Origin of the sequence: Polynucleobacter sp. AM-25C3, assembly GCF_018882335.1 — a bacterium.
Taxonomy (GTDB): Bacteria; Pseudomonadota; Gammaproteobacteria; order Burkholderiales; family Burkholderiaceae; genus Polynucleobacter.
Genome location: NZ_JACVOS010000004.1, coordinates 1 through 56,408 on the forward strand (window position 1 = coordinate 1; position 56,408 = coordinate 56,408).

Here is a 56,408-nt window from a genome sequence, read left to right on the forward strand (position 1 = left end):
TCGGCTTGTTTGAGGATGGCCATGATTTGGCTATCGGTAAAGCGGGAGGTTTTCATAGAATTTCCTTTAAATCAAACAACTTAGAAATTCTACTTTTAACTCAGGTTAAGGGGCGGGGGTATTACCCCATCAGCTCTTCATCGTTTATATAAGACCTTGACCAGTGGGCAAGGTCTATCAGACTGCTGCTTGCCGGACGACCTTTTTTGCCGCTGCTTTGAGGCCCTCTGGGCATGATCATTCCAATTTTTAAAGTAGGAAAGTCTTCTATGAGTGCGCTAATGACTGGTTCGGTATCGGTGTCATTTGAAATGAGCACAACTTGATCCAAAGATCCTCTGTTGACATCTCGGTACATCGATAAGGCAAGATTAACGTCCGTTTTTTTCTCTACTAGACGCCATACCCTAACTGTATTGTCTTTATCAAAGGAGTTTCCTTCAACATATAAAGGCATCTTGGTCCCATCCTTTTCATAAATGTGTGAACCAAGGACTTTCTCAAATTTATCTGGATATTTGGCTTCGAGTGCTCGGTGATAGTCATTCTGAGCACGCATCGATTCTTCGCCATGTCTGGAAAATTTTGGGAGTGCAGGCGCCGTAAAAAATTTAACAGAAATGATTTGCGAGTGAGGCTCAATAGACCGTGTAATTTGACTAAAAAGCGCTACGACATCAAGCCATTTGTAATGAGTATCGCGAAGACGTCCATAGTAGAGGTTGTAACCATCGATATAGATTGCGGTTCTCAAAGCCTGTGACGTTTCTTGCATGCTTCCCCATAAGAATCGCATTTAGAAATGAAAAAACCGCCCTAGAGCGGCTTTTTCGTCCCAGACCGGAGTCAACTAAATGACCTAGTTAGGGAGGAGTAGTAGCAAGTAGTATACATATTTTTACCCCTGGGGAAAAGTCTATGTATTAGCCCATTTACAGAGTAATGGCACTAAATAGGCGCCCACCATCCGTGTCCGTATGAGCAAAGAAAGCCGATATCCTAGGGCCTGTTTAAATACAAAGGGTCGGTAAGCTCCTTACTGGCTCCTAAACAATTTTAGGCAATAAAAAAGCCCCGATTAAGGGGCTTCTTCATTCGTTGTATTTGCAGCAAGCAGTTGATTTCATTAGAAATCTGGCGGAGACGAGAGGATTCGAACCTCCGATCAGAGTTTTAGCCCCGATGCTCCCTTAGCAGGGGAGTGCCTTCGACCAGCTCGGCCACGTCTCCCTGCTTGATGCCTTTACAACGACCCACAGTTTAACGGATTCCGTTGGCTGCGGGGTTTTACTGCAGTTTTAAAGCGTTTACTGCGTATTCTTACTTCTGATCCAGCTCGAAAGCCTTATGAAGAGCGCGTACTGCCAGCTCCATATATTTTTCATCGATTACTACAGAAATCTTGATTTCGCTCGTGGAGATCATCAAAATATTGATACCCTCTTCCGACAATGTGCGGAACATCTTGCTCGCAACACCAACATGGGAGCGCATTCCAACACCAACCACAGACACTTTAGAAACCTTTGGATCACCAGTGATTTCTTTTGCTTCAATGTGGGCTTGCACATTGCTCTTAAGTAAGTCCAATGCCTTTTGATAATCAGCACGTGGTACTGTGAAAGTAAAGTCAGTCTTACCTTCATATGATTGATTCTGAATAATGATGTCCACGTCAATATTGGCATCTGCAATCGGACCCAAAATTTGATAAGCGATACCTGGGCGATCAGGAACCCCAAGAACGGTAATTTTTGCTTCATCACGCGCAAAGGCGATGCCGGAAATAACTGCGGCTTCCATAGTGCTGTCCTCTTCAAATGTAATCAAGGTGCCCGACTTCATCTCTTGATCAAGGGGCATCAACGGATCCGTCAGCGATGACAGAACACGGGTTTTAACTTTGTACTTACCAGCAAATTCCACAGAGCGAATCTGCAATACCTTAGAACCAAGACTGGCCATCTCCAGCATTTCTTCAAAGGTAATCTTGTCTAGGCGACGTGCATCTTCGCAAACGCGAGGATCAGTCGTGTAAACACCATCAACATCGGTGTAAATCAGGCACTCATCGGCCTTGAGAGCTGCAGCCATCGCTACGGCAGATGTATCAGAGCCGCCACGACCTAAAGTGGTGATGTTGCCATTGGGATCAACGCCTTGGAAACCCGTCACCACTACAGCACGTCCCGCATTGAGATCAGCAAGAATTTTCTTGTCGTCAATACTCTTAATGCGAGCCTTAGTGAATGAAGAATCCGTATGGACTGTTACTTGCCAGCCAGCGTAACTCACAGCATCAACGCCTTCACGCAACAATGCTAAAGCTAACAAGCCAGAGCTAACTTGCTCACCCGTAGAGGCGATTTGATCAAGCTCACGTGGATTGGCATCTGGATTAATGTCTTTTGCCAAGCCCAGCAGACGATTGGTCTCGCCTGACATGGCTGAAGGCACCACCACCACCTGGTGGCCTGCACGCATCCACTTAGCAACGCGTTTAGCGACATTCTGAATGCGCTCAACCGAGCCCATTGAGGTGCCACCATACTTATGAACGATAAGAGCCATAAAAACCGTCGTATTGTCTATTTACAGGGAACTACATTCCCCAGGGTCTAAAAGGGGCTTATTTTACAGGGTTTTTATCATTCAAAACGATGGGCCTTGACAGTAGCTTGGTCTGGCGATACGATTGGTGTTACTAAAGTAACACCAGGAGACCGATATGAGCATTGTCAGCACAACCTCCCTAAAGCTCACTGAAGAAATAAAACTACAAGCTACAAATGCAGCCAAAGAACTGGGCATGACTCCGCATGCATTTATGGTGGAAGCCATTAAGCAAGCTAGCATCAATGCGGAAATACGAAGAAACTTCATTGGGCAAGCCAACATTGCTCGCGAAGGGGTTATGAAGAATGGTAAGGTCTTCGAATCAGACAAGGTTTTTGAGGCAATGAAAACCCGTATTGCAGGAAAAAAATCTACATTGAAGGTTAGCAATTGCTAAGAATTGTTTTCGCTCCGCAAGCAGTTGATGACCTAGAGCGACTTACTGACCTTCTAATTGCAAATGACAAAAATGCTGCACTTCTCACGATTGAGTTAATTAAAGAAGCGATTCAAATCCTAGCAAGGCATCCTCTACTTGGACGTCTTTGCGATACCCATTTAAGAGAACTAGTGATTTCGCGTGGAAAAAGTGTCTATGTCGCCCTATATAGTTTTGAGGAGGCAAAAAATACGATCCTCATCAATGCTATTCGTCATCAAAAAGAATCGGGTGGGATTTACTAAGTTAAAGCAATTCCCAGCAAGGCAAGACCCTACCTCCTGATGAAGTTAAATGCGGGTAGCTCGTCCCTACCCCAGCAACCGCTATCAACTGGTCGTTAATATAGAGCAGTGGCGCCTGCCGCTCCCAAGGTGGTGTACTGGACTCCTGGAAGAGGTTTTTGAGGCTTTTGCGTGGTGTCTTAGGCTTGATTTGGATCTTTTCAGCCCCTTGGCGCTGCCTTTGCTCTATTAATCCTCGATTTTGGGCCTCGCTGACCATAGCTGCCGGTAAGCCGAATAACTTGCTGCGCGCTGGAATGATCTTGAAAACCCACTGACCAACTTCGGAATTGGCTACCTGCAAGATGCCACGCCAAAGACGAATACTAGCCTCGTCATGCTGCCATTCCAAGCTCGAGTCCTGCTTTAACGCCATCAGATCTTTCCACCAAGATTCCAGTCGCTCTTGGGATGGCATTGCAAGATCATTTAACTTGAGCCAATACCGCATCAGATTATTGGCAGCAGGTTTATCAGATTTTGCGAGCGCTAACAATGTTTTTAGTTTTAGAGTGCCCCCCACCAGAATGCCCTTGCCATCTTGCTTCGCCAAACGATCGAGCAGCACTTGGGATTGCGCAAGTAACTCGGCACTACGCGCTAGATTGGCGATCGCACCTGGCTGAATTTTCTCTAACTTAGGAATGATATCTTTCCGAATGGCATTGCGACGATAGCGCGTGTTTTGATTGCTAGGATCCTCCACCCACTTGAGCCGATGTTGTTTTGCGTAGGCCTCGATCTCTACCCTGCTTTGATTGAGTAGCGGGCGCCAGAGAGCAATCGAGTAACCATCCCTCGTATTGATGCGTTGCTGGGGCATACCAGAGAGGCCCGCTACCCCAGAGCCTCGCAGGAGTTGTAACAAAATGGTTTCAGCCTGGTCGTTTTGATGATGTGCCAGTAACAAGTCTTCAATGCCATGTTCGATACAAAGTTCAGTTAACGCTTCATAACGCCCTAACCTTGCTCTGGCCTCCATATTGCCTTGAGCCTTATCGGCAAAATGCAAAATACGAAAATCAAAATGAACTTGGTATTTTTTGGCAAGCCTTTCACAAAACTCCAGCCATTGATCGGCAGGTTTTTGCAAGCCATGATGAATATGAAATACCCAAACCTCGGTTGACTCGGCATTGGAATTTCTTTGAACCGCTTTACAAACGGTATCGAGCAACACAACCGAATCGAGGCCACCACTCAAGGCAACCGCAATTCGTTGGGCCACTTTGGGAGCCGCCTTAAGCTTTGGCTTCGATTTCCTTGAACTTGCCATAACTCATCAAGCGTTCATGGCGACGCTCAAGCAGAGCATCCACTTTCATGCCATCGAAGGTCTTAAGGGATTCAGCCAAAGCTTTGCGCATACTCGTCATCATGGCTTCGTAATCACGGTGAGCGCCACCAGTAGGCTCAGCAACAATCTTATCAATCAAGCCTAAAGTTTTTAAACGCTGCGCAGTCAAGCCTAGTTGCTCTGCAGCTTCGGGCGCTTTTTCGGCAGTCTTCCACAAGATGGAAGCGCAGCCTTCAGGGGATATCACTGAGTAAGTTGAGTTTTGCAACATCAACACGACGTCACCCATTGCAATTGCCAATGCACCACCCGATCCACCCTCACCAATAATGGTGGCGATGATAGGCACTTCTAATTCTGCTTGAACATACAGGTTGTGTCCAATCGCTTCCGATTGGTTGCGCTCTTCTGCATCGATACCGGGAAATGCACCTGGTGTATCCACAAAAGTGAACACAGGTAATTTAAATTTTTCTGCCAAGCGCATCATGCGCTTCGCTTTACGATAACCCTCAGGACGGCTCATACCAAAGTTTCTTAAAGCACGCTCTTTGGTATCACGACCTTTTTGATGACCGATCACCATGCAAGGTTGATTCTCAAAACGGGCTAAGCCAGTAATGATGGATTGATCATCTGCAAAATTACGATCGCCATGTAGCTCATGGAAGTCTGTAAACAATGCACTCACGTAATCGAGTGTGTAAGGACGCTGAGGATGACGCGCCACTTGCGAAACTTGCCAAGGGCTTAAGTTCGCATAAATGTCTTTAATTAGCTGCTGACTTTTTTCGGTCAGCGTTTTGATCTCATCGGAGATATCTACCGATGATTCATCTTGTACAAATTGCAGCTCTTCAATCTTTGACTCTAGTTCAGCGATTGACTGCTCAAAATCCAGGAAAGTCGTTTTCATAGCTCGATTTTAATATTCAACGGGAATGGGGTCGATACTTCTCCACATATACCAGGTTGCCACGGTACGCCAAGGGGCCCAATTGGCAGCCACTTCCCTGGCCTCATGCCTACTAACAGGCTCTCCACTGAAGTAATTGAGCGAAATAGCCTTAATTAGGCCTACATCGTCTAAAGGGAGGATATTAGGTCTAACCATATTGAAAATCAGGAACATTTCGGCTGTCCAGCGGCCAATTCCCCGAATATCACACAATTCCTTAATGATGACCTCATCTTCCATGCCCTTCCACTGGTTGGCATGTAAGCGGCCAGAATTGAAATGTTCAGCCAAGTCACGGATGTATTCGACCTTACGTCCAGATAGGCCTGCCCCACGCAAGTCTTCAACCGTGAGAGCCAAAATATTCTTGGGGTTCACTTTCTTTTTTGCAGCCAGCAAAACCCTATTCCAGACAGACTGAGCTGCCGCTACAGAAATTTGCTGCCCCACAATGGCTCTCGCCAAGGTAGTAAATGCATCTCCACGGGTCATCAAAAATCCAGAGCCATATTTCGGAATGATTTTCTTCAGAATACGGTCTTGCTTCATCAACTCCGCGCAAGCCTGCCCCCAATACTCTGGAGCCACTTCTTGAAAAATCACTTGTTCTACTGATGTGCTCAAAATAAACCTATTAATAAATTCGGATTGCTGCGTCTGTGTATTCTTAAGGTGCCTAGCTACGGCGCCATTCAGTAATACCACCAGGCTTATCTTCTAATACTACGCCTTGATCTAGCAATGTTTTGCGAATGTCATCTGCCTTAGCAAAGTCTTTTGCTTGTTTGGCTGCCACACGCGCTGTAATCCGCTCTTCAATGGCGTCGGCTGATAAGCCTGCATCACCACCTCGAGAGCCCGCCTGTAAAAATACCGTTGGGTCACGCTGTAAAAAGTTTAAGGTCCCCGCAAGTCCTTTTAAGCTATTGGCTAACCGCACCTTTTCTTCACCCTGCGCACGATTAACTTCACTCGCCAGGTCAAACAATGCAGCAATTGCCTCTGGAGTATTGAAGTCATCATTCATTGCAACGGCAAAGCGCTTAGCCCATGGTGAATGGGGGTCTACAGGCTGGCTGCTTGCGGGCACTTGTGCCAAGGCAGTGTAGAGTCGAACCAACCCGGAGCGGGCTTCTTCGAGCTGCGCATCACTGTAGTTAATCGGACTGCGATAGTGGGCACGCAGCATAAAGAAACGCAATACTTCTGGATCAAAATTCTTTAGCACATCGCGAATTAAGAAGAAGTTGCCAAGCGACTTGGACATCTTTTCTTCATTCACCCGAATGTGACCGTTGTGCATCCAGTAATTTACAAAGGGTTGATCACTAGCTTTGTGATCTTGACCGTATAGAGCGCCCTCACTTTGGGCAATCTCATTCTCGTGATGTGGGAACTGCAAATCAGCGCCACCACCATGAATATCAAAATGCTCACCCAGTAAATCGCAGGACATTGCTGAACATTCAATATGCCATCCAGGACGACCTTCGCCCCAAGGGGATTTCCAACGGGTATCGTCAGGCTCTTCTAATTTGGCGCTTTTCCACAAAACAAAATCCAGGGGATCGCGCTTGCCGCCACCAACAGCAACACGCTCACCTGCATTTAATTCATCTAAAGATTTGCCGGAGAGACGGCCGTATTCTGGGAATAAGCGAACCGCAAAATTGACATCGCCATCTTGAGCTTGATAGGCCAGCTCTTTTTCTATCAAACGACCGATGATGCCCTGCATTTGCGCAATGTAATCGGTAGCGCGCGGCTCGTGATCGGGATGCATTAATCCCAACTCATCAGAGTCAGCATGCATGGCGTCAATAAAACGCTGCGTCAGAGCAGAAATGGGTTCGCCATTCTCAATCGCGCGATTAATGATCTTGTCGTCAATATCGGTGATATTGCGGACATAAACAACTTCGTAGCCGCTCGCTCGCAACCAGCGAACCACCATATCAAACACAATCATGACCCGGGCATGCCCAATATGGCAAAAGTCATAAACAGTCATCCCGCAGACATACATCTTCACCTTACCCGGCTCGATGGGTTTAAAGTCCTGTTTTGAACGGCTGAGGGTGTTATAGATTTGCAGCATAGAGGCTATAAAGGTGGGCAAGTAGCGCCAATTTGTTAGACTGAGCGCTGAGTATATCGAATGAGTCAGATTTTCACCCCACCCCCTATGCCAGCTAACCCTTTTTCAAGACCCCCAGCCCTTTTGGCTGGCTTAAGCTCTATTTTCGCCCTATTCCTCTTGGGTGGCTGTAGTACCCCGGGCCAGCAGTTGGCAGATGCTGAAATCAAGGCGCTCAATACAGGGTGTGCCTGCCCAGCACAGCAGGAAGCCCCCAAACCCTATTTAGGTTCTTACGCGCCCGGAGAACCCCCTAGATTGGCCAGCAACTCATCGGGCTACGATCAATTTAATGCCGAGCTCTCAGACTCTGTAGCAGTCCCTTTTTTATCCTTTTTGATTATTGAGCCGGATCCAGTAACAAAAAATGGTATCCCATCGGATATTGAAAAGCTGGTGAAGGCCAAGAAATATCCCGATGCAATTGACCTGATTAATCAACGTCTGAAGAAAACTCCGGGGAATGTGCAGTTACGTTATGTCAAAGCGCGCATGCAGCTCGAAATGCGTCAGTGGGAAGCGGCTAAAAAGACTTTAATTGAAATTACCCAGCAGTTCCCAGAACTGCCTGAGCCTTATAACAACTTAGCAGCAATGGCAGCAAACCAAGGAAATTGGATAGAAGCCCGAGACTATTTAGAGCTCGCCCTGAAATTGCGCCCTAGCTATACAGTGGCTTCAGCAAATTTGGGTGAAGTCTATGTTCGATTGGGTGCCCAAGCATATGACAATGCCGCCAAAGATGCTGCGCTCAACCAACGCCAATATACAAATCGCGCAAAAGCATTAATGGAAATACTGAAGCCACCTAAAAAAGGTGCTTTGCCAGCAACGCAAGCTACACCAGCCTCCCCAACACCAACTATTGCAAAATAATTTAATTACCGTTTTTATCTACTAACTCATCAGAAAGTTAATTCATCATGGCTCAAGTTCTACTCAAAACAAATAAGGGTGACATCACCCTCACCCTCGACGCTGCTAAGGCACCTAAAACTGTTGCCAATTTTTTACAGTACGTCAAAAGCGGTCACTACGATGGCACGATCTTTCATCGCGTAATTGATAACTTCATGATTCAAGGCGGCGGAATGACTGCTGGCTTAAAAGAGAAATCATCTGGCGCTCAAATTGAGAACGAAGCAAATAACGGACTCAAAAATGAACGCGGCACAGTAGCTATGGCCCGCACTAGCGATCCACACTCAGCAACAGCGCAGTTTTTTATTAACGTGAATAACAACGATTTCCTGAACCACACTGCCCCCAATGCGCAAGGCTGGGGTTACGCTGTTTTCGGAAAAGTGACTGATGGCCTAGATGTGGTTGATACGATCCGCAAAGTTAAAACAGGTAATACCGGCTTTCATCAAGATGTTCCTGCAGAAGATGTCGTGATTGAAAAGGCAACTGTTCTCGAGGAATGATTTTGCAATACGCGAGCGCGCTGCTCATATCTGATTTGCATCTCACGCCGTCAATGCCCTTGACGGCGCAACGATTCTTCGACTTTTGTGAAAAAGATGCCCCCAAGGTAGAGGCTGTATTTATTTTGGGAGACCTTTTTGAATATTGGGTTGGGGACGATACAGCACTCCACTCCCCTTTTCAGCAAGAGGTCACGCGTGCGCTAGCAACCCTCTCTACTAAAGTTAAAACCTTTTACCTGCATGGCAATCGGGACTTTCTAGTTGGAGCACATTTTTTAAATAAGACCGGCATGACCCTCATGCAAGATCCCAGCAAGATCGCAATTGCAGACAATGAGTATGTTTTGTGCCATGGGGATTCACTCTGCACCTCTGATGTTGGCTATCAAGTTTTCCGCAGCTGGGTACGTAAATCTTGGATTCAAAAATTATTTTTGAGCTTACCGCTCCATTGGCGTCGCTCCATTGCAAATCACTTACGAAGTAATAGTGGTGCGCAATACCAACGCTCAATCAAGTCTTCGCCTGAGGGAGTGCAGCTTAAAACGGATGTGACTTTAGCGGCATGCGCTGCAGTATTGAGAGATCAAACTGGAAGTCAATTGATTCATGGGCATACCCATCTACCAGCGCATCACCACGAGCATCTGCAAGATCAAGAATGGCAACGCTGGGTATTATCTGACTGGGATTTAGATCATCCAGAGACTGTGCGACCTAGGGCTAGCGCCCTGATGATTGATCAAAACGGCGTACGTTACACCGATTTGATCAAAGCTTAAGGCTCTAAATTAGCAGTTAGAGTACTTAGACAAACACTGCACCATCTGAGCAAAGATGCGTGGATTAGCACACATCACCTCACCACTTTGCAAGAAACCTTCTTCGCCGCGGTAATTACCAACCAAGCCACCGGACTCAGCAATCAACAAAGCACCTGCAGCCATATCCCATGGCTTGAGATCGCTCTCAAAGAAACCATCGTAACGACCAGCAGCAACGTAAGCCAAATCTAAAGATGCGGCCCCAGGACGACGCAAGCCAGCGCATTGACGAGACATATCAGCAAAGATTTTTAAATACTTTTCTAAGTCTTGATCTTCACGATAAGGAAAGCCCGTGCCTAACAAAGAATTTGCCAAGCGATCTTGGGTGGCAACACGTAAACGCCGACGATCTAAATAAGCGCCTGCACCACGTGTAGCAGTAAAGAGTTCATCGCGAGTTGGGTCATACACGACTGCTTGTTGAGTGACCCCATTGACAGATAATGCAATTGACACCGCATACTGCGGAAAGCCATGAATGAAGTTGGTAGTGCCATCTAGTGGATCGATGATCCACACGTTTTCAGCATCGATGTTTTGAGCGCCAGTTTCTTCAGCCAAAAATCCATGAGATGGATAAGCCTCGCTGAGCGTTTCAATAATGGCCGCCTCGGCCTGTCTGTCCACCTCAGTTACAAAATCATTATGTTGTTTGCGGTCAACCTGAAGGCGCTCTAAATTAAGAGAGGCTCTATTAATCACGGTTCCGGCACGACGGGCAGCCTTAACGGCCACATTTAACATGGGATGCATAGTTTTGATGGACAAATTAAATAAGAACGAGCTCGCCAAATTGCAAACTGCAGGACAATAAGGAGCTAATACGATGATTCTAAACGATTACCCCTTTGAACACCCAAGCTTCTAGAGATCCCCTGCCAATATGAACACTGCTCAAGCACAGTTATTGCGCTGGGTTTTGGTTGAAACCAGTCACCCTGGAAACGTGGGTTCAGCAGCGCGTGCACTCAAAACCATGGGATTTGGGGATCTGCGGCTAATACAACCCAAAATCAAAGGCGTTGCTCATGCGCCTGAAGCAATTGCCCTGGCCAGTGGCGCAGTCGATATCCTAGAATCTAGCCAGGAATCCCCCGCCCTCGAATCTGCCGTTCAAGACTGCACCCTCGTTTTAGGCCTCACCAGTCGAGACCGTGAATTTGGGCCGCCCGCATTAAATTGGCAAGATGCTCGACCTCTTATCAAGGCAGCTATTGCGGGTAATCAACGGGTCGCACTCTTATTTGGCCCAGAGCGAACTGGCCTTGATAACCATCACCTCTCGCTCTGCACGCATCGGGTATGGCTTGATGCCAACCCCCTCTACCCCTCCCTAAACCTCGCTCAAGCCATGATGGTTTGCGCCTTTACCCTGAGAGAAACCCTGTCTGAGCAGGCTGCATCCGCTGCATTAGGCGTAACTCAAGAAGCGCCTGAACTCGTAGACTATGCCGATCCAGCGGCTGTAGCCGCCATGCTAGAGCACTGGCGTGAAGGGCTAGAGGCTATTGGTTATTTTGATCCAGCCAACCCCAAGAAACTCATTCCCCGCTTACAAGCCCTCTTCGCTAGAACACGTCTTCACAAAGAAGAAATAGATCTTCTGCGTGGAATTGCCAAGCAGATGTTGTTAAGAAAATAAATTTAGCCTTTACCCGTTAAAATTGCCCTATGTTTAATTCGCTTTTCGACCAAGTCGACTCCATCATTGTTCGTGACCCAGCTGCGAGAAATCGTCTCGAAGTCATCACCTGCTATCCCGGTTTGCATGCTGTATGGATTCATCGGGTATCTCACGGTCTATGGAATCTAGGTTTGAAGTGGATTGCGCGACTGCTGTCGATGGTGTCTCGCTGGATTACCGGAATTGAAATCCATCCTGGAGCAAAGATCGGTCGACGCGTATTTTTAGATCATGGTCTTGGCATCGTTATCGGGGAGACTACGGAGATTGGCGATGATTGCACCATCTACCAGGGCGTTACCTTAGGTGGAACCTCTTTATATAAAGGGGTGAAGCGTCACCCCACTTTAGGCAAAGGCGTTGTGATTAGTGCTGGCGCTAAAGTGCTTGGGGGCTTTACGGTAGGTGATGGTGCGCGTGTTGGCTCAAATGCAGTTGTATTGAAAGAGATTCCTGCTGGGGCAACTGCAGTTGGCATACCTGCACGCGTCCTGCATCCTGATTTACCTCAGGCAAGTACACCCGATAGCAAGGCGAAAGAATACTTCTCGGCCTATGGTGTAACACCTAACGTAGATGATCCAGTCTCTATGGCGCTAAAGGGTTTGATTGATGCAACCCTAGAGCAAGAGGCCAAAATTGCAGCACTGGAGAAGGCATTAGCAAAACTCAGCAATACACCAGCATCAGATACCAGTGAAACTAGTGATACAAAACGGGATCTTGGCGCTTTAAAAGAATGGCTTAAAGAGTAAATTAATGCAGGGTTGGTGACGAAGCACCCGCATCAGAAATACCGCCTATAAATTCGTCATCACCATCATCTGAATCATCAGTCGGCATTCCAAAAGCAAATGCTTCGCCACCCTCAGGGTGACGATTTTCAATCTCTTCATCCGTAGCAGCGCGAATATCTTCAACCTGAACCCAGAACCGAAGTGCCATACCTGCAAGTGGATGATTTCCATCTAAAACTACTTGACTATCAGCAACATCAGTAACGGTATAGATCAAGGGTTCATCATCCGCCTCATCAGAATCTTCCTCTTCCTCAGCATCAGGAACGCCCTCAAACTGCATGCCCACTTCCAAAGGCTCTGGAAAACGAGCGCGTGGCTCAATTTTTAATAACCCGGGATCGTACTCACCAAAGGCCTCACTAGGCTCTAGTTGAATACTGGCCTCATAGCCAAGGTCTTGGCCATCTAACAAAGTTTCAATCTTGGGAAAAGTGCCCTCATACCCACCATGCAGGTATACCATCGGAGAATCCGGTTCCTCGATAATATTGTTTTGCGCATCAGTTAATTTGTAGCGCAGGGATACAACGGTATTTTTTTCGATCTTCATGCGTAATTCATTCAACATTGTGTTTTAAACAGCTTTTTACATATATGACCTCATTTTACTTGAGCAAGCCTTATGACCCTCCACAGGCACCCCAAAACCTTCCTCTAGATCGTCCTTGGGCCCTTCTAGGGGGTATAAGCCCTCAGCAGTTCATGAAAACCCATTGGCATAAAAAGCCTTTGTTGGTGCGCGGGGCCATACCCGCCTTTGAGCTTGCCAAGCAAATAGGCGAGCCTTTGGGTAGCGCGATTTCTGCGGAAGAGCTCTTCAAAATTTCAGGCAATGACGTGGTTGAATCCAGGTTAATTCAGGCTAAGCCTTGGAGCTTTGCAGATGGTCCATTTAAAAAGAAATCGATCCCGTCTCTTGATACGCCAGATTGGACGCTCCTACTTCAAGGCATGGAAGCGAGGCATCCAGCTGCTGCAAAAGTAATTTCTTGGTTTCGCTTTATTCCAGACGCGCGTTTGGATGACCTCATGATTAGCATTGCTGGGCCTGGCGGTGGTGTTGGACCCCACTTTGATTCTTATGATGTCTTTTTGATTCAGATGTCTGGACGCCGACGCTGGCGCATCTCAGAGCAAAAAGATTTAACCTTAAATCCCGATCTTCCTTTAAAGATTTTGCGGCGCTTTCAGGTTGAGCAAGAATGGGATTTAGAACCCGGCGATATGCTTTACCTTCCACCACATGTAGCTCACGATGGAATTGCATTAGATGCAGGCTGTCAGACCTGGTCCGTAGGATTTAGGGCGCAGAGCTACAAAGAAATGCTGCAGGAGGGTTTGTGGCGCCTAGCCGAATCACTTGAAGATATTCCTGAACTAGAACAGCGTTTTGCCGATCCCAAGCAAATGGCAACGAGCTCTGCCGAGCAACTTCCACAAGAAATCATTGATCAGATAGAGCAAAAACTAAAAGGCTTAAAACTAGATCGCGTAGGAACATTCCTCCCGGGAATTGCTGCCTATTTGAGCGAACCCAAACCGCAGGCCTATTTTGATGGGTCGACAAACGATCACTCACCAGAGGAATTTAAGCGCCTACTAGAAAAACAGGCATTAAAGCCTCACCCTCAAACCAGGCTACTTGCTCTAGGAAAAACCATTTATTGCAACGGCGAAGATATGACTAGCGGCCAAACCCTGCCAATACAAAAGGCCTGGCGCTCACTTGCAGCCAAGAAAGAGACCAAGGGTCCCACTGGGAAAATAGAGCTGGAAAATAGCCTTTTTGAGGCCTTCGTAGCAGGCTGGCTGATTTTTTAACTGGAAATAAAGACATGGCTATAATGAGTGCTGGAAAGTACTTAAGGGCTAACCCTGTACTTTCTAAGTATTAATAACCGGTTATTAATGATAATTTTTTAAGAGGAAATTACAAATGAAGAAGTCACTCGCACTCGTAGCAATGTTGGCAATCGCTTTGGCCGCTTGCGGTAAAAAAGAAGAAGCAAAACCTGTAGAAGCTGCTCCTGCTGCTCCTGTTGCTGCCCCAGCTGCTGAAGCTCCTGCTGCTGCACCAGCTGCACCAGCTGCTGACGCTAAGAAGTAATCTTCTTCATGAAGAAAAAAAGCCGCTGAAAAGCGGCTTTTTTATTGGCTAAAAATTCTTAGCTTGCATTACTTATCTTGTCATTTGCTCGGTAAGCAGTGTTAGGAGTTGCAATCCAGCCGCAGTATTTTCTGGCTTGCCATCTGCATCTTGAACATAGACGCTGCAAGAATTATCTCCAGTCGATTTCACAACAACAGAATATTTCTTAGCTTTGAGACTGGAATCATCCTTGCTACTAAATAGATTAGTAAAGAACCCTTTGGTATCACCCAAATCTTTTGGATTAACGTAACGAACATAGTAAACGCCGTTCGCACGGTTGCGATCTTCGACGGTAAAGTTGGAACGATCCAAGGCGAGTCCAGTATCGCGCCAAGCGCGATCAAAGCCTGCTGCCATTTCGATATGGGCTGTGTTAACACCTTCCTGTACCAGCTTTGCTTTCGGTGTCTTAGCCCCTAGTGGCACAGCAACCTGCGCTTTAGCCTGTTCTTGAGTCATGCCCAAACGCTCCATCAAGCGAGCCAAGAAAGCAGCCTCAAGCTCTGGATCGTTTGGGCGCGCAGTCCAAATAGTTGAAATACAAGAACCAGTGCTATCCGTGGTACATTTTTCAATGGCACCGCGTTGAGTGATGTAAATCTCGGTTTCTCCGGGCTTGCTCACCTCGAGGCGAGTTTTGTATTTGTCACGCTCACCAGTATCGTAAAGAGAATCCAGAGCACCACCAATAGCAGAGCGAATAAAGTCTTGAGAAATCTTGGCGCGGTTCTCGGCCCAATCGGTTTCCATGATGCCAGTCGATGGTGAATCAATCACCAATAAGAAACCATTCTCTTGCCAAAAATCTTTAATCTGAGGATACAGCTCTGGTGCTGGCTTTTCCACCACCAACCAACGTCGCTCACCATCGCGAGCAATACGCATGCCTGGAATGCCAGTCATCACATTCTTGCGAGTCTGCACAGATTTTTTTACAGCTGCGTTGTACTCTGACATCGTTGCAGAACCATCCTGAACAATGTAGCGACGATCGGCTTGCGCTGTAATAAGGTCAGGTGGATAGGACAAATTTGGTCCACGCACAGCGCCAGCAGACTTATAGTCCACGGTATCGTTCGTTGAAACAGATTTACAGCCAATCAAGCCAAGGGATGCGGCGGAAAGAATTAATAAAGTTGCGCAATACTGGCGCAGGAGTTGCATCGAATTCATCATAGTAAGCCAGCCTGTTTCATTGCAGTCTTCAAAGGTTCACGTAAGGCAACACTCAAAGGGGTTAAAGGCAAACGAATTCCTGCTGTAATTTTGCCCATTTCATGCAGGGCCCATTTCACAGGAATCGGGTTCGCCTCAGTAAACATGGCTTTATGTACAGCCAGTAATTGATATTGAATCGCGCGCATTTTGACAACATCATCAGACATAGCTGCCCGACACAATTCATGCATTAAACGCGGTGCGATATTGGCAGTAACGGAAATATTTCCTTTGCCACCCATGAGCATCAGCATTGCCGCACTGAGGTCGTCGCCAGAAAATACAGAGAAATCTTGATGTCCAGCGTGTTTCAAATCAGCTAGAAGCAAAGTACCACGCTCAATACTGCATGTGGCATCTTTAATGCCGATAATGCCAGGAACTGCTGCGAGGCGAACTGTGGTCTCACCAGCAAGATCTGCAATCGTTCTACCAGGAACGTTATAAAGGATGACAGGCAAATCAACCGACTCGGCAATTTTCTTGAAATGGGCAAACATGCCCTCTTGAGTTGGCTTGTTGTAATAAGGCACAACCTGCAAGCTAGCATCGGCACCCACCGATTTTGCGAACTTGGTTAATTCAATCGCCTCGGTGGTTGAATTGCCACCAGTTCCAGCAATGACTGGAATGCGCCCTGCAATATGGTCAACAGCTACTTTGATCAGCTCACAGTGCTCTTCTACGGAAACCGTTGGAGACTCACCGCTAGTACCAACAATCACGATACCGTCTGAACCTTCGGCGACATGCCAATCAAGCAATGAACGCAAGGCAGGAAAATCCAAACTTCCATCCTCGAACATCGGCGTCACGATGGCAGGCATGCTGCCAGCAATGGGCTTTTTACTAGCGTGGGATTGTGTTGTATTAGTCACTGAATGTGTCTGAATTATCTGAATGTTAACCACCAAATTGTAACGGAATGTACCCCTTTAAATGCCCTTTTACGGCACAAATCCGCTGAACCATAGCTGGTTTAGGCTGATCGTGGTAAATATCCTCGTAGGCAATCACTTTCAAGTCCGATCGCCCCGCCAAAGCAAGCAATTCCCCTGGTTTTAGCAAGAAATTGGGGTTGGAAGGCTTTCCGAACTGGGCATTTCCATTGGCGAAGGTTTCATAGATCAACACTCCTCCTTCAATCAGCATGCAGGGCAGTTGATCCAAAAATGGGCGGTAGAGGTAATTGGTCACCACAATGCCTGAAAACTGCTGGTCGGCTAGAGGCCAACTAGCGCCTTCAAGGTCCTCTTGTCGAGCTTGAATTTGAGGGTTTTGCAAACTCTTAATAGTGGTGACGTCTTGATCAACAGCCAATACATGATGACCGAGGGATGCCAATAAAGCAGCATGCCGACCTGCACCGCAAGCCAAATCTAGCACCAATCCATCTACTGGAATCAATGGCGCATATCGCTTCACCCAAGCGGAGGGATCTGCAATCACACCATGCGCTGAAGTCAAAGTGGTGACCTTAGTCGTACGCTAGACCCATAGACTCGCGGACCTCGCGCATGGTTTCTTGGGCAACTTTACGTGCTTTATCGCAACCATCGGCGATGATCGAACGCAATAGACTTGGGTCATCCAAATACTTCTGTGCACGCTCAAACATGGGCTGCTGCTCAGCAAGAATCGCATCGATCACGGGTTGCTTACATTCCAAGCAACCAATGCCTGCTGACTTACATTCTTTTTGAACCCAAGTTTTGGTGTCTTCGTTGGAGTACACCGTATGCAACTGCCATACAGGACAACGCGCAGGATCACCCGGGTCAGTTCTACGAACACGGGCTGGATCGGTCGGCATAGTACGAATAGAGCGAATAACCTCTTCTGGTTTTTCACGAATGCTAATCGTATTGCCATAAGACTTGGACATCTTTTGTCCATCAATACCGGGCATACGGGATGCAGACGCAAGCAAGGCCTGCGGCTCTGGCAGAATAATTTTGCGGGCACCCTCTAAGAAACCAAACAATCGCTCACGGTCAGCCATCGAAAGACTTTGTGCTTCTTGTAGCAATGCTTTAGCCTGCTCTAAAGCCTCATCATCGCCCCGCTCCTGAAACGCTACGCGCAATTCAGCATACATCTTGGCACGCTTACTACCCAATTTTTTAACAGCCTCCAATGCCTTTTCTTCAAAACCTGGCTCACGTCCATAAAGGTAATTAAAACGACGCGCCACTTCACGCGTCATCTCCACATGCGGGACTTGATCTTCGCCTACCGGTACAAATTGAGCACGATAAATCAGAATGTCAGCAGCTTGTAGCAAGGGGTAGCCCAAGAAACCATAAGTCTGCAAATCTTTTTCTTTGAGTTTTTCAATTTGATCTTTATAGGTTGGAACACGCTCGAGCCAGCCCAAGGGGGTACCCATCGAGAGCAACAAGAACAGCTCAGCATGTTCGGGCACTTTGCTCTGAATAAATAAAGTAGCCTGGTTTGGATCAACACCGCAAGCAAGCCAGTCAATCACCATATCCCAGACTGATTGCTCAATGACATCAGGAGTTTCATAGTGGGTCGTTAAGGCATGCCAGTCTGCTACAAAAAAGTAGCAGGGATACTCGGACTGCAAGCGCACCCAATTCTTTAAAACGCCATGGTAATGGCCGAGGTGCAAACTACCGGTTGGTCGCATGCCAGAGAGAACGCGTTCTTCAAACATCTTAATCTTTATTCTTTAAGGGTAATTAAAACTGGTTAAGCAAATAGGAGGAATCGGTTAGTGAAAAAGTGACCACACAGGGGTTAAGTGATCCGGCAAATGGGGCAATGTGCCGAGGTCAATATAACTCTCTTCGGGGTCATGAAAATCAGAACCTCGAGAAGCCAAAAACCCATAATGTTGGGCAATCTTGCCATAGGTTTGATATTGATTTGGGCTATGACTACCGGTGATGACTTCAATAGCCATACCACCGATTTCCTTGAAATGTTTATAGAGCTCATCCATCTGCATGGCGTTTAATTTGTATCGACCAGGGTGAGCAATAACAGCAGCACCACCTGCGGCCTTGATCCAAGCCACGGCATCATCTAATGAGGCCCAGAGGTGCGGTACATAACCGGGTTTATCTTCAACTAAGTAGTTCTTAAAAACATGATCCGTATCACGACAGACGCCCTGCTCGACCAGAAAGCGCGCAAAGTGTGTACGAGAAATGAGTTCATGGTTGCCTGCAAAATGAAGAGCGCCTTCATATGCGCCTGGTATACCTACTTTTAATAATTGTTCTGCCATCTGTTTGGCGCGATTCCCGCGACCTTCGCGCGTACGGCGCAAGCCCTCTAGAATTCCGGCATGATTAGCGTCAATTCCAAGTCCAACGATGTGGATAGTCTGCCCCATCCAAGTTACCGAGATCTCTACTCCAGAGAGGTAATCCATGCCCAGTGCGCTTGCAGCAACTTTGGCTCTCTCCTGGCCACCCAACTCATCGTGATCGGTTAACGCCCATAGACGGACGCCATTGTCATGGGCGCGCTCTGCCAACTGCTCAGGCGTTAGGGTTCCATCGGAAACAACGGAGTGGCAATGTAAATCTGCGTTTAGGCTGGAATTGCTAGTCATGACCCTATTTTAGGTCAAGCTGGTGTCAATTACCCGGCGAGGCGCGTCCAAGTAATCACGGGACTGCATCTCAATCAAGCGAGAAACCGTTCTGGAGAACTCGCTGGTAATCTGGCCTTCGGTATACAAATCGACTGCTGGGACCTCTGCAGAGATGATTAACTTGATTTTATGGTCATACAAGACGTCAATAAGCCAAATAAAGCGTCGCGCCTCATTGGTCATCCTAGGGGGCATATAAGGCACCCCAGACAAGATCACCGTATGAAACTGATTGGCTATCTCCAGATAATCGTTTTGCGACCGTGGGCCACAGCATAGAGTTTGAAAATCAAACCAGACTACCCCTTCAGACATGTGAAGTGGCCTCAACTCTCGAGATTCAATGCGAAGCACTGGCCTAGCCATCTCCTGTTGATTACCCATTAAAGTCTGGAACATTTGCAATAAAACCGCTTGAGACTCATCATTTAATGGGGTGAGATAGGCCTGAACTTGAGCCATTTGCACGCGACGATAGTCATTGCCCGCATCCACATTCATCACATCTAAGTTTGCTTCCAACAGCTTAATTGCTGGCAGCAAGCGATCGCGATGCAGGCCATTGGGATAGAGCTTATTGGGCTCATAGTTGGAAGTCATTACAAACTGCACACGATCGTCAAAGAGCGCGCTCAGCAGACGATACAAGATCATCGCATCAGCAATGTCATTGATATGAAACTCATCAAAGCAAATTAGTCGGTAACGCTTAGCGATTCGTTTTGAAAGCTCATCAAGTGGATCAGCTAAGCCAGAAAGCTCATGAAGCTCTCGGTGTACCTCGCGCATGAACTCATGAAAATGAATGCGGATCTTTTTTTCTAAAGGAGATGCGGCAAAGAAGCAATCCATGAGGAAGGATTTGCCACGACCTACGCCACCCCAAAGATAAACTCCACGAGGTAACTTCGGTTTAAAGAGTTTCTTTTTTAAGCCGCTACTGCGGATTTCTTTGTAAGCAATCCACTCATCTTCACAGCGCTGTAAGCGCTCAATGGCAGCAAGCTGCGCGGGATCACTCTGATACCCGCGCGCCTTTAACTCTTGATGGTAATACTCTAATGCTTTCAATTACATGTTTAATGCGCGTTTATCCGTCGCTAACGCTGCTTCGCGAACCACTTCAGACAAGCTTGGATGTGGGTGACAGATACGAGCAATATCTTCAGCTGCTGCTTTAAATTCCATTGCTACGGCAGCTTCAGCGATTAAGTCAGAAGCATTGGGTCCAATAATATGAACGCCTAAGATTTCATCTGTTTTTTCATCGGCCAAGACTTTGACAAAACCATCTGCGCGATCCATGCCTAATGCACGACCGTTAGCTGCAAACGGGAATTGACCTGCCTTGTATGCAATACCAGCCTGCTTCAGTTGCTCTTCGGTTTTTCCAACCCAAGCAATTTCAGGGTCTGTATAGATCACCCAAGGAATGCAGTTGTAATCAATATGCGGCTTTTGACCGGCGATAGTTTCAGCAACCAATACACCTTCATCTTCAGCTTTATGAGCCAACATCGGTCCACGCACTACGTCACCAACAGCATAAACACCAGGCGCTGCAGTAGCACAAGTATGGTCATCAATCGGAATAAAGCCACGCTCATCTACTTTGAGGCCGATCTTATCAAGACCTAATTTCTCAGTGTTTGGCACGCGACCAACAGAAACAATTAAGCGATCACACTCTAATTTCTGAGCTTTACCTTCGCTATCAGTGTAGTTAACAACAACACCTTTTTTGTCCGCCTTAACTTCACCAATCTTGACGCCCATATTCATCTTGAGGCCTTGCTTGGTGAAAATCTTGTGCGCTTCTTTGGCGATACCTTGATCACATGCGCCCAAGAAAGATGGGAGCGCTTCAAGAATAGTCACATCAGAACCAACACGACGCCATACAGAACCTAATTCCAAACCAATCACGCCAGCACCAATCACGCCTAGCTTCTTCGGAATGGAATCAAACTTGAGGCCGCCTTCGTTATCGCTGATCAACACGTTATCGACTGGGATATTCGGCAAATGACGTGCTTTAGATCCAGTAGCAATAATCACATTCTTGGCAGTAACAACTTCTTTATCTTTGCCATCAATCTTGACTTGGTAGCCATCAGCGCCCTTGCCTTCAAATGATGCATGACCTTTTAGCAGGGTAATTTTGTTCTTACGAAATAAGAACTGAATACCAGCAGTCATCTTGGTCACAATCGAATCTTTACGAGCGATCATCTTGTTCGAATCCAACTTCACGGAACCAACAGTAATACCGTGGTCCGCAACGTGATGACTAATCTTCTCAAACTCCTCTGAGGAAGCCAACAAAGCCTTTGAAGGAATGCAGCCGACGTTCAAGCAAGTGCCGCCTAAGCGTGGCTCACCTTTTGGATCGTCATACGCATTCGATTCTGCGCAAGCAACCTTGAAGCCCAGCTGCGCTGCACGAATCGCGGCGATATAGCCGCCAGGGCCACCGCCAATAACTAATACATCAAATGATTGACTCATGATCTTCCCTCTTATAAATCAAGGAGGAGACGTGAAGGATCTTCTAAAGCATCCTTCATTGCAACCAAACCAAGAACTGCTTCGCGACCATCGATGATGCGGTGGTCATATGACAAAGCTAAGTAGTTAATTGGACGAATCACAATTTGACCATTCTCAACAACAGCGCGCTCTTTAGTCGCATGAATACCCAAGATTGCAGACTGTGGAGGATTAATAATTGGAGTAGAAAGCATAGAACCAAACACGCCACCGTTAGAGATGGAGAATGTGCCGCCAGTCAACTCTTCGATAGACAACTTACCATCGCGCGCCTTAGCACCAAACTCCGCAATTTTCTTTTCGATGTCAGCCAAATTCATTTGATCAACATCACGCAGAATTGGAACTACCAAGCCACGTGGTGAGCTTACGGCAATACCGATATCAAAGTAACCGTGATACACGATGTCATTGCCATCAACCGAGGCATTTAGCAATGGGAATTTCTTCAATGCATGAGTCGCAGCTTTAACAAAGAAAGACATAAAGCCCAACTTCACGCCGTGAACTTTTTCAAACTGGTCCTTGTACTTGTTACGCATAGCAATCACTGGAGCCATATTGACTTCATTGAAGGTTGTCAAAATTGCATTGTTCGCTTGCGATTCAAGTAAGCGCTCAGCAATACGAGCACGCAAACGACTCATTGGTACGCGCTCTTCTGGACGCTCACCCATTGGGACTGGTGCACTTGGCAATGCAGCAGATTTTGTTCCACCAGCAACTGCGTTCAGTGCATCGCCTTTAGTAACACGACCATCACGACCAGAGCCAGCAACTTGACCGGCGCCAATATTGTTTTCAGCAAGAATTTTTGCTGCTGAAGGAGCGGCAGCTGCGCCAGCTTTAGCAGCAGGAGCTGCTGCTTTTGCAGCAGCAGCAGGTGCTGGGGCGGCGGCTGCAGGAGCAGCAGCGGCAACAGCAGTGCTATCAATCTTTGCAATCAACTGCTCGGCAACAACAGTACCACCGTCAGCAACAATGATCTCTGTAATCACGCCAGCAGATGGAGCAGGCACTTCTAAAACCACTTTGTCAGTTTCAATTTCAATCAAAATCTCATCTTGACCGACGGCATCGCCGACTTTCTTTTTCCATTGCAACAAAGTAGCTTCAGCTACTGACTCGGAGAGTTGGGGAACTTTAACTTCAAAAATAGCCATGATTAATCCTATTTAGTGTTTATATATTGAGTGACGTCTACGATTACTTCGTAATGACATAACCCTTTAGTTTTGCGAATGCTGCAGTTAGAAGAGATTTCTGTTGTTCTTGATGGAGGTGGGCATATCCACAAGCTGGTGAAGCTGATGCAGGACGACCCGCATATGCCAACTTCATACCTTCAGACATATTCTCCAAAATATTGTGCTGAACAAAGAACCAGGCACCTTGGTTTTGCGGCTCATCTTGACACCACACTACCTCTTCCAGGTTTGGATACTTCTTCAACTCAGCAGTCAATGCTTTATGCGGGAACGGGTACAACTGCTCCAAGCGAATAATCGCAACATCATCTAGTTTTTTCTCGGTACGCGCTTTAGCTAAGTCGTAATAGACCTTACCGGAACACATCACCAAACGAGTAACCTTCTTGCCATCGATTGCCTCATCGCGCTCAGGAAGAATGGTTTGGAAACCACCCTTAGTGAACTCGGTTAATGGCGAAGCAGCCTCTTTATTACGCAGCAATGATTTTGGCGTCATCAAGATTAGCGGCTTGCGGAACTGACGAATCATTTGACGGCGCAATACGTGGAAGATCTGTGATGCCGTTGTAGGCTGAATCACCTGCATATTGGTGTCAGCACACAACTGCATAAAGCGCTCTAAGCGTGCAGATGAATGTTCTGGGCCTTGACCTTCATAACCATGCGGCAACATCATGACCAAGCCGTTTGCACGACCCCACTTCACTTCTCCAGAAGCGATAAATTGGTCAATCACCACTTGAGCGCCGTTCGCAAAGTCGCCGAACTGCGCTTCCCAGATAGTCAAGGTATTTGGCTCTGCAGCAGCATAGCCATACTCAAAACCAAGCACCGCCTCTTCTGACAAGATTGAGTCAATCACGAGGAATGGGGCTTGATCTTTGGCCACATGACGCAGCGGCATATAAGTACCGGTATCCCACTTCTCGCGGTTTTGGTTATGCAACACCGCATGACGGTGGGTAAATGTACCGCGACCGCTATCCTCGCCAGACAAACGTACCGGGTAGCCACTTGCCACTAAGGATGCGAAAGCCATGTGCTCACCCATGCCCCAGTCAATATTAGACTCGCCACGACCCATTGCTGCACGGTCTTTGTAAACCTTTTCAACGAGCGGATGCGCTTTGAAATCTTCAGGAATAGTCGAGATCTTTTCAGCCAAGCGCTTCCACTCAGTCAACGGAATCGCTGTATCAGCCTCATCAGTCCACTTCTTATTTAAGAATGGGGACCAATCTACCGCAAACTTGCCTTTGAAATTACTGAGAACAGGATCAGATGTGGATTTACCCGCATCCATCGCAGCACGATATTCTTTGACCATGAGGTCGCCGGTACCAGCTGGCAATACCCCTTGAGCCTCCAACCTATCAGCGTACAGTTTGCGAGTACCCGGGTGGGCTGCAATCGTTTTGTACATTAAAGGTTGAGTCATCGCAGGCGTATCTTGCTCGTTATGGCCTAACTTTCTGAAGCAAACGATATCAACTGCAACGTCCTTATGAAACTGGGTGCGGAACTCCACAGCCAATTTGGTCGCCAACACCACTGACTCTGGATCATCACCATTCACATGCAATACAGGGGCATCAACTACTTTCATAATGTCCGTGCAATACAAGCTAGAACGTAAGTCGCGCGGATCAGAAGTAGTAAAGCCAATCTGATTGTTGATCACGATGTGGATCGTACCGCCAGTGGAATAGCCACGAACCTCTGACATCGCCAAAGTTTCTTGCATTACGCCCTGTCCGGCAATCGCCGCATCACCGTGCACCAGCACTGGCAACACCTGCTCACCCAACATATCGCCGCGACGCTCCATACGAGCACGTGCAGAACCCTCTACTACCGGGTTAACGATTTCTAAATGGGAGGGATTGAAGGCCAAAGACAAATGCACAGGGCCTGCTGGAGTAGAAATATCACTTGAGAAACCTTGGTGGTACTTCACGTCACCCGCTGGCAATGTCTCCGGACCCTTGTGCTCAAACTCAGCAAACAAATCCGTTGGCATTTTGCCTAAGACGTTTACCAGTACATTCAAACGACCGCGGTGAGCCATACCGATCACAATCTCTTGTACACCCTTAGAACCAGCTTCACGAACTAGCTCGTCCATACAAGGAATAAAGCTATCGCCACCCTCGAGTGAAAAACGCTTTTGCCCAACATACTTCGCTTGGAGATAACGCTCCAAGCCCTCAGCCGCAGTAACGCGATCTAAAATTTGGCGCTTCTCGTCAACATTAAAGCTTGGAGTTGAGCGAATCGACTCTAATTTTTCTTGCCACCACTTTTTAATCTTCTGGTCGGCAATGAACATATATTCGGCGCCAATCTTGCCGCAATAGGTTTCACGCAAAGCCTGCAATAAATCCCGCAAGGACATTTCGGACCTGCCAAAGAAAGTATTGCTGGTATTGAAGACGATATCCATATCGCCATCACCAAAGCCATAGAAAGCAGGATCCAATTCTGGGATGTCCGGACGCTCTGTGCGTTTCAACGGATCAATATCCGCCCAGCGATTGCCAACGTTACGATATGCGGCAATTAACTGCTGAACGGCAACGCGTTTGCGCCCCATCTCAGAGTCAGCCGAATCAGAAACTGTTCTGATGGGGCCTTGCTTAGCCCGCTCGGCAAATGAAGCAACAATCGGCGCATGCGCAATATCAGTTCTAGTAGAACCATCTGCCGCAGGCACTTGCTTCACGCCATCGAAATAATCTCGCCAATGATCCGCTACGGAAGCGGGATCGTGCAAGTAGGATTCGTAGAGTTCCTCTACGTAGGGGGCGTTTCCGCCGAAGAGATACGAATTATCTCTTTGATCCTGCATCATGATGCTCACCTTTCATCGGGTTTCCCGAATAAAAACTGTGGTTAAAACCATTCGCTCCATGGCTATACCACTTCACGAATTGATCTGTGCGAATACTCTTACAACGGTGCTAATTTAACACGATTACCCATTGATACATAAAGGGCTTTCCCTGATTTGTTGGCTTTCAGGGGTATTTCCCTATTTAGGCCTTGAATAAGAATTTTCCTACTTAGGTTTAAGCCCCTACTGACAGATTCCCTGGGATTTGATTCGTATTCTCTAAATCTTCAAATGAATTAATGAGATTAAGGATATATGAAAGCAATTACCCCAGATTTGGAATATCTAAGTACCCGACAAAGCGCAAAGGTATTGCAAGTATCCCTTGGCACTGTACAGAAAATGGTTGAATTGGGTGAGTTAATAGCCTGGAAAACTCGTGGCGGGCATCGTCGTATCCTAGCTAGCTCATTAGATCAGCAGCTGGCGAGGCGTAAAAGAGCTATGCGGCAAAAAACGACTCAAAATTGCATCGCCATGGGGATATTCAGACGGATTGAAAATAGTCATGAATTAATTGAATCCATCCAATACTGGCAACTCAAAGTAGATATGGAGGTCTCGGTCGACAGTCTCGAAGGCCTAATGAAGGCGGTTTCTATTGCGCCTGATTTAATCTTTCTAGATGCCCTCATTCCCCCAGTTGAACAGGTGCACCTCATCCATTACCTCAGTAAAAACAAGGACACACAGCGTATACCTATTTTGGTAGACGAGGGCTTCATCCGGCTTCACCCCGGGGTTATGGGCCTTGCCGATGAAAATACCGTGGGGGTTAGACCTCAGTACCCCGAAATCCTTCAGGAAGAGCTGGAAAACGGCTTGATTGACCAAAATCCCCTCATTATTGCTTATCCCGCCACCAACCCTGAACTAGAAAACATCATAGGGAATCAAAATCGCCATGAACTCTTAGAGCCTATTTTCATCCAAGCTCTCAATAGAAAGTGTGCCTAGCGCATAAATCTATCCAGTAAAACAGAAAGGCCACTCAATTTACACTGAGCGGCCTTTTTTGTATTTAAATACTAATTAAATCAATTACTTAGATTAGGAAGTTACTGCGATCTCTACCCTCAATCCACTTTGGCGCTTTACCACGACCAGTCCAAGTATCACCAGTGGAGGGGTTGCGGTACTTAGGAGCAACCTTCCCGCTTGAGCTACGTGCACCCGCTTTACGGCTAAATAAGTCTGAGGCAGTTAAATCGTATTGCTCGATAATGACTTTAGCCTTGGCAATACCATCAGCTTTTTCACGCAAAACCGCTTCTTTAATTTGTTTATCCAACTGTTCGCGTTGGGCTAAAAGTTCTTTATAAGAAGACATGTATTAATTTCTCCGAATATTAGTTGTTTGAAATAACTGAGGATTAGTTATTTCTGAATTGGTATTATATACGCGCATTAATAAATAAGTATATATATTCAAATATGAGCTATAACCTTATATCAGTAAGCTTATTAGCCCACTGATTAATTAAATAAATAACATAATCGTTATAAATAATATATTTAATATTATCTTTACTAGGCTTATTTTCTCAGCATAAATGTACCGCTAGATTTAGCGGTAACTTCACCAGCCTCATTTAAAACTACAGCTTCACAATAATTAATCGTTTTGCCAGACTTCAGGACACTGCCCTCAACGATGATTTTTCCAGTACTGGGCCGCAAAAAGCTCACAGTCATATCGATAGTCATGGCACCAAGCGGCTGATCAATCGTGCTACGAGCTGCCGCCCCCATGGCAAAGTCCAATAAGGTCATTACAACGCCGCCATGAGCAATATGAAAGCTATTCTCAAATTCGGGCTTGATAAGCAAACTGATTCTTGATTTACCACCCTCAGCGTACTCAGGAACAACGCCCAAATGGGCCAAAAAAGGAATGCTTAATCCGAAATAGGTAGTGTCGCTTGAGCTTGATGTCATAGTAAATAAAGGTTGAGAAGAATAGAGCCGCTGGAATTTAAGAGTGGTATGAAATTAGATGGTCGGGGCGAGAGGATTTGAACCTCCGACCACATGCACCCCATGCATGTACGCTACCAGGCTGCGCTACGCCCCGACGGGAAACAAAATTGTATCAGCAACTATTTTGAGAGAATTTGCAGAACGGCTTGCAACTCATCACGCAGACGAAGCTCGCCGCGAGCCTCATCAAGGCGATTTCTGGCGCCACTGATAGTGAAGCCTTCCTCATACAAAAGCGCCCTAATCTTGCGAATTAAGACAACTTCATGGTGTTGATAGTAACGACGATTGCCTCGACGCTTCTGCGGGCTTAACTGAGCAAACTCTTGCTCCCAATAGCGCAATACATGGGAGCGAACGCCACACAGATCCGCTACTTCACCAATAGTGAAATAACGCTTAGCGGGTATTGGGGGGAGCTGCGAACTAAGCAGCACCGACCCAGCATCAAATGCTGTTTTCTCGAGCATGCGACTCAACTACGTCCTTGAGTTTTTGACTTGCGTGGAATGTAACAACACGGCGAGCAGCAATCGGAATCATTTGACCTGTTTTTGGGTTTCGACCTGGGCGAGCGGACTTGTTGCGCAACTGAAAATTACCAAATCCGGAGATCTTGACCTCTACTCCAGCCTCCAAGGACGTGCCAATGCGGTCAAAGAATGCATCAATCATATCTTTGGCCTCGCGTTTATTTAGGCCCACTTGATCAAAGAGCGCTTCCGAAAGCTCATTCTTGGTAACGGTATCGTTGCTAGCTAATTCATTCATGGCGGAAGTCTCTTCGTACTGTATTTAGATCTAATATTAAACCTAGCGCAGACGAGCTGCGCAATTTTTCTCAAGTGCTGACAGTAAAGCTGTCATAACCGCTTCTATTTGTGCATCCTGCAATGTTTCTTGCGGATTTAGCAAGGTAACTCGGAAAGCCAAACTTTTCTCATCATCTGCCATGCTACTAGATCCAGCTTTGGGCTTGAATTCATCAAACAGGGAGATGGCTTTAACAAAGTTCTGCTTGCTTGCTTTCATAGCATCCAATAAAGCTTGTGCAGAAACAGACTGCTTGACCACTACCGCTAGATCGCGCTGAACAGCAGGAAACTTGCTTAACTCTTCCGGCTGCGGAATAAGCAAATTGCGTACAGCCTCTAAATCCATTTCAAAAAGGACTGGAGCCAGTGGCAACTCATAAGCTCGCTGCAATCCAGGATGCAATTCGCCAACCCAGCCGATGTTTAGCTTGCCTGATGGCATCACTAACTGAATTTGTGCGCTGCGGCCAGGATGCAAAGCAGGATGAACAGCCGCCTCAGTTGTGAAATGCAAAGGATCAAGCACGCGCTCAAGATCGCCCTTCACGTCAAAGAAATCTACTGCGCGATCGGCGCTTGCCCACTGCTCAGGCACAAAGGAACCGTATGCTAAACCGCCTACTTGCTGCGGCTGATGAAAACCGGCCACCTTGCCAGCCTCTTCTTGTGCACTGGCATCACGCTTAAATACGCGACCCGTTTCAAATAAGCGTACCCGCCCAGCACCACGATTGAGGTTTGCCTTGAGATTACCCAATAAGCCACCCCAAAGGTTGCTTCGCATCACGCCATATTGACTCGCAATTGGATTTAGAACGGCAATCAGGTCTTTTTCAGCAGCAGCGGCTAAGCGCTGCTCACTTTCTAAGTCAGTAAATCCAAAGTTCACTGCCTCTTGATAACCTTGAAGCGCTAAACGTTGGCGTAATAAATGTACCCCACGCTTTGCTTCTGCCTTGGCACTCATCTTTAATGAGGCGACTGGCGGTACATCAGGAATATTTTCAAAACCGTACATGCGCGCGACTTCTTCAATTAAATCTTCTTCGATTTCAATATCAAAGCGATAGCTTGGTGGAGTCACAACAAATACATCATTTGCTTCTTGCTTAAATTCAAAGCCAAGACGTTTAAATACATCACTGACAATTTCAACTGTCAGTGGGATGCCAATCACTTTCATGGCGCGATCCAAACGCATGCTCACTGGTTTACGCTCTGGAACAGCTAATACTTGATCGTCAATTGGGCCAACCTGGCCACCACATACCTCAACAATCAGAGCAGTTAAATACTCCAAACAGTTCACAGTATTTTGTGGATCAACACCACGCTCGAAGCGGTGTGCAGCATCCGTGCTGAAGTTAAAACGACGAGTACGGCCCTGTATCGCTGAAGGCTGCCAATAAGCCGCCTCAACGTAAATATTTTTAGTATCGTCAGTCACTGCGCAATGATTGCCGCCCATGATTCCCGCTATAGCTAGTGGGCCATTTTGATCTGCAACCACACCAGCATCTTGCATCTTGCCGGCAGAATCTGGGCCTTGCAAAGTCAATGTCTGGCCATTCAATAGCTCAAGCGTTTCGCCGGCTTTTGCCCAACGAACGTTGATATCGCCATTTAACTTATCGATATCGAATACATGGGTCGGCTGACCCATCTCCAACATGACATAGTTAGATAAATCCACTAAAGGAGAAATACTTCTTTGACCAGCACGTGACAAACGTTGCACGATCCAATCGGGTGTTGTTGCTTGAGCATTCACGCCGCGAATCACACGACCAGCAAAACGGCCGCAGAGATCGGTGTTTTCAACAGTCACCTTGAGCTTGTCAGTAATGGAAACATTTGCAGCGGTCCATTTAGGCGAACACAGAGCAGCTCCAGTAATTGCCGAGACTTCGCGCGCCATACCCATCAGGGAAAGGCAGTCAGCCTTGTTCGGAGTTAACTTAATTACAAAGATCTGGTCATCCAAATCCAAGTATTTACGAATATCTTCACCAACTGGTGCGTCTGCAGGCAACTCCAGAATGCCCTCATGATCATCACCAAGACCTAGCTCGCGGCCAGAACACAACATGCCTTGGCTTTCTACACCGCGTAACTTACCCACTTTGATCATGAAGGGCTTGCCACCCGCTTCTGCTGGCGGCAGTTCGGCACCAACCATGGCACATGGAATTTTGATGCCCGCACGCGCATTCGGCGCACCACAAACAATTTGTAATTCTTCCCCAGTGCCTGCATTAACTTTGCAAACGCGTAAACGATCTGCATCAGGATGCTGCTCAGCGGAGAGAATTTGTGCGATGACAATTTTCGTAAATGCGGGCGCTACTGAATGCTGCTCTTCAACTTCAAGGCCGGCCATAGTCATTGCATGACCTAAGGCATTGCTATCGAGCGAAGGGTTTACATATTGGCGTAACCAAGATTCAGAAAATTGCATATGCGCTATCTACTATTAGAAGGTTGGCGAATTAAGCCGGAAATTGCGCTAAGAAACGGAGGTCGTTCTCAAAGAAAAGACGTAAATCATCAACGCCGTAACGCAACATCGTCAAGCGCTCTAAGCCAGAGCCAAAAGCAAAACCGGTATAGCGCTCTGGATCAATACCCATATTGCGCAATACATTGGGATGAACCTGCCCTGCACCAGAAATTTCTAACCAGCGGCCTGCTAACTTACCGCTACCAAAAGCCATATCGATTTCAGCTGAAGGTTCAGTAAAAGGGAAATATGAAGGACGGAAACGAACTTGTAATTCATTCGTCTCGAAAAAAGTTCTTAAGAAATCGGTGTAAACACCTTTGAGATCGGCAAAGGAAACACTTTCCGCAATCCACAGGCCTTCGACCTGATGAAACATCGGTGAATGGGTTGCATCGCTATCCACGCGATAGGTTCTGCCTGGAGCGATCACTTTGATCGGCGGCATCACATCAGCATGAGCGTATTTCTTAACATGCTCGCTCGCATAACGAACCTGAATAGGACTGGTATGCGTGCGCAATAACAAAGGCTTTCCATTGGAATCTTTGCCATCAATATAAAAAGTGTCCTGCATGGAGCGCGCAGGATGATTCTCGGGGCTATTTAATGCGGTGAAATTAAACCAATCGGTTTCAATTTCAGGGCCATCTGCTACATCAAAACCAATTGAGCGGAAAATCTCTTCAACACGTTCCCAGGTGCGCATCACGGGATGCAAGCTACCCACCGCTTGGCCACGTCCAGGCAAAGAAACGTCAATAGACTCTGCCGCAAGACGCTGCAGCAATACCGCATCAGCCAATGCTTGGCGACGCTCTTGTAATGCAGCTTCTACTTGGGTTTTAATTTGATTAATTTGGGCGCCAGCACTCTTGCGCTCATCAGGCGACATTCCACCAAGCGCTTTTAAACGCTCAGTGAGAACACCTGACTTACCGAGATACTTGGCTTTCGCGTCCTCTAGAGCTGCCGCATCGGCAGCTCCGAGGAAATCACGTTTAGCATCCTCGACAATGTGGTCGAGAGAAACCATTGCAGCTTAGTTATTAAATAAACTAAGAATTAAGCTGCAGCGCTTACTACGGATTTGATCCGAGTAACCAAAGCAGCGAAAGCCACTTTGTCAGCAATGGCCATATCAGAAAGTACTTTGCGGTCGAGTTCGATCGCAGCTTTCTTCATGCCATTCATGAATACGCTATAGGTCATGTCATGCTGACGAACTGCCGCGTTGATACGAGCAATCCACAAAGCACGGAATACACGTTTCTTGTTACGACGGTCACGGTATGCATATTGACCAGCACGCATAACTGCTTGCTTAGCAATACGGAATACGTTTTTACGACGTCCACGATAGCCTGTTGCAGCATCGGTGATTTTCTTATGACGGGCTCTTGCTGTAACCCCACGTTTGACTCTTGGCATTTAATTCTCCTGATCTAGTCTGAGGTTAAGCGTATGGAAGCATGGAGCGAATTGACTTAACATCTGCCTTCGCAACTTCGGTAGTACCACGTAGGTGACGCTTACTCTTTGTGGTCTTCTTGGTGAGGATGTGGCGTTTGAAAGCCTGACCTCGTTTGATCGTTCCGCCTGCGCGAACCGTGAAGCGCTTTTTAGCGCTACTCTTGCTCTTCATCTTGGGCATAAAGCACCCCTTCAATTACTTGTGCAACATAGGTGGTAACCGACGGTTACGCTTCCTGTACCTAGAAGCACTTCTAACTACCAGAGCCTTGCGACCCCTCCCTACTTAAGAATTCAAAAGCCTTGCGACTTTTAAATTACTTAGCCTTACGAATGGGGGCCAATACCATCACCATCTGGCGACCTTCCATCTTTGGAAACTGTTCGACTTGACCATGCTCAACTAGGTCCAACTTCAAACGCTCCAACATTCTGACTCCGATTTCTTGGTGGGCCATTTCACGACCCCGAAACCGCAGCGTAATCTTTGTCTTATCGCCATCTTCCAAAAAGCGGATTAGATTGCGTAGCTTCACACCATAGTCACCATCATCTGTGCCAGGACGGAATTTCACTTCCTTCACCTGAATCACTTTTTGCTTAAGCTTAGCTTCATGCAAACGTTTGGCTTCTTGGTACTTGAATTTGCCGAAGTCCATGATGCGGACTACAGGTGGCACAGCTGTCGGAGCAATTTCAACCAAATCGGTTTCTTTCTCTTCTGCTAAAGCCAGGGCTTCACTCAACTTAACTACACCGATGGGTTCTCCATCCAGTCCAATCAGACGCACTTCAGGAGCAGTAATCTCCCGGTTTATGCGCTGCGATTTATCAGTAGCGATCTTCTTAATTCCTTTAAAAAAACAATAAAAACCATTCCACCCCTAGCTAGGCTCGGGTCCGACTTTCTGGGAAATATCCTGCTGGAGTCGGGCAACGAAGGCATCAAGAGGCATTACACCTAAATCCACTCCGCCACGGGCACGAACGGCCACCGAATTACTTTCTGCTTCTTTATCCCCTACAACTAACAAAAATGGGAGCTTCTGTAATGCGTGCTCGCGTATTTTATACGTAATTTTCTCATTCCGCAAATCCGATTCGACTCTAAACCCTTGTTTTTTCAGAGATTGCTGGACTTGTTGTGCATATGCAGCAGAATTATCTGAGATATTGAGGACTATAGCCTGGGTCGGAGCAAGCCAAACTGGCATATTTCCAGCGTGGTTTTCGATCAAAATGCCGATAAAACGCTCCAAAGAGCCCACAATTGCTCTATGAAGCATCACTGGAGCCTTGCGGGTGTTCTCTTCTGTCACATATTCCGCACCCAAACGGGCTGGCATTGAGAAATCCACCTGAATAGTGCCGCACTGCCAAGTACGTCCAATGGAGTCCTTGAGGTGATATTCGATTTTCGGACCGTAAAAAGCGCCTTCGCCTGGTAATTCTTCCCATTCTTGGCCAGATACGGTCAAAGCACCACGTAAGGCAGCCTCAGCCTTATCCCAAATAGCATCATCGCCAACACGCTTAGCTGGGCGCAATGCCAGCTTGACAGCCACTTCAGAGAAGCCAAAATCTTGATAAACCTCACGAACCGCTTTATCGAAAGCCGCTACTTCTGACTGAATCTGATCTTCGGTACAGAAAATATGGCCATCGTCTTGTGTAAAGCCACGTACGCGCATCAAACCATGCAATGCGCCCGATGGTTCATTGCGATGGCATTGACCAAACTCACCGTAACGCAATGGCAATTCACGATAGCTATGCAAACCGGAGTTAAAGATCTGGACATGACCTGGGCAGTTCATCGGCTTTAATGCATAGGCGCGATTCTCTGACTCCGTCGTAAACATGTTTTCTTTGTAGTTGTCCCAGTGGCCAGACTTTTCCCAAAGACCACGATCCAAAATTTGTGGCGCTTTCACCTCTTGATAGCCTTCGCGTTGATAAACGCGACGCATGTACTGTTCAACCTCTTGCCAAATCGCCCAACCTTTAGGGTGCCAAAAAATGAGGCCAGGGGCTTCGGGCTGAAAATGAAATAAGTCTAAGAACTTACCAAGGCGACGGTGATCGCGCTTCTCAGCCTCTTCCAGCATATGCAAATGGGCGTCTTGGTCTTCTTTTTTCAACCAAGCAGTACCGTAAATCCGCTGCAACATCTCGTTCTTGCTATCACCACGCCAGTAAGCACCAGCAACGCTCAGAAGCTTAAATACCTTAAGTTTGCCAGTCGATGGTACGTGGGGTCCACGACATAGGTCAGTGAACTTCCCTTCGGCATACAAAGAAACATCCTCACCCTGCGGAATGCTAGCAATTAATTCTGCTTTGTAGTTTTCACCCTGATCTTTAAAGAACTTCACCGCCTCATCGCGTGGCATGACAGTACGCATAACTGGCTCATCCTTCTTGGCAAGCTCAGTCATTTTCTTTTCAAGCGCAACTAAATCTTCAGGCGTAAACGGGCGATGAAAAGAGAAGTCGTAGTAAAAACCATTTTCAATTACAGGGCCAATCGTGACTTGCGCCTCAGGAAATAATTCTTTAACGGCGTATGCCAATAAGTGGGCCGTAGAGTGACGCACAATCTCTAGCGCCTCTGGGCTTTTATCGGTAATGATCGCCAACTGACTATCTTTATCAATGACAAAGCTGGCATCGACCATGCTACCGTCAACAATGCCACCGAGGGCAGCCTTAGCAAGACCGCTACCAATACTTTGGGCAACATCAATGACGCGAACGGGAGCGTCAAACTCACGTTTAGATCCGTCTGGCAGAGTAACTACAAGCATGACAACTCCATCAATTTACTTACAAAAAAGAAAACGCGGCAGCATTTCGGCAACCGCGCTCTTTTGGGTCTTCATTCGTTGGTAGGCTCGATTGGACTCGAACCAACGACCCCCACCATGTCAAGGTGGTGCTCTAACCAGCTGAGCTACGAGCCTATACAGCCATAGAGTTTATCACCGGCGACGTACTTGGGTCACCCCTTTGACCTCTTCTAGGCTATTTTGGATGTGCCTTAGGGCCTCTGAGTCTTTAATTTCAACCGTCAGTAGTATTTGAGCTAAGCCCCGTTTAGCGGATTTACGCAAATCAATCACATGAACCCCCTGCCTAGTCAGAATTTCAAATAATTCACGCATCAACTCAGGACGGTCTAGGCCAGTAACAGCTAAATCAGCAGGAAACACCCGTTTTGCATCACCGGCAGATGGACTTTCTGCAGCAGACTGATTCCAAGCCGTCTGAATAACGCGCTCAGGCGCTCTCTCTAAAAGACCTCTAAAGGTTTTGCAAGAGCGTCTATGAATAGATACACCACGACCCTGAGTCACAAACCCTGCAATGGCATCAGGTGGGACAGGTCTGCAGCAACGCGCTAACTGAGTGAGCAGCGAGTCAACTCCCACTACTAAAACATCGCCGACCTGACCTTGTTTACGCGCGCTTTGCTTGAGAACAATTTCTGGAGCTGACGCAGTAACTTTAACTTCCGACTTTTGCTCTACTTTGACATCAGCAGGCTTTGCCCCAGCCTCCTCATCATCTATGGCATTAAACCAAGCGCGCACTCGTGCACGAGCACGCTGTGAGCGCAGGTAATTACGACCAGGACTAATCCAATCTCGCGATGGCCCACCATGCTTCACTGCAATGATTTCAATTGTCTGGCCATTTTGTAGCGGTGTATCCAAAGGCACCATCGCACCATCAACCCGAGCACCGCGGCAACGGTGACCCAGATCGGTATGGACCGCATAAGCAAAGTCGATCGGAGAAGACCCCTTCTCCAATGAAATCACTTTGCCTAATGGAGTGAGGACATAAATATGATCATCAATCTCGTGATGCTTAAGTTGCTCCCAGGCATCCTCTTTCCAAGAGATCAGTTGTCTTGCCCATGCAATTTGGTGTTCATAAGCCACTGCCGCACTATGCGTACCAGTTTGTTGACTTAGGTTTGGCGTATTCGGAGTATTAGATGTAGATTTATTTTTTGGCGGAGTAGCAGTACCAACATAAGCGCCTTCTTTATAACGCCAATGCGCAGCCAAACCGTACTCAGCCTGCTGATGCATTTCATTAGTACGCACCTGAATCTCAAATGCAGTGCCATGTTCATCCATCACTACGGTATGCAAAGACTGATAGCCATTCGGCTTGGGTCTGGCAATGTAATCATCAAACTCTCGTGGCACCGGTTGCCAGACGTTGTGGACCAATCCCAAAATGGCGTAACAGGATTTGACGTCATCCACTAATACCCTAAAGGCCCTTACATCGTAGAGATTGGCAAAGTCTAATGACTTGCCTTGCATCTTTTTCCAGATGCTGTAGATATGTTTTGGACGTCCCTGAACCTCGCCGTCAATATGAGCGGCATTCAACTCTTCTTTAAGTCTTCTCACAATCTGCTCAATGAAGGACTCGCGCTCAATGCGCTTCCCGTCCAACATCTTGGCAATGTCGCGGTATATGGCTGGAGAAAGAACTCGGAATGCCAGATCTTCCATCTCCCACTTCATCTGCCAAATACCCAAACGATTTGCCAAGCTTGCGTCAATATCCAGAATTTCTTGCGCCCATGCTTTAGGCATTTCGATCTTTTCTTGCGTGATCCAGCGCAGGGTTTGCAAACGGGAGGCAAGATAGATCAGCACCACACGCAAATCATCGCCAAAGGCGAGCAGCATCTTTCTGAGCATTTCTTCTTGCCCGGAAATACTCAGTCCGCCATCATTGCGCACCAGCTTTGCTTGCGCCTGTCTAAGCCCGCGGTAGCCAATTAGTAGTTTGGCTGACTCATCACCAATCAGTTTGGTCAGCGCTTCTTTGCCGTGAGTGCGCGCAATATTGTTTGCGGCAGTTAAGGTAGCCTCATCAAGATGAAGCAACTTGAGAATACTCAGAACGCCGGCAGCATGCTCCTCAGAGGGCTCGCCGTACCAACCATCAACTATTTTGATGCTCTCAGATGCATGGCCAGCATTTGACATGGGCGACTGAAGTCCTTAACTAAAGAATTCTTTTGCTAAAGCAACTTGCTCTGCCTTCACAAAGGCAGGCGCATGCCCTACCCCTGGAATCTCAATGCTGCGAATATAAGGGTTGACCTTGCACATCTCCGCTACTGTGTTTGCGGAAAGTAAATCTGAATCTCCGCCCCGCACAATCAGCATCGGAATATGAATTTGTTTAATAGCATGCCACATTGCCATCTCACCCGCTTTTGCCATGATTGGATTGACTGATGCAAATGGCACAGAAATATCTGGGTCATAGTGCATTACCCATAGACCATCTTTTTGCACCAGCATCGGGCCGTTATAAATCTCCCACTCTTCTGGCGTGTGCGAACCAAAGGAAGCGCAGATCTCATTTAAGCGCTGCAAAGCATCAGCGCGATTGGCAAACGTAAAGGGCTGTCCAACATAAGAACCTAAGCGTTTAATTGCCTCAGACTCAATCCGTGGGCCCACATCATTAATCAACATACGGCGAATGGGGCTATTTGGCATCGAAGCGTAAACCATACCAATCAGACCGCCCATCGAAGTACCAAACCAGTCAACTTGCACAACACCAAGTTGCTTGATCAAACTCGCCATGTCAGCTACATATTGAGGAACCGCATACAGCATTGGGTTCTTCAAGCGGTCAGAGTCACCTCGCCCCACGACATCAGGACATACAACGTAGTACTCCTGACTCATTGCCTGCGCCAAGGTTTTGAAATCACTACCCCTGCGAGTTAGGCCGTGAACACAAATCAATACTTTTGGATTGCTGGGATTTCCCCAGGCGTGATAGGCCATACGATGAGGGCCATCGGGGCTATTACAAGTGACGAAGAAGGTATCACCTTGATGAACGACATTCGGTTTTCTGATGACATCATTTAACTGTTCATCGTGCGTATGCTCATCAGCCATGCCTGCAATTTCTGGCTGGAGGGTCACATGATCAATACCATGTTTATTGAGTAGCATCGTATTGATATGCACCATGATTTCTGGCCATTCATTAATATGCTCAATTTCAATATGGCCTATAAGCGCCGGGAAACTGGGTGTCATTTCCCAAACGTGAAGATCGTGCACCGCCAATACGCCTGGCACATTTTTTAGATCGTTACCAACCTCTAGATAATCAATATGCAATGGCACCCCTTCCATCAAGAAGTGATAAGACTCGCGCAATATGGAAATGGTAGATTTCAAAATCAGTAGCGAAACCAGAATAGAAAGAATCGCATCAATCGGCATCCAACCAGTTAACTGAATCACGACACCAGCAATCAAGGCGGCTACAGAACCCAACAAGTCGCCCATGACATGCACCAAGGCAGCGCGAGTGTTAACACTCTTCTTATCGCGCGACAAGACGAGTGCCACCACAATATTCATGACAAGGCCAATTGCTGCAACCACCGTGACAGTTAAACCATCAACATCATGCGGATTGGCGAAGCGACTAATCGCCTCAATCACAATCCAGGCAACTAAAGCCAACATCGCAATACTATTTACAAAGGCAGCTAAAGCCTCTGCACGCCCAAATCCAAAAGAATGCCTTGGTGATGGTGGACGTCGAGAAATAATTTGAGCTAATAAAGCCAATCCTAATGCGGCCGCGTCCGTCACCATGTGACCCGCATCCGATATCAACGCTAGTGAATTAGCAAAATAGGCTGCTGCCCCCTCCACCCCAGAAAAACCTAAGGTCAGAACTAAAGCAATGAGGAGAAGATTTTGATTGGAGACCTGCTTGCTATGAGAATGCTTAGCATCGCCCTGCTTGTGCGCATGAAGTGAGTGATCTACTGCATCCATAACGAAGTCCCTGAAAATAGAAATGGGGTCATTGTGACCCCATTATTTCATCAATTAATGACAAATTTAGAAGCCCGTAGTGTCCACAGGGGCACCTGTTTTAGCAATTACCTCATCCTTGCTAACACCAGGGGCTAACTCTACTAACTTCAAGCCCTTAGGGGTAATGTCGAGTACGCAAAGATCGGTAATGATGCGGCTAATCACACCTACGCCAGTTAGCGGCAGAGTGCATTTTGGCAGGATCTTGATTTCTTCTGTGCCGTCCTTCTTTTTGGCAACGTGCTCCATCAAAACAACCACATGCTTTACGCCGGCAACTAAGTCCATGGCGCCGCCCATGCCCTTAACCATCTTCCCAGGAATCATCCAGTTGGCTAAGTCTCCGTGCTCACTTACCTGCATTGCACCCAGAATCGCAATATTGATCTTTCCACCACGAATCATTCCAAATGAATCAGCCGAAGAAAAGATGGATGAACCTGGCAAAGTGGTAACAGTTTGTTTGCCAGCATTAATCAAATCAGCATCAATTGTTTCTTCAGTCGGGAATGGTCCAATGCCCAATAAACCATTTTCAGACTGAAGCCATACTTCCATATCTTTTGGAACATAGTTTGCAACCAAGGTTGGCATACCAATACCCAAGTTCACGTAGTAACCATCTTTTAGCTCTTTAGCAGCACGTGCTGCCATTTCTTCTCTATTCCAAGACATATCGATCTTCCTAAATATTCTGTACGGTAAATGGGCTCAACTATGCGTAGTTAAGCCTTTGATAAAGTGCGTTGCTCAATCCGCTTCTCAGGCGTGGTGTTCAGGACTAAACGGTGCACATAGATGCCCGGCGTATGGATCTGATCCGGGTCTAACTCGCCGTTCTCTACAATCTCTTCCACTTCAGCTACTGTGATCTTGCCAGCCATTGCTACTACTGGATTGAAGTTACGTGCTGTATAGCGATAAACCAAATTACCTGATTTATCAGCCTTCCATGCTTTCACCAGAGAAATATCAGAAACAATTGCACGCTCCATGATGTATCTCTCTCCATCGAATTCTTTTTCTTCTTTACCTTCAGCAACTAAAGTACCTACACCAGTTTTGGTATAGAACGCCGGAATACCACAACCACCAGCGCGCAACTTCTCGGCTAAGGTGCCTTGTGGAGTAAATTCCAACTCCAACTCACCAGCTAAAAATTGACGCTCAAACTCTTTGTTCTCGCCAACATAAGACGCAACCATTTTCTTCACTTGTCTTGATTCCAAAAGCAAGCCCAAACCAAAGCCATCCACTCCTGCGTTATTGGCAATCGCCGTCAAGTTTTGCGCGCCAAGAGTCTTCACTGCCTCAATCAAGGCCTCAGGTATTCCACATAGACCGAAACCGCCTACAGCGAGCTTCTGTCCATCTTTCAAGATATCCCGTAGGGCATCAAGCGCTGATGGGTAAGTTTTATTCATAAATCCGTCCTAATATTGCCAAAAAGGGTAAAAAAGCAATCATAACGCCTTAGACTCACATGCCTGCTGGCAATGGGCACCAACCTGGTTTTTCTAGCTTGGAACTAAACTATAGAAATGGTTTATGGGCAGATAAATGCCAATAATGCTCGAAATCCCTTTAGCACCCTATTTTTAAGCAATGTCGGAGATATTGAATGAACGCCCAGGAATTACTCGCACAGTTTGGACCCAGAGAATCCATGGACTATGACCTGGTCATTGTTGGAGGTGGCCCTGCTGGATTATCGGCAGCGATTAAAGCAAAACAGTTAGCCAATGAATCGGGCAAAGAGATTAGTGTCTGCATCCTTGAAAAAGGCTCAGAAATCGGTGCGCATATTTTGTCGGGTGCCGTCATGGATCCCAAGGCATTGACTGAACTCTTCCCTAACTGGAAAGAATTAGGCGCACCACTAGATACCGAAGTGACTGAAGATCAATTTTTATTCCTCACCAAAGACAGCTCATTTCAAGTCCCGAACTGGATGCTGCCCCATTGTTTTAAGAACGAAGGTAATTACATTGTTAGCTTGGCCAATGTCACTCGTTGGCTAGGTGAGCAAGCAGAAAATCTTGGCGTTGAAATTTTCCCTGGTTTTCCTGCGGCGGAAATTCTGTATAACGAGCAAGGCGCTGTTTGTGGTGTGATCACGGGTTCAATGGGTTTGGACAAAGAAGGTCAACCTACCGATCAATTTCAGCTTGGCATGGAATTGCGCGCCAAGTACACCCTCTTCGCCGAAGGTTCACGCGGACATCTGGGCAAGCAACTGATTGCAAAGTTTGCGCTGGATAAAGATGCTGACCCACAAAGCTACGGCATTGGCATTAAAGAGCTTTGGGAAGTCGAGTCATCTAAGAGCAAGCCTGGCCTGGTGGTGCATACCGCAGGCTGGCCATTAGAGAGCGATACCTATGGCGGTTCATTCTTGTATCACTTGGGCGACAACAAAGTTGCTGTTGGCTTGGTAGTGGGTCTTTCTTATAAGAACCCATATCTCTCCCCCTTTGAAGAATTCCAACGCTATAAGCTACACCCAAAAATTCGAGAAACTTTTGAAGGTGGCAAACGCCTTGCATATGGCGCACGCGCACTTACAGCGGGCGGCTTAAATAGCCTGCCTAAAACCGTATTCCCGGGTGGCGCCTTGATTGGGTGCGACGCCGGCTTCTTAAATGCTTCGCGCATCAAAGGCAGTCATGCAGCTATTAAGACTGGCATGCTGGCTGCCGAAGCAGCAGTGGCAGCACTTGCTGAAAATCGCTCTGCTGATATTTTGGCTGCTTATCCCAATGCCTTCAAAAATAGTTGGCTACATACTGAACTCAATCAAGCGCGTAACTTCAAACCGTGGATGTCCGAAGGACTTTACTTTGGCACCCTGATGGTGGGTTTAGAGCAAAAACTCTTGGGTGGCAATATGCCCTGGACAGTGCACCTCAAGCATGCGGATCATGAGTGCCTTGAACCGGCGGCGCAGCACCAGCCGATCGACTATCCAAAACCAGATGGCAAACTTACTTTTGATCGCCTTTCATCAGTATTTATCTCCAATACCAATCATGCTGAGAATCAGCCGATCCATCTCACCCTAAAAGATGCGTCAGTACCAGTTAATCTCAATCTCAAAACCTATGCGGGTCCAGAACAACGTTACTGCCCTGCTGGAGTTTATGAATATGTAGAAAAAGATGGTCAGTCACAGTTGCAAATTAATTCTCAAAACTGTGTGCATTGCAAAACCTGTGACATCAAAGATCCAAGTCAAAATATTATTTGGATTACACCTGAAGGTGGTGGTGGCCCGAACTACGGATCAATGTAAGAATGGCTATTCTGATTTTTACAGCTATCTAGCCGGGTAGTGGCGCGGACGTAGCTTCTGTATCGCCATACCCGCTAGACCGCAGGCTAAAGCTGACATGACAAAGACATTGCGTGGCTCAGTCGCATCCCATAACCAGCCAGCGACTAAGCCACCAAGAGTTCCACCCAGACCATAAGAAACGGTAGCCATCAAGGCCTGGCCACGCGCTTGTAGCGGGCCGGTAAACCAACGCTGAAGTAATTTCGTTGCGGCACTATGGTGAGCCCCAAATGTGCCTGCATGCATTAACTGAGCAAGGATTAAAATCCAAGTCACCGGGAAGAACGCGATCAAGATAAAGCGAAACACGCCAATACCAAAGGCGATCTGCAGAACCACTTCCGCGTCTAAGCGACTGAGCACCTTACTCTGGAAATAAAAGAAGATCACTTCAGCAGCCACACCCAGCGCCCAGAACAAACCGATCTGAAATTTGTTGTAACCCAAATCTGCCAAGTACAGTGAATAGAACACATACAAAGCAGCATGGGCAAAGATCATAAAGAAGCCAGAGAGCAAGAACCAACGTACATCCGGATTAAATAAAACAATTAAGAGCTCACCCCTCACCATCTTGCGACGCTCCATCTTGGGCTCATGCAATCGGAAGGTGACCACTGCCAAGAAGATCAATATTACTGCGCCCACGATGGGATAAAGCTCAATACCTTGACGCTGAAATAATTCCCCAGCAAAGAGCACCATGGCAATAAAACCAATCGAGCCCCATAAGCGCAAACGCCCATACCGTTTATCAAAAGAATTGTCTTTAAAGAGTGCATGAACAGTAGCTGACTCACCCAAAGGCATGAGGCTACTCAAAATGGTGTGCAATACAAACATCCAAACAAAAAACGCCGCATAACTTTGTAGGAAAAAGATCAAGAGAAAAACTATCGCAGCTAAGCAAGCGCAGAAGCGAATAATTCTGATGCGATCAGAAAAATAATCGGATAACCATCCCCATGAAAATGGGCCAACAATGCGGGTAATTTGCAGCATGGACATCAAGACCGCAATCTCGATGACGCTAAATCCACGGTCTAGGAAAAAAAGGCTGGCAAATGGAGAAACTAAACCAACGTAAGCAAAATATAAAAAGAAAAAGGACCCGAAGGCCCACCGCACTGAAGGTGTCATTTTCTTTTTCTTAAATGAATTGACTAATCAGTTGCAGAACCAGGGCGAGACGCTGGAATCGGAGGAACGACATGCTTCACATCCCCGCACTGAGCGCGATGACGCAGTGCGTGGTCGATCAATACCAAGGCAAGCATGGCCTCAGCAATTGGTGTTGCCCGAATGCCAACACAAGGATCATGACGACCTTTGGTTTGCACTGTGATGGGTTTACCATCTAAATCAATGGATTGTTTAGGGCTCAAGATGCTAGAGGTTGGTTTGATTGCAATCGATACGCGCAAATCTTGACCGCTACTGATACCGCCTAAAGTGCCACCAGCATTATTGCTAGAAAAACCATCGGGATGAAGCTCATCACCATGCTCGCTACCGCGTTGCGCTACAGACTTAAAGCCCGCGCCAATCTCAACACCCTTAACGGCATTGATACCCATCATGGCGTGCGCGATATCGGCATCTAACTTATCAAATAAAGGCTCACCCAAACCAATGGGCACATTGCGCGCCCGCACCTCAATCTTTGCCCCACAAGAATCCCCTGCTTTACGCAGTTCATCCATATAGGTTTCGAGTTGAGGAACAATATCGGCGTTCGCAGCAAAGAACGGATTGCTCTCGATGAGCGCCGCATCTTTAAATGGAATTTCAATTTCACCGAGTTGGCTCATATAGCCATAAAACTCAGTGCCATATTGTTCTTTCAGCCACTTCTTCGCAATCGCTGCTGCAGCTACTACGGGCGCAGTTAATCTTGCTGAAGAACGACCACCACCGCGTGGATCGCGCAAACCATATTTGTAGTGATAAGCGTAGTCGGCATGGCCTGGTCTAAAGGTTTGCAGGATATTGCCGTAATCTTGGCTACGTTGATCCGTATTACGAATCAAAAGACCAATGGGGGCACCCGTCGTTTTACCTTCGTATACCCCAGACAAAATTTCAACTTTGTCCGCTTCTTGACGTTGAGTTACATGGCGAGATGTACCGGGCTTGCGACGATCTAAATCAATCTGCAAATCCGCTTCACATAAAGACATTCCTGGAGGGCAGCCATCAACAACAGCGCCAATCGCGGGGCCATGGGACTCACCAAAAGTGGTGACCGTAAAGAGAAGACCTAAAGTATTTCCTGACATAGCGACATTATGTCATCTGTCAGGAGCTTGGGCTAGGCTGGACTATGGATTCGCTTTTTCGGCTTGTTCTGGCCAATCGCGGATATAAGCCTTGAGCATGGTGTTCTCGAAGTCCTGAGCCTCAACTACCGATTTAGCCACGTCGTAGAAAGAAATGACGCCCATGAGCATCTTTTGATCGATGACCGGTAAATACCGCGCATGCTCCACAAGCATCATGCGACGAACTTCATCTATCTCGGTCTCCATATTGCAAGCGAGTGGCTTGGCGTTCATGACGCTCTTCACCTTAAGGTCATCCAACTTGCCGTGGTGTTTAGCCAAAGCTGCAATGACTTCACGGAATGTCAGAATGCCGACCAGATTCTCATACTCCATCACTACTAAGGATCCAATGTCGTGCTCACTCATCACCAAGACCGCAGTTTGCAAGGCCGTCTCTGGCGCCACTGTAAACAGTGTGCTGCCCTTTACACGCAATATGTCACAAACCTTCATTTGGTCTCCAGCAATGAGTTCTAATTTAGACAATATATTCTCAAGCCCCCATAGAATCAAGGGTCAAATGAGTAATTTCAGTAACGAATAACCCTAACGACCCCACTCCGAATGCTGGGGAGGTTAGCAACCAAGACTGCCCCAGCTAAAGTAATCCACCAAGTGAGGTAAATCCAAATAAGCGCCAGAGGGAAGATGGCAAAGGCGCCATAGACGGTTTTATAAAAGGCGACATTCGTTAAAAATAGTCCAAAGCCAAACTTCATGAGCTCAAAAGTGAGGGCGGCAAAAAATGCCCCGCTCAATGCATCTCGCCACTGAATTTGTGCATAAGGAAGAATCTTGTAGGCTACTGAAAAGACTGCCATGGCCAGAAGTACAGGCACCACCGTGGCAATAAACCCCAAGCCAAAGCTCAGGGTTTCAGTCCAGCCTTCTGCCGCACTAAATAACAGACCGCTCAAGTAGGTGCCAACACCTAGCAATATGGGACCCAATATCGTTGCCGCAGAATAGATCGCAACCTTCTTCGAGATAGGTCGCCTCTGAGTTACACGAAAGATCTGATTAAAGGCGCCCTCAATCACCGCCATCGTCATGATCGTAGTAATAACCAGCCCCACCAAACCAATTAACGTTAAGCCTTTGGCCTGTGCTGAAAATTGATCCAAATAATTAAAAACCTGTTGGTTTAATCCACCAGGCATATAGGTGTCCAACAACCATGCTTGAAAGGCGTACTTAATTCTCACCACGCTGGGCAGGTAACCAATCAAAATGGAGGCAACCGTTAGCATCGGAACTAAGGACAGGGTTGTAGTAAAGGCTAGGCTAGCTGCCACTTGCTTGAGATTTTGACCACGATTACGCTCCCAGATCTCTTTTCCAAGAGAGAGCCATAATTGAGGATTCTGAAAGAGGCGCATCGCCCATATCATAAGAGAAGAATATGAGCCAATCCGATATTTTAGTTTTGTACTACTCCCGCTACGGTGCAACCCGAGACTTGGCCCGTCTCATTGCCGAGGGCATTGAAAGCGTCCCTGGAGTCAATGCCAGGCTGCGCACTGTGCCAGCCATCTCAACAGTATGTGAGACCACCGAATCAGCGGTTCCTGCGGATGGCGCCCCTTATGTTGAGTACTCAGACCTACAAGAATGTATTGGTCTAGCCCTTGGATCACCAACCCGCTTTGGCAATATGGCTGCCCCCATGAAATACTTTTGGGATGGCAGCTCCTCGGAGTGGCTCAATGGCACCCTCATCGGCAAGCCTGCTTGTGTCTTTACCAGTACCGGTAGCCTCCATGGTGGACAAGAAAGCACCCTTCTTACCATGATGATTCCCCTACTCCACCACGGCACGATGATCATGGGCATTCCGTACAGCGAGCCTGATCTGATGAGCACCTCTACCGGCGGTAGCCCCTATGGCCTTACTCACCTTGCCCATGCTGATGGCCGTGCGCCGATTAGCGCTGAAGAGCAACGCTTAGCTATTGCCCAAGGTAAACGACTTGCACTCACAGCCCTCAAACTCATACAAAGGTAATTGATGTTCAAGAACTGGCTTTCTAAAGACCCATACCAACTGATTGCAACTGCCGCCTTTGTTGACCTATTCATCCTGTGCGTTTCTTGGGAATGGTTTATTTCACCGCTTAGACCGGGCGGCTCCTGGCTGATCCTCAAAGGCGTCCCCCTGCTATTTGCTATTCCAGGCCTATGGAAAGGCAAGGTTTACACCATGCAATGGGCCTCCATGCTGATCTTGCTCTATATCACCGAGGGTTTGGTCCGCATTCTGGAAACTGGGGCTAATTTCTGGATGGCTGTACTTGAAACCACCCTAGGAACGGTCGCCTTTGTATGCCTATTAATCTACCTCAAACCGATCAAAGCACGCGCTAAAGCAGCTAAAAAGGAGCGCGCTGAGTCTGAAATGCAGGGCTGAGGGATAAAAAAACTAGTAATTTCGGTCTTTTTGGGCAATTTATTAAAAAATTGTGTATTTCTTGTCATCTCAGCCACTTTTCCATGCGTTGTATGCACATGGAGGTGGCAAATATGTCAACAAGACTCAAACGTTGGGCCCGCGCAATTGAACAGATCGACTTGTCCAAAAGGACTCCTGAGGTCGCCATTGGTTATTTAGATAGCAAATACCGCGACATCGCTTGGCGATATATCCGCATCCTCGGCTTTGAGCGCACCATTAGCTTTATGGCGAGCAATAACTTCCACCCGGAGTAATTCTGCAGAGCCCCTAGCATTCCCAATCACCCCAGATGAGGTATTTATCTGGGGTTTTGTGCTTCTGGGGATCTAAAAACCCAAAATGCCAGCAACAGGAAGGCCAAAGCTGCACAGAATCCTGAAAACAAAAATGCATGGCTAGGGTTAAAAGATTCATAAAGCCACCCAAATATCAGGGAAGCTGGTAACAACATCAACCCTGAAACCAGGTTAAACCAGCCAAAAGCGGTGCCTGCCATTCCCATGGGAGCCAAATCGGCTACTAGCGCCTTCTCTACCCCCTCGGTGGCCGCTTTGAATAACCCATAGATTGCAAACAGTCCACAGAGCATCCAAATGGTGATGTTGGAAAAACTCATTGCGACATAAAAGAATGCAAAGGCAAACCACGCAATCAGAATGAAGTTCTTGCGACTAAATCGGTCTGAGAGTGCTGATAGTGGCGCTCCAAATACCGTCGTGATTAAAGAGATGGCAGCCCAAAGTAAAGGAATCTGCTCTTGCGGTACACCGAGCTCTCTCGCCCTTAACAATAAAAACATGTCAGATGAATTTGCTAAAGCAAAGATTCCAGCTACCAAGATATAACGCTTGAACTGAGGCGATAGACCTTCAAGCGACCAAGAGAATGGTTGAACTACCCGCTGCTCTCGTGGTGGCTCGCGAAGGCAAAGAGCTAGGCTCACGGTGATGATCCCAGGCACTACTGCCCACAAAAATATATCGCGCAATGGAACGTGAACAGAAAGTAAATAGGCGGCCACCAGCGGCCCAATCACTGCGCCCGCATTATCCATAGATCGATGCAGGCCAAAGGTGATGCCTCGTTGATTTGGGGCGACACTCTCCGCCAGCAAAGCATCGCGCGGCGAACTTCTTAAGCCCTTACCCAGGCGATCAGTAAAACGAATACACAAAACCCATGTCCAAGAATTTGCAATTGCGATGAGCGGCCTACCAATGCCAGCTAAAAAATAGCCAATCACAATCCATGGCTTGGTCTTTTTAGTCCGATCCACAATGACGCCAGAGACTAACTTAAAGATACTGGAGCTCGCCTCAGCAATCCCCTCAATCAGACCTAAGGCCTTTGGACCGGCCATGAGAACACTGGCAAGATACAAAGGCATCAACGGGTAAAGCATTTCACTAGCAGCATCATTTACGAAGCTAATCAAGCCAATCAACCAGACCGCGCGTGGGAGAGATTGCAAAGTTTTAAACATATTGACTCAATGTAGCATCAAATTAAATATGGCTCCAACTGTCACAAACACTTGAAACTAAACCTAATAAAACGTAGGATCAGGGGGTAGGCGTAAGCCTTTTTTACCAAGTTTTAACCAATAGCACTCTCTTCAAAGGAATACATCATGAGTCAAAAAAAATTAGTAAAACAATTATTGAAAAAATTGGATAAGTTGGAAGCTGAAAGAGAGAAGTTGATTGATAAGCTTGCTAAGACCTTAGACAAGATGGAGAAGAAGACTCCAGCTAAAAAGGTTCCTGCCAAAAAAGTTGCCGCCAAGAAAGCTCCAGCTAAGAAGGTCCCTGCCAAAAAGGCTCCAGCTAAAAAAGTAGTTGCTAAGAAAGTAGTTGCAAAAAAAGCCCCAGCTAAAAAAGTAGTTGCCAAAAAAGCCCTAGCTAAAAAAGTTGTAGCCCCAGTAGCGCCCGCTCAATAAACATTAAGCGTTCCATAAGGACTGCCCGTGAGTAAATCAGCAATCCCTGAGCATTCTTACGAGGCAGACTTACGACTTCTTCAAATTGAATTAGTCAAACTCCAGCGTCACACCATTCAAAAGGGTAAGCGTCTCTTAGTTATTTTTGAGGGAAGAGATACGGCCGGAAAAGATGGCTCAATCAAAAGCATTACTGAGCATTTAAGTCCCAGAGACAGTAGAGTAGTTGCCCTAAACAAGCCCTCCCCGCGCGAGGAAGGTGAATGGTACTTTCAAAGATATGTTGCGCAATTACCCACCGCTGGTGAATTTGTTTTATTTAACCGGAGCTGGTACAACCGCGCTGGCGTCGAAAAGGTGATGGGCTTTTGTACCGATGAGCAATATAAGCAGTTCATGGCAACCGTCAACGAATTTGAATCCCTGCTTGTTGGATCTGATATTCAACTCATCAAATACTATTTAGACATCTCCAAAGAGGAGCAAGCCATCCGACTCAAGGATCGTGCTAAGGATCCATTAAAGCAGTGGAAAATTAGTCCGATTAACCAAAAAGCTCAGAAAATGTGGGACGCCTACTCAGATGCTAGAGACAAAATGCTCAAGCACACTAGCTCAGTAGTTGCACCTTGGACAGCAGTTAGCGCAAACGATAAGAAACTCGCACACCTCAACCTGATTGCCGATTTATTGTCTCGGGTTGATTATCCGGACAAGGATAAGAAGATCTTAAAGATTGACCCCAAGATCGTACTGAATTGGCCTGCGAATTCTAAAAAGCTTCCAAAGCTAGCTAAATAAATTAGCGATTGGCCATTGCCTGAATTTCAGCAACAGTCACATAACCCCTACCCCGCGCATCAATCATGCTGAAGTTGTTATAGATCCGAGGCATACAGCCATTGGCTTCATTTAGCGACAATTTACCATCGTGATTTGTATCGCATTTTGCAAAACGTTCTGCAATCTCTTTATCTCGTGATGCATCGTCCGCAAATACTGGGGCTGACACAAGTAGCAATGCAGTCATGCTTGCAAGCCCCAGATTACTGATAAAAGTTTTCATGCAGCCCCTCTTATTTGGCGGATGTTTCCAGCGCTACAAGAACTACCTTTTTAGCCATCGCAACAAATGAATCTACTGATCCACCACCGGTTCTAAAGGATTCTCCCTGGATAGTAACCAAGCCTTCACCAAGAAGTTCTTTTGATTGGCTATCAGTAATCTTGCTTTCAACCACCATTGCAGGCGTTTTAGAGTTCACACCGCCAGCATAAGCAGCAGCATTCATTGCCAAACCAATTGGTGTGAAATTCCATGGCTGCAAACTATCAGTTGAACTTTCTGCGCCAGTAATGCCAACAGAAACGCGAGCCACACCAGGACCAGGCACAGTCACAATCTTAATATTGCCTCTGCCATTAACAGCCGATAACATAGACTGCTGTAATGCAGCTTTTGCCTGATTAATTGCATCTGACGTCACTTCTTTAGTTGCATTTTGATTGAGGTAGATCGGATCCAAAATCACCGCATTGTATGCATTTGGATTTACGCCATCTTTGCGGTATCTCCAAATACGAGTATCTTTTTGACTGCTAGCTACAGGAGCTAACAGCGAGTAATTTGGCAAGAAACCTGATTTAGGCATTGGCTCACTAGCCAATTTTGGAGTATTGCTACATGCAACCAATACAGTGGCTACAGAGATTGCTGCAACTAAAGTGCCTAATTTTTTCATTTGAATTCCGTTGTTGTTGGTTGCTTGAGCATTAGCCCTTGAGTGAGTTTCAAACATCATACCTCTTCAAAGTGACGGCTGCACCATTACCGCCTAGGGTGCAGGACAAGGCATCAGACTGCCCGACTTTTGGTGCAACTGAGGCTTGCACTCTACTGGTGCACTAATAGTTTTTGGGCTTGATAGTGCAGTACTTGAGGCCGAAGTATTTACAGTGGTTTGCGGGGACACCACATTACTAGCCTGAGGCACATTCGGATTGGAGGCTAGAGCGGCCCTGTAGAACTCTTTATCGGTTCCAGGACAAGGCATCAAGGCCCCGGTTTTTGGATTCATAACAGACTTGCACTGGGGGTCGGCTTGGAGCCTTGCCTCCAATTTATCAACGGTACAGGCTGTCAGCAGGAATAAAGCGCAAAGGAAAAAGCTAAAGCGAATAGATTGGGTCATGTTCATGCGCCAATTCTAGGCTAAACATTCACGCTTTAATAGTGGCAATATATCGAAATCCATTTCATAAAACATTCGTCAAGGGGAAGTCATGAATAAAGAATCATTTGAAAAAGGTCTAAAAACTCGCCGAGAAGTACTGGGTTCTGAGTATGTAGATAACTCCATCAAGAATGCGGGTGAATTTAATATGCCCATGCAAGAGTTGGTTACTGAATATGCTTGGGATGCGATTTGGAATCGTCCTGGTTTGGATCGTCGCTCTAGAAGCATGATTAATTTGGCAATGCTCACAGCACTAAACCGCCCTCACGAACTCAAGCTGCATTTAAAAGGGGCCATCAATAATGGCTTGAGCAAAGATGAGATTCGAGAAATCCTCATGCAGACCGCAATTTACTGCGGAGTACCGGCGGCTATTGATAGCTTCAGATGCGCAAAGGAAGTTTTTGCTGAAATGGGAATTTAAATCAGTGGCCTAAAATTTTTGATAGAAATTCTTTGGCTCTCGGGGTTCGAGCCTCGGGCTTGCCAAAGAAATCGTCCTTACTGCAATCTTCAACAATTCTTCCTTGGTCCATGAAGATCACGCGATGACTTACCTTACGCGCAAAACCCATTTCGTGAGTCACACAACACATCGTCATTCCTTCGTTAGCTAGCTTCACCATAACATCCAAGACTTCGCCAACCATCTCAGGATCGAGCGCGGAGGTTGGCTCGTCAAACAACATCACGATCGGATCCATGCTCAAGGCTCGTGCAATCGCGACGCGTTGTTGTTGCCCTCCAGATAATTGACCTGGGAATTTATCTTTTTGTGCCATCAGGCCCACGCGCTCTAGATATTTCAGCCCATGGGATTTAGCTTCAGCAGCAGACCGACCTAAGACTTTCATTTGAGCAAGCGTGAGATTTTCAGTAACGCTAAGGTGAGGGAAAAGTTCAAAATGCTGAAACACCATTCCGACTCGTGATCTGAGCTTTGGTAAATTGGTTTTGGGATCGTGTAACGAAATTCCATCAATAGTAATTTCACCTTTCTGAAAAGGCTCAAGCGCATTGATTGTTTTAATCAGGGTCGACTTGCCAGAACCAGAGGGTCCACAAATCACAACCACCTCACCTTTTTGAATCGATGTGGAGCAATCTATCAAGACCTGAAACGATCCATACCATTTTGAAACATGTTGAAGTTCAATCATGATGATTTATTTAATATGTTCTATGATGAATTAACGAATGATAGCGACACGAGTTTGGATCTTGCGTACCACCTTAGAAAGCGAGAAACAAATCACGAAGTAAGTGGTTGCAGCCAGAATATAAGTTTCGATTGGACGGCCATAGTTTTTACCGGCAATCTCAAATCCTTTTAATAAGTCGTATGCGCCAATGGCATAAACCAGTGAGGTGTCCTGAAACAAGACAATCGTCTGCGTCATAAACACCGGAATCATGTTTCTAAAAGCCTGGGGTAACACTACAAGTCGCATATTCTGACCATACGTCATCCCCAAGGCCTCACCTGCATAAGTCTGACCCTTGGGTACAGACTGAATACCAGCGCGCACGATCTCAGAGAAAAATGCTGCCTCAAATGCAATGAAGGTAATCGTGGCTGAGAGATCTGCGCCAATCGGCATACCGATCAACATTGGAATGAGCAAGAAGAACCACAGAATTACCATCACCAATGGAATCGATCGCATGGTGTTCACATAAAAGCTAGCGGGATACATCAATGCGGGACGGCCAGATAATCTCATCAGCGCTAAAAGCGTACCAAATAGAATGCCGCCTACAGTAGCCAAAACAGTTAACTGAACGCTAAATAACAAGCCCTTCAGAATGTAGCTGGTAAATAGCTCCCAATTATAAAAACTAAGATCTAAGCTCAACATATCATCGCCCCCATCAACACTTAGTGAGCCAAGCTAAGATCATTTGATGCAATAAAACCAGGAACGCGGGTCCGCTTTTCAATTTGATTCATAACGCGGTTTACTGCAAATGCAGAAATTGCGTATAAGAAGGTAACCGCCAAATATATTTCAACACCTTTCGAGGTTTCTTCTTGAGCCTGCATTGCAAACAGAGTTAATTCTGGTACAGAAACCGCAAATGCTACTGAGGAATTTTTAATTAAATTCATGCTCTCTGAAGTCAAAGGAGGAATCACAATTCGCAAGGCCATAGGCAAAATCACATAGCGATAGCTTTGAATGGTAGTCAGTCCAAGCGCCGTTGCAGCAGCGGATTGCCCACTAGGTAGCGCCTGAATACCTGCCCTCACCTGCTCGGCAATGCGAGCGGAAGTAAAAAATCCCAAGGCAATACTCACCAACCAATAGGATGGCAGTGACTTTAAAGGTAAAACAAATGCAGGAATGACGTGATACCAAAGAAAGACTTGGACCAAGATCGGAATATTTCTAAATAACTCTACCCAGAAGGTTGAGAGCCGAATGAAGAATGTATTGAGAGCGCCGGTATTTGGTAGGGTGCGCAAGGTACCCATCACTACACCCAAAATTAAGGCAATCGTTAAGCCCAGACCTGCAACCGCTAGAGTCCAGCCCCAAGCCTTCATTAACCAATCGAGGTAGCTTGGATCGCTGTTATGAGCTAGGCCAAACAAGGCGGAGAAGCAGTGGTCTACCACCTCCCCGTCTAAGGTGTTTTTACAGAAAACACCTAGATCTAAAGACATATCAATAGCTCGCTCTTGGTCAATCTAGAACTTACTTCTTTACGCAATCTTCAGCAGGCTTATCGTTTAGATGCGCCCATGCATTTTTAGTTGCTGGCGATAACTCAAGCCCTACAACAATATTTTTTGGTGGAATAGGTTTTAAAAACCATTTATCCCACAGCTTGGGCATATTGCCGTTAGCCAGAATCTTGGCGATTGCCGTGTTAACTGCCGCTTTGAATTCAGGATCATTTTTGGGAACCATGATGGCGATAGGTTCAGTTGCTAAAACTTCACCAACAATCTTGTAATCCTTAGGATTCTTTGAATTAGCAATATTACCCGCCAAAATGGAGCCATCCATGACGAAAGCATCGGCACGACCCGATTCCAGCAATAAGAAACTATCAGCATGGTCTTTGCCGAACACTTCATCAAAATTAACGCCATTGGCTTTTTCATGTTTGCGCAATAACTGCACTGAGGTGGTACCAGTGGTTGTTGCAACCTTTTTGCCCGCTAACTGAGCAATGGAGTTGATTCCTGAATTCGCCTTCACTGCAATGCGCACTTCTTCAACATAAAGTGTATTGGCGAAACCAACATCTTTAGCGCGCGCAGTATTGTTGGTAGTTGTGCCGCACTCAATATCTACCGTGCCATTTTGAACCAATGGAACGCGATTTTGCGAAGTGACGGGCTGATAGTTGATGCGCAGAGTGCTGAGGCCTAATTTGTCTTTTATATCGGCCAGAATCATGCGGCAAACCTCAACATGATATCCATCAAAGCGACTGTCGCCGGTGGTGTAAGACATGGGGATGGATGATTCACGAACACCCATGGTCACTGCGCCAGTGGACTTCATTTTGTCTAGCGTCTGGCTCGCAGCATGGGCATTGAGCGTACCCAAGAATAATGCCGTAGCTACTAGAAAGTTTTTACCAATTTTTTTGTTTTTCACGAATCTTCCCCTGTCCATAGACATAACCGTATTAACGACTAGTATATCCATGGCTAGAATGCATCACGCCAGAGGAGAAAAAAATATGGGGTTTACCTGCCCACAATGATTTAAGTCTTACTAGATCACTTCTGAGCAGTATTGATACCCAAAATGCTATAGGCTGGGCAATTGCCGATCATTCCAGTGGCAAGTGGAATGATTCCAATCCAAGCCCAGGGGCCAGTAATGCCAAAACCTGCAAGGCCCATTAAAGTAACGCCAACAGTCATACGCAAAACGCGGTCAGTGTGTCCAATATTGCATTTCATAGAGGCCTCTTAAGTCGATTGTGATTAGTGCTTACTTTGGCTCTTTAGCCAAGCGCTGCCTTAGCGCTTCATACAAGCATACGCCACTTGCAACAGAAACATTCAAACTCTCCACAACACCCTTCATCGGAATGCGGACCAACTCATCACAGGTTTCACGAGTTAAGCGACGCATGCCCTCACCCTCTGCACCCATCACAATACCGATCGGGCCAGTGAGATCCAAGTCATAAATCGATTTTTCTGCTTCATCGTCAGCACCAATCAACCAAACACCGGCTTCTTGCATTTCTTTCATACTGCGAACTAAATTAGTGACGGTAATCACAGGCATCACTTCTGACGCACCACTAGATACCTTGCTCACTGTGGAATTAATGGAGGCTGAGCGATCTTTTGGAATGACCAC

62 protein-coding genes and 3 tRNA genes (1 of these 65 running past the window's edge) are annotated in these 56,408 nt (G+C 46.8%); 17 read left to right on the forward strand and 48 right to left on the reverse strand.

Annotated features, from left to right (window positions below):
* Nucleotides 1-121: 121 nt before the first annotated feature.
* From ICN12_RS03265 to ICN12_RS03275, 3 genes are all read right to left on the reverse strand, one after another.
* Nucleotides 122-775, reverse strand: coding sequence for an NYN domain-containing protein (locus ICN12_RS03265; RefSeq protein WP_216270626.1), 654 nt, complete (start codon nt 773-775; stop codon nt 122-124).
* A gap of 360 nt (nt 776-1,135) precedes the next feature.
* Nucleotides 1,136-1,230, reverse strand: a tRNA-Ser gene (locus ICN12_RS03270).
* A gap of 90 nt (nt 1,231-1,320) precedes the next feature.
* Nucleotides 1,321-2,571 carry an aspartate kinase gene (locus ICN12_RS03275; protein ID WP_216270627.1) on the reverse strand — a complete coding sequence of 417 codons (1,251 nt, stop codon included), beginning with the start codon at nt 2,569-2,571 and terminating at the stop codon, nt 1,321-1,323.
* Nucleotides 2,572-2,728: 157 nt separating this feature from the next.
* Between ICN12_RS03275 and ICN12_RS03280 the strand changes: the two genes are divergently transcribed.
* Both ICN12_RS03280 and ICN12_RS03285 read left to right on the forward strand, forming a co-directional pair.
* On the forward strand, nt 2,729-3,013 hold the full coding sequence (locus ICN12_RS03280; RefSeq protein ID WP_216270628.1) for a YlcI/YnfO family protein: 285 nt from the start codon (nt 2,729-2,731) through the stop codon (nt 3,011-3,013).
* Nucleotides 3,007-3,300, forward strand: coding sequence for a type II toxin-antitoxin system RelE/ParE family toxin (locus ICN12_RS03285; RefSeq protein ID WP_216270629.1), 294 nt, complete (start codon nt 3,007-3,009; stop codon nt 3,298-3,300). Before ICN12_RS03280 ends, ICN12_RS03285 begins: the two co-directional genes overlap by 7 nt.
* 1 nt (nt 3,301) lies before the next feature.
* Here ICN12_RS03285 and tilS read toward each other — a convergent pair whose 3' ends face one another.
* From tilS to cysS, 4 genes are read right to left on the reverse strand one after another with little or no spacing between them, the layout of a single operon-like run.
* Nucleotides 3,302-4,567, reverse strand: a complete 1,266-nt coding sequence (gene tilS / locus ICN12_RS03290; RefSeq protein ID WP_370624928.1) for a tRNA lysidine(34) synthetase TilS — start codon at nt 4,565-4,567, stop codon at nt 3,302-3,304.
* A gap of 13 nt (nt 4,568-4,580) precedes the next feature.
* Nucleotides 4,581-5,552 (reverse strand): acetyl-CoA carboxylase carboxyltransferase subunit alpha, encoded by a 972-nt coding sequence (locus ICN12_RS03295; RefSeq protein ID WP_216270631.1) that lies wholly within the window; start codon nt 5,550-5,552, stop codon nt 4,581-4,583.
* 9 nt (nt 5,553-5,561) lie between these two features.
* Complete coding sequence (locus ICN12_RS03300) at nt 5,562-6,218, reverse strand: DNA-3-methyladenine glycosylase family protein (protein ID WP_216270632.1); 657 nt, start codon at nt 6,216-6,218, stop codon at nt 5,562-5,564.
* A 52-nt stretch (nt 6,219-6,270) separates the two neighbouring features.
* On the reverse strand, nt 6,271-7,692 hold the full coding sequence (gene cysS / locus ICN12_RS03305) for a cysteine--tRNA ligase (protein WP_216270859.1): 1,422 nt from the start codon (nt 7,690-7,692) through the stop codon (nt 6,271-6,273).
* Between the two features lie 60 nt (nt 7,693-7,752).
* Here cysS and ICN12_RS03310 point away from each other — a divergent pair, with 60 nt between their 5' ends.
* The 3 genes from ICN12_RS03310 to ICN12_RS03320 are packed head-to-tail and all read left to right on the forward strand — an operon-like array spanning nt 7,753 to nt 9,943.
* On the forward strand, nt 7,753-8,607 hold the full coding sequence (locus tag ICN12_RS03310; protein ID WP_216270633.1) for a tetratricopeptide repeat protein: 855 nt from the start codon (nt 7,753-7,755) through the stop codon (nt 8,605-8,607).
* 47 nt (nt 8,608-8,654) lie between these two features.
* Nucleotides 8,655-9,158, forward strand: a complete 504-nt coding sequence (locus ICN12_RS03315; RefSeq protein ID WP_216270634.1) for a peptidylprolyl isomerase — start codon at nt 8,655-8,657, stop codon at nt 9,156-9,158.
* Nucleotides 9,155-9,943 carry a UDP-2,3-diacylglucosamine diphosphatase gene (locus tag ICN12_RS03320; RefSeq protein WP_216270635.1) on the forward strand — a complete coding sequence of 263 codons (789 nt, stop codon included), beginning with the start codon at nt 9,155-9,157 and terminating at the stop codon, nt 9,941-9,943. The genes ICN12_RS03315 and ICN12_RS03320 overlap by 4 nt, the downstream gene beginning before the upstream one ends.
* 9 nt (nt 9,944-9,952) lie before the next feature.
* Here ICN12_RS03320 and ICN12_RS03325 read toward each other — a convergent pair whose 3' ends face one another.
* Nucleotides 9,953-10,741, reverse strand: a complete 789-nt coding sequence (locus ICN12_RS03325) for an inositol monophosphatase family protein (protein WP_216270636.1) — start codon at nt 10,739-10,741, stop codon at nt 9,953-9,955.
* Between the two features lie 130 nt (nt 10,742-10,871).
* Here ICN12_RS03325 and ICN12_RS03330 point away from each other — a divergent pair, with 130 nt between their 5' ends.
* Nucleotides 10,872-11,630, forward strand: a complete 759-nt coding sequence (locus tag ICN12_RS03330; RefSeq protein WP_216270637.1) for an RNA methyltransferase — start codon at nt 10,872-10,874, stop codon at nt 11,628-11,630.
* Nucleotides 11,631-11,659: 29 nt separating this feature from the next.
* Nucleotides 11,660-12,427, forward strand: coding sequence for a serine O-acetyltransferase (cysE, locus tag ICN12_RS03335; protein ID WP_216270638.1), 768 nt, complete (start codon nt 11,660-11,662; stop codon nt 12,425-12,427).
* 1 nt (nt 12,428) lies between these two features.
* Here the strand turns inward: cysE and ICN12_RS03340 are convergent, their stop codons facing one another.
* The gene (locus tag ICN12_RS03340; protein WP_255537688.1) at nt 12,429-13,022 is read right to left on the reverse strand and encodes an FKBP-type peptidyl-prolyl cis-trans isomerase; all 594 of its coding nucleotides are present in this window, start codon (nt 13,020-13,022) and stop codon (nt 12,429-12,431) included.
* Nucleotides 13,023-13,066: 44 nt separating this feature from the next.
* Here ICN12_RS03340 and ICN12_RS03345 point away from each other — a divergent pair, with 44 nt between their 5' ends.
* Together ICN12_RS03345 and ICN12_RS03350 are read left to right on the forward strand one after the other, a co-directional pair.
* Nucleotides 13,067-14,293 carry a cupin domain-containing protein gene (locus ICN12_RS03345; protein ID WP_216270640.1) on the forward strand — a complete coding sequence of 409 codons (1,227 nt, stop codon included), beginning with the start codon at nt 13,067-13,069 and terminating at the stop codon, nt 14,291-14,293.
* 115 nt (nt 14,294-14,408) lie between these two features.
* A complete protein-coding gene (locus ICN12_RS03350; RefSeq protein WP_216270641.1) occupies nt 14,409-14,579 on the forward strand; it encodes a hypothetical protein in 171 nt (56 codons plus the stop codon).
* A gap of 72 nt (nt 14,580-14,651) precedes the next feature.
* Here the strand turns inward: ICN12_RS03350 and bamC are convergent, their stop codons facing one another.
* From bamC to ICN12_RS03395, 9 genes are all read right to left on the reverse strand, one after another.
* Nucleotides 14,652-15,797 (reverse strand): NlpB/DapX family lipoprotein, encoded by a 1,146-nt coding sequence (bamC, locus tag ICN12_RS03355; RefSeq protein ID WP_370624934.1) that lies wholly within the window; start codon nt 15,795-15,797, stop codon nt 14,652-14,654.
* A complete protein-coding gene (gene dapA / locus ICN12_RS03360; protein ID WP_216270860.1) occupies nt 15,797-16,669 on the reverse strand; it encodes a 4-hydroxy-tetrahydrodipicolinate synthase in 873 nt (290 codons plus the stop codon). Before dapA ends, bamC begins: the two co-directional genes overlap by 1 nt.
* 76 nt (nt 16,670-16,745) lie before the next feature.
* Nucleotides 16,746-17,309, reverse strand: coding sequence for a class I SAM-dependent methyltransferase (locus tag ICN12_RS03365; protein WP_216862133.1), 564 nt, complete (start codon nt 17,307-17,309; stop codon nt 16,746-16,748).
* Nucleotides 17,310-17,319: 10 nt separating this feature from the next.
* Nucleotides 17,320-18,522: a tryptophan--tRNA ligase gene (locus ICN12_RS03370; protein WP_216270643.1), complete on the reverse strand. Its 1,203-nt coding sequence runs from the start codon at nt 18,520-18,522 to the stop codon at nt 17,320-17,322.
* 57 nt (nt 18,523-18,579) lie between these two features.
* Nucleotides 18,580-19,428: a 3',5'-nucleoside bisphosphate phosphatase gene (locus tag ICN12_RS03375; RefSeq protein ID WP_216270644.1), complete on the reverse strand. Its 849-nt coding sequence runs from the start codon at nt 19,426-19,428 to the stop codon at nt 18,580-18,582.
* A 9-nt stretch (nt 19,429-19,437) separates the two neighbouring features.
* The gene (gene zapE, locus ICN12_RS03380; RefSeq protein ID WP_216270645.1) at nt 19,438-20,541 is read right to left on the reverse strand and encodes a cell division protein ZapE; all 1,104 of its coding nucleotides are present in this window, start codon (nt 20,539-20,541) and stop codon (nt 19,438-19,440) included.
* Entirely contained in the window at nt 20,542-21,978 is a 1,437-nt protein-coding gene (gene lpdA / locus ICN12_RS03385) for a dihydrolipoyl dehydrogenase (RefSeq protein WP_216270646.1), read from the reverse strand.
* 11 nt (nt 21,979-21,989) lie between these two features.
* On the reverse strand, nt 21,990-23,183 hold the full coding sequence (odhB, locus tag ICN12_RS03390) for a 2-oxoglutarate dehydrogenase complex dihydrolipoyllysine-residue succinyltransferase (protein WP_216270647.1): 1,194 nt from the start codon (nt 23,181-23,183) through the stop codon (nt 21,990-21,992).
* Nucleotides 23,184-23,226: 43 nt separating this feature from the next.
* Entirely contained in the window at nt 23,227-26,082 is a 2,856-nt protein-coding gene (locus tag ICN12_RS03395; protein ID WP_216270648.1) for a 2-oxoglutarate dehydrogenase E1 component, read from the reverse strand.
* Between the two features lie 297 nt (nt 26,083-26,379).
* Here ICN12_RS03395 and ICN12_RS03400 point away from each other — a divergent pair, with 297 nt between their 5' ends.
* Complete coding sequence (locus ICN12_RS03400) at nt 26,380-27,081, forward strand: excisionase family DNA-binding protein (protein ID WP_216270649.1); 702 nt, start codon at nt 26,380-26,382, stop codon at nt 27,079-27,081.
* 88 nt (nt 27,082-27,169) lie between these two features.
* On the opposite strand, the gene ICN12_RS03405 is transcribed toward ICN12_RS03400, so the two are convergent.
* The 16 genes from ICN12_RS03405 to ICN12_RS03480 all read right to left on the reverse strand — a co-directional run bounded on the left by ICN12_RS03405 (nt 27,170) and on the right by ICN12_RS03480 (nt 41,212).
* On the reverse strand, nt 27,170-27,454 hold the full coding sequence (locus ICN12_RS03405) for an H-NS histone family protein (protein WP_216270650.1): 285 nt from the start codon (nt 27,452-27,454) through the stop codon (nt 27,170-27,172).
* Nucleotides 27,455-27,660: 206 nt separating this feature from the next.
* Nucleotides 27,661-28,062 carry a PaaI family thioesterase gene (locus ICN12_RS03410; RefSeq protein ID WP_216270651.1) on the reverse strand — a complete coding sequence of 134 codons (402 nt, stop codon included), beginning with the start codon at nt 28,060-28,062 and terminating at the stop codon, nt 27,661-27,663.
* 59 nt (nt 28,063-28,121) lie between these two features.
* A tRNA-Pro gene (locus ICN12_RS03415) sits at nt 28,122-28,198 on the reverse strand.
* Between the two features lie 25 nt (nt 28,199-28,223).
* Nucleotides 28,224-28,574 (reverse strand): MerR family transcriptional regulator, encoded by a 351-nt coding sequence (locus ICN12_RS03420; RefSeq protein ID WP_216270652.1) that lies wholly within the window; start codon nt 28,572-28,574, stop codon nt 28,224-28,226.
* On the reverse strand, nt 28,552-28,875 hold the full coding sequence (locus ICN12_RS03425; protein ID WP_216270653.1) for an integration host factor subunit alpha: 324 nt from the start codon (nt 28,873-28,875) through the stop codon (nt 28,552-28,554). Before ICN12_RS03425 ends, ICN12_RS03420 begins: the two co-directional genes overlap by 23 nt.
* A gap of 42 nt (nt 28,876-28,917) precedes the next feature.
* Complete coding sequence (gene pheT, locus ICN12_RS03430) at nt 28,918-31,377, reverse strand: phenylalanine--tRNA ligase subunit beta (protein WP_216270654.1); 2,460 nt, start codon at nt 31,375-31,377, stop codon at nt 28,918-28,920.
* Nucleotides 31,378-31,408: 31 nt separating this feature from the next.
* Nucleotides 31,409-32,455, reverse strand: coding sequence for a phenylalanine--tRNA ligase subunit alpha (gene pheS / locus ICN12_RS03435; RefSeq protein ID WP_215377754.1), 1,047 nt, complete (start codon nt 32,453-32,455; stop codon nt 31,409-31,411).
* Nucleotides 32,456-32,484: 29 nt separating this feature from the next.
* Nucleotides 32,485-32,850, reverse strand: coding sequence for a 50S ribosomal protein L20 (rplT, locus tag ICN12_RS03440; protein ID WP_216169431.1), 366 nt, complete (start codon nt 32,848-32,850; stop codon nt 32,485-32,487).
* Between the two features lie 25 nt (nt 32,851-32,875).
* Nucleotides 32,876-33,073, reverse strand: coding sequence for a 50S ribosomal protein L35 (rpmI, locus tag ICN12_RS03445; RefSeq protein WP_088527466.1), 198 nt, complete (start codon nt 33,071-33,073; stop codon nt 32,876-32,878).
* A 136-nt stretch (nt 33,074-33,209) separates the two neighbouring features.
* Nucleotides 33,210-33,743, reverse strand: a complete 534-nt coding sequence (infC, locus tag ICN12_RS03450; RefSeq protein WP_518519081.1) for a translation initiation factor IF-3 — start codon at nt 33,741-33,743, stop codon at nt 33,210-33,212.
* Nucleotides 33,744-33,776: 33 nt separating this feature from the next.
* The gene (gene thrS, locus ICN12_RS03455) at nt 33,777-35,699 is read right to left on the reverse strand and encodes a threonine--tRNA ligase (RefSeq protein WP_216270655.1); all 1,923 of its coding nucleotides are present in this window, start codon (nt 35,697-35,699) and stop codon (nt 33,777-33,779) included.
* A gap of 79 nt (nt 35,700-35,778) precedes the next feature.
* Nucleotides 35,779-35,855 (reverse strand) — tRNA-Val (locus ICN12_RS03460).
* A gap of 18 nt (nt 35,856-35,873) precedes the next feature.
* Nucleotides 35,874-37,910: a RelA/SpoT family protein gene (locus ICN12_RS03465; RefSeq protein WP_216270656.1), complete on the reverse strand. Its 2,037-nt coding sequence runs from the start codon at nt 37,908-37,910 to the stop codon at nt 35,874-35,876.
* Between the two features lie 15 nt (nt 37,911-37,925).
* Complete coding sequence (locus ICN12_RS10975; RefSeq protein ID WP_216270657.1) at nt 37,926-39,746, reverse strand: alpha/beta fold hydrolase; 1,821 nt, start codon at nt 39,744-39,746, stop codon at nt 37,926-37,928.
* Nucleotides 39,747-39,812: 66 nt separating this feature from the next.
* Nucleotides 39,813-40,463, reverse strand: a complete 651-nt coding sequence (locus ICN12_RS03475; protein ID WP_216270658.1) for a CoA transferase subunit B — start codon at nt 40,461-40,463, stop codon at nt 39,813-39,815.
* 50 nt (nt 40,464-40,513) lie between these two features.
* Entirely contained in the window at nt 40,514-41,212 is a 699-nt protein-coding gene (locus ICN12_RS03480) for a CoA transferase subunit A (protein WP_216270659.1), read from the reverse strand.
* Between the two features lie 197 nt (nt 41,213-41,409).
* Here ICN12_RS03480 and ICN12_RS03485 point away from each other — a divergent pair, with 197 nt between their 5' ends.
* A complete protein-coding gene (locus ICN12_RS03485; RefSeq protein ID WP_216270660.1) occupies nt 41,410-43,080 on the forward strand; it encodes an electron transfer flavoprotein-ubiquinone oxidoreductase in 1,671 nt (556 codons plus the stop codon).
* 24 nt (nt 43,081-43,104) lie between these two features.
* On the opposite strand, the gene ICN12_RS03490 is transcribed toward ICN12_RS03485, so the two are convergent.
* The 4 genes from ICN12_RS03490 to ICN12_RS03505 form a co-directional block, all read right to left on the reverse strand.
* A complete protein-coding gene (locus ICN12_RS03490) occupies nt 43,105-44,262 on the reverse strand; it encodes an MFS transporter (RefSeq protein WP_216270661.1) in 1,158 nt (385 codons plus the stop codon).
* Nucleotides 44,263-44,285: 23 nt separating this feature from the next.
* Complete coding sequence (gene aroC / locus ICN12_RS03495; RefSeq protein ID WP_216270662.1) at nt 44,286-45,401, reverse strand: chorismate synthase; 1,116 nt, start codon at nt 45,399-45,401, stop codon at nt 44,286-44,288.
* Between the two features lie 42 nt (nt 45,402-45,443).
* Nucleotides 45,444-45,899 (reverse strand): CBS domain-containing protein, encoded by a 456-nt coding sequence (locus ICN12_RS03500; protein ID WP_216270866.1) that lies wholly within the window; start codon nt 45,897-45,899, stop codon nt 45,444-45,446.
* A 77-nt stretch (nt 45,900-45,976) separates the two neighbouring features.
* Nucleotides 45,977-46,825, reverse strand: a complete 849-nt coding sequence (locus ICN12_RS03505) for a YihY family inner membrane protein (protein WP_216270663.1) — start codon at nt 46,823-46,825, stop codon at nt 45,977-45,979.
* Between the two features lie 23 nt (nt 46,826-46,848).
* On the opposite strand from ICN12_RS03505, the gene wrbA reads away from it, so the two are divergent.
* The 3 genes from wrbA (at nt 46,849) to ICN12_RS03520 (ending at nt 48,152) form a co-directional block, all read left to right on the forward strand.
* Nucleotides 46,849-47,451, forward strand: coding sequence for an NAD(P)H:quinone oxidoreductase (wrbA, locus tag ICN12_RS03510; RefSeq protein WP_216270664.1), 603 nt, complete (start codon nt 46,849-46,851; stop codon nt 47,449-47,451).
* A 3-nt stretch (nt 47,452-47,454) separates the two neighbouring features.
* A complete protein-coding gene (locus ICN12_RS03515; RefSeq protein WP_216270665.1) occupies nt 47,455-47,853 on the forward strand; it encodes a DUF2069 domain-containing protein in 399 nt (132 codons plus the stop codon).
* Between the two features lie 113 nt (nt 47,854-47,966).
* Nucleotides 47,967-48,152: a hypothetical protein gene (locus tag ICN12_RS03520; protein WP_143744363.1), complete on the forward strand. Its 186-nt coding sequence runs from the start codon at nt 47,967-47,969 to the stop codon at nt 48,150-48,152.
* A 44-nt stretch (nt 48,153-48,196) separates the two neighbouring features.
* Here the strand turns inward: ICN12_RS03520 and ICN12_RS03525 are convergent, their stop codons facing one another.
* Nucleotides 48,197-49,381, reverse strand: a complete 1,185-nt coding sequence (locus ICN12_RS03525) for an MFS transporter (protein WP_216270666.1) — start codon at nt 49,379-49,381, stop codon at nt 48,197-48,199.
* A gap of 147 nt (nt 49,382-49,528) precedes the next feature.
* Here ICN12_RS03525 and ICN12_RS03530 point away from each other — a divergent pair, with 147 nt between their 5' ends.
* Together ICN12_RS03530 and ppk2 are read left to right on the forward strand one after the other, a co-directional pair.
* Nucleotides 49,529-49,837 (forward strand): histone H1-like repetitive region-containing protein, encoded by a 309-nt coding sequence (locus tag ICN12_RS03530; protein ID WP_216270667.1) that lies wholly within the window; start codon nt 49,529-49,531, stop codon nt 49,835-49,837.
* Nucleotides 49,838-49,864: 27 nt separating this feature from the next.
* Nucleotides 49,865-50,638, forward strand: a complete 774-nt coding sequence (gene ppk2, locus ICN12_RS03535) for a polyphosphate kinase 2 (protein WP_370624929.1) — start codon at nt 49,865-49,867, stop codon at nt 50,636-50,638.
* 1 nt (nt 50,639) lies between these two features.
* On the opposite strand, the gene ICN12_RS03540 is transcribed toward ppk2, so the two are convergent.
* The 3 genes from ICN12_RS03540 to ICN12_RS03550 form a co-directional block, all read right to left on the reverse strand.
* Entirely contained in the window at nt 50,640-50,903 is a 264-nt protein-coding gene (locus tag ICN12_RS03540) for an EF-hand domain-containing protein (protein WP_216270900.1), read from the reverse strand.
* A 10-nt stretch (nt 50,904-50,913) separates the two neighbouring features.
* Entirely contained in the window at nt 50,914-51,579 is a 666-nt protein-coding gene (locus ICN12_RS03545; RefSeq protein ID WP_216270668.1) for a DUF3313 domain-containing protein, read from the reverse strand.
* Between the two features lie 93 nt (nt 51,580-51,672).
* Nucleotides 51,673-52,035 carry a hypothetical protein gene (locus ICN12_RS03550; protein WP_255537672.1) on the reverse strand — a complete coding sequence of 121 codons (363 nt, stop codon included), beginning with the start codon at nt 52,033-52,035 and terminating at the stop codon, nt 51,673-51,675.
* A gap of 85 nt (nt 52,036-52,120) precedes the next feature.
* Here ICN12_RS03550 and ICN12_RS03555 point away from each other — a divergent pair, with 85 nt between their 5' ends.
* Entirely contained in the window at nt 52,121-52,498 is a 378-nt protein-coding gene (locus ICN12_RS03555) for a carboxymuconolactone decarboxylase family protein (protein WP_216270669.1), read from the forward strand.
* Nucleotide 52,499: 1 nt separating this feature from the next.
* Here ICN12_RS03555 and ICN12_RS03560 read toward each other — a convergent pair whose 3' ends face one another.
* The 6 genes from ICN12_RS03560 to rlmB form a co-directional block, all read right to left on the reverse strand.
* On the reverse strand, nt 52,500-53,234 hold the full coding sequence (locus tag ICN12_RS03560; RefSeq protein ID WP_216270670.1) for an amino acid ABC transporter ATP-binding protein: 735 nt from the start codon (nt 53,232-53,234) through the stop codon (nt 52,500-52,502).
* Nucleotides 53,235-53,264: 30 nt separating this feature from the next.
* Nucleotides 53,265-53,933, reverse strand: a complete 669-nt coding sequence (locus tag ICN12_RS03565) for an amino acid ABC transporter permease (protein WP_216270671.1) — start codon at nt 53,931-53,933, stop codon at nt 53,265-53,267.
* Between the two features lie 20 nt (nt 53,934-53,953).
* Nucleotides 53,954-54,742 (reverse strand): amino acid ABC transporter permease, encoded by a 789-nt coding sequence (locus tag ICN12_RS03570; protein WP_216270672.1) that lies wholly within the window; start codon nt 54,740-54,742, stop codon nt 53,954-53,956.
* Nucleotides 54,743-54,773: 31 nt separating this feature from the next.
* On the reverse strand, nt 54,774-55,673 hold the full coding sequence (locus ICN12_RS03575) for an amino acid ABC transporter substrate-binding protein (protein ID WP_370624935.1): 900 nt from the start codon (nt 55,671-55,673) through the stop codon (nt 54,774-54,776).
* Between the two features lie 140 nt (nt 55,674-55,813).
* Nucleotides 55,814-55,999: a YgaP family membrane protein gene (locus ICN12_RS03580; RefSeq protein ID WP_216270673.1), complete on the reverse strand. Its 186-nt coding sequence runs from the start codon at nt 55,997-55,999 to the stop codon at nt 55,814-55,816.
* A gap of 31 nt (nt 56,000-56,030) precedes the next feature.
* Nucleotides 56,031-56,408 carry the 3' portion of a 23S rRNA (guanosine(2251)-2'-O)-methyltransferase RlmB gene (gene rlmB / locus ICN12_RS03585; RefSeq protein ID WP_216270674.1) on the reverse strand. 378 nt of this gene lie beyond the right edge of the window, so only the last 378 of its 756 coding nucleotides appear in the window; its start codon lies off the right edge, out of view; the stop codon is at nt 56,031-56,033.

Excerpts from the sequence above, each read along its gene's own strand:
- ICN12_RS03480 (WP_216270659.1), bottom strand. The coding sequence starts at position 41,212 with ATGAATAAAACTTACCCATCAGCGCTTGATGCCCTACGGGATATCTTG.
- ICN12_RS03410 (WP_216270651.1), bottom strand. The coding sequence starts at position 28,062 with ATGACATCAAGCTCAAGCGACACTACCTATTTCGGATTAAGCATTCCT.
- ICN12_RS03540 (WP_216270900.1), bottom strand. The coding sequence starts at position 50,903 with ATGAAAACTTTTATCAGTAATCTGGGGCTTGCAAGCATGACTGCATTG.
- ICN12_RS03525 (WP_216270666.1), bottom strand. The coding sequence starts at position 49,381 with ATGTTTAAAACTTTGCAATCTCTCCCACGCGCGGTCTGGTTGATTGGC.
- ICN12_RS03395 (WP_216270648.1), bottom strand. The coding sequence starts at position 26,082 with ATGATGCAGGATCAAAGAGATAATTCGTATCTCTTCGGCGGAAACGCC.
- ICN12_RS03265 (WP_216270626.1), bottom strand. The coding sequence starts at position 775 with ATGCAAGAAACGTCACAGGCTTTGAGAACCGCAATCTATATCGATGGT.
- pheT (WP_216270654.1), bottom strand. The coding sequence starts at position 31,377 with ATGCAATTTTCTGAATCTTGGTTACGCCAATATGTAAACCCTTCGCTC.
- ICN12_RS10975 (WP_216270657.1), bottom strand. The coding sequence starts at position 39,746 with ATGGATGCAGTAGATCACTCACTTCATGCGCACAAGCAGGGCGATGCT.
- ICN12_RS03515 (WP_216270665.1), top strand. The coding sequence starts at position 47,455 with ATGTTCAAGAACTGGCTTTCTAAAGACCCATACCAACTGATTGCAACT.
- ICN12_RS03550 (WP_255537672.1), bottom strand. The coding sequence starts at position 52,035 with ATGAACATGACCCAATCTATTCGCTTTAGCTTTTTCCTTTGCGCTTTA.
- ICN12_RS03580 (WP_216270673.1), bottom strand. The coding sequence starts at position 55,999 with ATGAAATGCAATATTGGACACACTGACCGCGTTTTGCGTATGACTGTT.
- ICN12_RS03555 (WP_216270669.1), top strand. The coding sequence starts at position 52,121 with ATGAATAAAGAATCATTTGAAAAAGGTCTAAAAACTCGCCGAGAAGTA.
- ICN12_RS03530 (WP_216270667.1), top strand. The coding sequence starts at position 49,529 with ATGAGTCAAAAAAAATTAGTAAAACAATTATTGAAAAAATTGGATAAG.
- dapA (WP_216270860.1), bottom strand. The coding sequence starts at position 16,669 with ATGCCTGCCATCGTGACGCCGATGTTCGAGGATGGAAGTTTGGATTTT.
- ICN12_RS03370 (WP_216270643.1), bottom strand. The coding sequence starts at position 18,522 with ATGTTTGAAGAACGCGTTCTCTCTGGCATGCGACCAACCGGTAGTTTG.
- ICN12_RS03565 (WP_216270671.1), bottom strand. The coding sequence starts at position 53,933 with ATGTTGAGCTTAGATCTTAGTTTTTATAATTGGGAGCTATTTACCAGC.
- ICN12_RS03560 (WP_216270670.1), bottom strand. The coding sequence starts at position 53,234 with ATGATTGAACTTCAACATGTTTCAAAATGGTATGGATCGTTTCAGGTC.
- ICN12_RS03375 (WP_216270644.1), bottom strand. The coding sequence starts at position 19,428 with ATGACTAGCAATTCCAGCCTAAACGCAGATTTACATTGCCACTCCGTT.
- ICN12_RS03485 (WP_216270660.1), top strand. The coding sequence starts at position 41,410 with ATGAACGCCCAGGAATTACTCGCACAGTTTGGACCCAGAGAATCCATG.
- lpdA (WP_216270646.1), bottom strand. The coding sequence starts at position 21,978 with ATGAGTCAATCATTTGATGTATTAGTTATTGGCGGTGGCCCTGGCGGC.
- rpmI (WP_088527466.1), bottom strand. The coding sequence starts at position 33,073 with ATGCCCAAGATGAAGAGCAAGAGTAGCGCTAAAAAGCGCTTCACGGTT.
- ICN12_RS03465 (WP_216270656.1), bottom strand. The coding sequence starts at position 37,910 with ATGTCAAATGCTGGCCATGCATCTGAGAGCATCAAAATAGTTGATGGT.
- aroC (WP_216270662.1), bottom strand. The coding sequence starts at position 45,401 with ATGTCAGGAAATACTTTAGGTCTTCTCTTTACGGTCACCACTTTTGGT.
- ICN12_RS03345 (WP_216270640.1), top strand. The coding sequence starts at position 13,067 with ATGACCTCATTTTACTTGAGCAAGCCTTATGACCCTCCACAGGCACCC.
- bamC (WP_370624934.1), bottom strand. The coding sequence starts at position 15,797 with ATGAATTCGATGCAACTCCTGCGCCAGTATTGCGCAACTTTATTAATT.
- rplT (WP_216169431.1), bottom strand. The coding sequence starts at position 32,850 with ATGCCAAGAGTCAAACGTGGGGTTACAGCAAGAGCCCGTCATAAGAAA.
- ICN12_RS03425 (WP_216270653.1), bottom strand. The coding sequence starts at position 28,875 with ATGAATGAATTAGCTAGCAACGATACCGTTACCAAGAATGAGCTTTCG.
- ICN12_RS03545 (WP_216270668.1), bottom strand. The coding sequence starts at position 51,579 with ATGAAAAAATTAGGCACTTTAGTTGCAGCAATCTCTGTAGCCACTGTA.
- ICN12_RS03340 (WP_255537688.1), bottom strand. The coding sequence starts at position 13,022 with ATGAAGATCGAAAAAAATACCGTTGTATCCCTGCGCTACAAATTAACT.
- cysS (WP_216270859.1), bottom strand. The coding sequence starts at position 7,692 with ATGCTGCAAATCTATAACACCCTCAGCCGTTCAAAACAGGACTTTAAA.
- thrS (WP_216270655.1), bottom strand. The coding sequence starts at position 35,699 with ATGCTTGTAGTTACTCTGCCAGACGGATCTAAACGTGAGTTTGACGCT.
- ICN12_RS03570 (WP_216270672.1), bottom strand. The coding sequence starts at position 54,742 with ATGTCTTTAGATCTAGGTGTTTTCTGTAAAAACACCTTAGACGGGGAG.
- odhB (WP_216270647.1), bottom strand. The coding sequence starts at position 23,183 with ATGGCTATTTTTGAAGTTAAAGTTCCCCAACTCTCCGAGTCAGTAGCT.
- ICN12_RS03500 (WP_216270866.1), bottom strand. The coding sequence starts at position 45,899 with ATGAAGGTTTGTGACATATTGCGTGTAAAGGGCAGCACACTGTTTACA.
- cysE (WP_216270638.1), top strand. The coding sequence starts at position 11,660 with ATGTTTAATTCGCTTTTCGACCAAGTCGACTCCATCATTGTTCGTGAC.
- ICN12_RS03420 (WP_216270652.1), bottom strand. The coding sequence starts at position 28,574 with ATGCTCGAGAAAACAGCATTTGATGCTGGGTCGGTGCTGCTTAGTTCG.
- ICN12_RS03350 (WP_216270641.1), top strand. The coding sequence starts at position 14,409 with ATGAAGAAGTCACTCGCACTCGTAGCAATGTTGGCAATCGCTTTGGCC.
- ICN12_RS03330 (WP_216270637.1), top strand. The coding sequence starts at position 10,872 with ATGAACACTGCTCAAGCACAGTTATTGCGCTGGGTTTTGGTTGAAACC.
- ICN12_RS03400 (WP_216270649.1), top strand. The coding sequence starts at position 26,380 with ATGAAAGCAATTACCCCAGATTTGGAATATCTAAGTACCCGACAAAGC.
- ICN12_RS03325 (WP_216270636.1), bottom strand. The coding sequence starts at position 10,741 with ATGCATCCCATGTTAAATGTGGCCGTTAAGGCTGCCCGTCGTGCCGGA.
- ICN12_RS03320 (WP_216270635.1), top strand. The coding sequence starts at position 9,155 with ATGATTTTGCAATACGCGAGCGCGCTGCTCATATCTGATTTGCATCTC.
- ICN12_RS03505 (WP_216270663.1), bottom strand. The coding sequence starts at position 46,825 with ATGCGCCTCTTTCAGAATCCTCAATTATGGCTCTCTCTTGGAAAAGAG.
- ICN12_RS03295 (WP_216270631.1), bottom strand. The coding sequence starts at position 5,552 with ATGAAAACGACTTTCCTGGATTTTGAGCAGTCAATCGCTGAACTAGAG.
- ICN12_RS03405 (WP_216270650.1), bottom strand. The coding sequence starts at position 27,454 with ATGTCTTCTTATAAAGAACTTTTAGCCCAACGCGAACAGTTGGATAAA.
- ICN12_RS03520 (WP_143744363.1), top strand. The coding sequence starts at position 47,967 with ATGTCAACAAGACTCAAACGTTGGGCCCGCGCAATTGAACAGATCGAC.
- ICN12_RS03280 (WP_216270628.1), top strand. The coding sequence starts at position 2,729 with ATGAGCATTGTCAGCACAACCTCCCTAAAGCTCACTGAAGAAATAAAA.
- ICN12_RS03310 (WP_216270633.1), top strand. The coding sequence starts at position 7,753 with ATGAGTCAGATTTTCACCCCACCCCCTATGCCAGCTAACCCTTTTTCA.
- ICN12_RS03275 (WP_216270627.1), bottom strand. The coding sequence starts at position 2,571 with ATGGCTCTTATCGTTCATAAGTATGGTGGCACCTCAATGGGCTCGGTT.
- ICN12_RS03475 (WP_216270658.1), bottom strand. The coding sequence starts at position 40,463 with ATGTCTTGGAATAGAGAAGAAATGGCAGCACGTGCTGCTAAAGAGCTA.
- ICN12_RS03490 (WP_216270661.1), bottom strand. The coding sequence starts at position 44,262 with ATGACACCTTCAGTGCGGTGGGCCTTCGGGTCCTTTTTCTTTTTATAT.
- pheS (WP_215377754.1), bottom strand. The coding sequence starts at position 32,455 with ATGGTTTCTCTCGACCACATTGTCGAGGATGCTAAACGTGATTTCCTC.
- wrbA (WP_216270664.1), top strand. The coding sequence starts at position 46,849 with ATGAGCCAATCCGATATTTTAGTTTTGTACTACTCCCGCTACGGTGCA.
- ICN12_RS03315 (WP_216270634.1), top strand. The coding sequence starts at position 8,655 with ATGGCTCAAGTTCTACTCAAAACAAATAAGGGTGACATCACCCTCACC.